Raw genomic sequence first — 56900 nt, 5'->3', positions numbered from 1 at the left:
CCGATCCATCACGCCGGGGCGGAACTGCTCGACCAGGACATCGGCCTTCTCGATCAGCGGACGGAGGCTCTCCACCGCACCTTCAGCCTTCAAATCCAGCGCAATCGATTTCTTGCCGCGGTTCAGGATCGCGTAACCGATGCTGACGCCGTCGATTTTCGGCGCCGAATGACGCGCGTCCTTGCCCGTGCCGGGGCGCTCCAGCTTGACAACTTCCGCCCCGGCCTCGGCTAGCATCAGGGTCGCCAAGGGGCCAGGCAGAAGCGTGCTGAAATCCAACACGAGAATATCGCTGAGCGGCTGAGCCATGTTCGCTGTCCTCAGGCGAAGCGGGCTGCGCCGTTGTTCAGCACCACGACCTGACGCTCGGGGATCGAGGCTTTGAATCGGGCTTCGTTGCCTTCCCGCCAGATATGAAACCGCACCGTCTCGCCCGGATAGACCGGGGCGGAAAAGCGCACATCCAGTCCGGTCAGCCGGCTCGCGTCATAGTCGCAGAGCGTCTTGAGAATGGTGCGGGCCGCCAGCCCGTAGGTCGCCAGGCCATGCAGGATCGGGCGCTCGAACCCTGCCGCACGGGCGACCTTGGGATCAGCGTGCAGCGGGTTGTAATCGCCTGACAGGCGATAGATCAGCGCCTGGCGTGGCAGCGTCGCAAGATCGCAAACATGGTCGGGCTCACGCTCGGGGATGGACGCAGGCGTCGGTCCCGGTTTGTTTTCGCCGCCAAACCCGCCGTCGCCGCGGCAGAAGGTCGACATTGAGACCTTGGCCAGCGTCTCGCCACTGGCCGCATTGATGATGTCACGGCTCAGATAGATGACCGCGCCGCGCTCTTCGCCCTTATCGGAGATCTGATCGATCCTGGTACGGCCGATCAGTTCACCTTTGACCGGCAATGGCTTGTAGACATCCAGCCACTGCTCGCCGTGCAAGACCTTCTTCCAATCGATCCCGGTGCGCGGATCGCGCAGCCAGAAACCGGGGTAGCCAAGCGTGACGGCCATTGACGGCACGACCATCAGCCCGTCCTCATAGACATAGGCTAGTTCTTTTTCGTCGGTCGGATTCTCCCCAAAGCCCAAGCCAAGCGCATAGAGCATGGTGTCGCGCTCGGTGAGGGTTTGCGCTACATCTTCAAACTCCCAGTTGGAGAGAACCTCATAATTGAGCGGCATCGCTTCGCCTCCCCAGTCGTTTCACAACGTGTTCTCCGAGCCCAGAATTGCAGTGACCTGGCTCGACAACGTGCCGCCGTTGCCGTGGGCGAGCGCCAGATCAATATTTGCGATCTGAAGTCCCGGCGCATCGCCCCGGATCTGGCGGGTCGCCTCGATCACCGTGAAGATGCCGTACATGCCCGGATGCACGCAGGAGAGCCCGCCGCCGTTGGTGTTGACCGGCAACTCACCCCCCGGCGCGATCCGCCCGCCCTCGACGAAGGCCCCGCCCTCGCCCTTCTCGCAAAAGCCCAAATCCTCCAGAAAGAGGATCGTGTTGATGGTGAAGGCGTCGTAAAGTTCGACCACGTCGATGTCGGACGTAGTCACCCCTGCTGCGGCAAAGGCGCGCGCACCCGACTCCCTGGCCGCCGTGACGGCGAAATCCGGCATCTGGGAAATCTGTCGATGCGTGCTCCCGGCGGCGGAGCCAAGGACGTAAACCGGCTGTTTGGGGAAATCCCTCGCCCGCTCCGACCGCACCATCACGATCGCCCCGCCGCCATCGGTGACGAGGCAGCAGTCGCGCACCGTCAGCGGATCGCTCACCATGCGGGCGGCGAGCACATCCTCGCGTGTCAGGTCGCCGCGCGCGAAGGCCTCGGGATTGTGCTTGGCCCAAGCCCGCGCGGCAACCGCCACATCGGCCAGCTGTTCGCGCGTGGTGCCGAATTCGTGCATGTGCCGCGCCGCCGCAAGAGCATAGGCGGAGATCGGATAGCGCGGGTGATAGATCTGTTCGTAAGGCGGCAGCCGCGAGGCCGTAACGAGCTTGCCCGACCCACTGCGCTGGTTCGAGCCGTAGACGATCAGCGCCACATTGCACAACCCCGCTGTGAGCGCCATGGTGGCTGCGGTGATATAGTTGACGAACGAAGAGCCGCCGGTCATCGTCCCCTCGACGAAACGCGGGCGGATGCCAAGATATTCCGCCGCCATCAACGCTGGCATGCTGTCTTCCATCATCGTGCAAAAAAGTCCGTCCACATCGGACAGTTTCAGCTGCGCATCCGCCAGTGCCGCCAAGCCCGCTTGCGCCATGATGTCGTAGGCCGTCAGTCCGGGCGCCTCGCCGAAGCCGGCGTGTCCGGTGCCCACGATCGCAGATTTGCCGCGCAGCTTGCTCTCCATCTCTTCAGCCCCCTTCCGGCCTGCACAGCACGGCGGGGGTGCCGTCGATCTCTCCCACATAGGCGATCACCGCCATGCCGATCTCCACGTCAGGAGGCGCAACGCCCTCAACGCGGCTCATCATCCGAACTCGTTCCTCCAGTTCGACGATGCAGACATTGTAATCGCCGCCCCTATCGGGCGCGCGCCTGACGACCGTTGTGGTATGGATCTCGCCCCTGCCCGAAATCTCGTGTGACGTGAACGATGTTGCGTAACAATGCGGACAGACCACGCGCGGGAAAAAGTGGAAACGTCCGCACGCGTTGCACTTGGGAAGAACCACCTTGCCTTCTGCCAGCCCCCTTCGAAAGGCTACATCCGGGCCTTCGTGCATTCTCAACCACCCTTCCCTAACTGCGCTTCCAGGTCATCTGAGTTGACGATATTTCTAACAGATGTTAGATTTCTGGCAAGCTCAAAATTCACGCGTTCGAGAAGAATATGAACATCGACGAAAAGGGCCCGCTGCATGGGCTGCTTGTGGTCGCGCTGGAACAGGCGGTTGCCGCGCCGTTCTGCTCGTCGCGCCTTGCCGATGCGGGTGCCCGGGTCATCAAGGTGGAGCGCAAGGGATCGGGCGATTTTGCTCGCGGATACGATAGAGCGGCGAACGGGGAAAGCGCCTATTTCGTCTGGCTTAACCGGGGCAAGGAATCTCTGGAGCTTGATATCAAGGACCCAGACGATCGTGCGCTGTTGGAACGGATTCTCGCCCGCGCCGATGTGTTCCTGCAGAACCTCGCCCCCGGCTCGCTCGAAAAGCTGGAACTGGATTCGGCATCGCTGCGCGCGCGTTTCCCGCAGCTCGTCACCTGCGATATCACGGGCTACGGCGATGATGGGCCGATGCGTAATGCCAAGGCCTATGACCTGCTTGTGCAATGCGAGAGCGGACTGGCATCGATCACCGGCACGCCGGACGGACCCGGACGGGTCGGCATTTCGGTGTGCGACATCGCCACGGGCATGACCGCCCATGCGGGGATTTGCGAAGCGCTGATCGAATGCCAGCGCACCGGGCGCGCCCGCGGCGTCAGCGTGGCGATGTTCGACACCATGGCCGATTGGATGGCGGTGCCGCTTATCTTTCACGATTGTGCCGGACGTCCAACGCCTCGGGTGGGCCTCAGTCATCCGGTGATCTGCCCCTATGGCGCCTATACCTGCCGCGATGGCGGCCAGATCGCACTGTCGGTGCAGAACGAGCGCGAATGGGCGCGCTTTTGCAACGCGGTTCTGAAGCGGCCCGAACTCGTTGAGGATCCGCGTTTCGACGGCAATGACAACCGCAACCGCAACCGGGATGTGCTGCAGCCGATGATCGAATCCGCTTTCGCTGCGCTCGACAGGGCGCAGATGCTGGCGCTCCTGAGTGAAGCCGACATCGCCTCGGGCGCGGTCAACGACGTCGCGACGCTTTCCAGCCACCCGCAGCTCGACCGGACGCTCATTCAGTGCCCTTCGGGCGAAATTGGTCTACCGACACCACCGATTCGCAGGTCGGGCGAAAATGTGCCGCTGGGCGCCTCGCCTGCGCTGGGGGCGCATAATGCCGCGATCCGACGGGAGTTCGCCGCGCCCGTGGCGGGTGACGACCAGACATGAGCAAAGCAAGACCCGCACTTCTGTCGGGGGTCCGGATCATTGACATGACCTCGGTCGTGTTCGGTCCCTTGGCCACGCAGATGCTGGGTGATCTGGGGGCCGACGTCATCAAGGTAGAAAGCCCCGAGGGCGACATGCTGCGCCAGGTGCAGCCGGCTCAAAACCCCGGCATGGGTGCAGTCTTTCTGGGCGTGAATCGCAACAAACGCAGCGTCGTGCTGGATCTCAAGACCGATGACGGCCGGCGGTCTTTACGCCGGCTTTTGCGCGACGCCGATGTCTTCATATTCAGCATTCGCCCTGCAGCGCTGGCCCGCTTGTCCTTGGCACCGGACGCCCTGCGCCGTGAAAATCCCCGCCTGATTACCGTGGCTGCCGTGGGCTTCGGGTCGGACGGGCCGTACCGCGACAAGCCCGCCTATGATGACAGCGTTCAGGCGGTCTCGGGCATGGCGGGGCTGGCCACGATGCGCGACCCCGGCGCGCCGCCCTCCTATGCGCCAACCATTCTGGCCGACAAGTTGGGCGGAGTCACGGCGGCCTGGGCGGTCATGGCCGCGCTCTACCACCGGGAACGCACCGGCGAGGGGCAGCATGTCGAGGTGCCGATGTTCGAAACGCTGGCGTCGTTTCTGCTGGTGGAGCACATGGCCGCCGCGACATTCGAAGACCTCCCGCAAAGCTTCGGCTACAGCCGTATGCTGGTGCCGCATCGCCGTCCGGTCCAGACGAAGGACGGGTATATTACCATCCTTCCCTATTCCAACGCGCAATGGGCCCGCTTCTTCCGCGCCATCGGACGTGAAGACATGCTCTGTCATCCGTGGGTGACGAACATGGACGAACGCAGCCGCAATATCGGCGCGGTCTATGACATGGTAGCGCAGTTCGCGCCGTCGCGGACCACACAGGAATGGATCGACTTGATGGAGGAAGCCGACATCCCGGTCATGCCGGTGAGCATGCTGCCCGACCTGCCGCAGGATTCCCACATCAAGGCAACCGGCTTCTTCCAACGCGTGGCGCATCCCACCGAAGGCGCCATCTGGACAACCAAACCTCCGGTGAAGTTTTCGGCCACGCCGGCGCGGCACGATCTGCGCACCGCGCCGCGCCTTGGTGAACATAGCGAAGAGATTCTGAGCGGAGTGGTGGAGGACTGAACGGCTTTCCAGCTCCGGAAACCATCACGCGAGCATGAGCCGCTGGCGGCGGTTCTTCGCGGCGCTATAGGATTACCCTCGCGTCAAATCTGTAGCAACTATGCGTCGCACGGTTTTCCCGCTTTCTCGCGTTGTCCCGGGAACATCTTGTGTTCCTCGGCGGCCCGGCTCGTAAAATGGGCGGCCAATTAACCAAGGCGAGATCCTCGAATAACGCGTCTCAGAGCTTCTCGATCAGCTCGGGTACGGCTTGGAAGAGGTCAGCCACAAGGCCGTAGTCGGCGATCTGGAAGATCGGGGCGTCCGGATCCTTGTTGACTGCGACGATGATCTTGGAATCCTTCATCCCTGCAAGGTGCTGGATCGCCCCGGAAATGCCCACTGCAACATAGAGCTCGGGCGCCACGACTTTGCCGGTCTGGCCGACTTGCCAGTCGTTCGGCGCGAAGCCGGCGTCGACTGCGGCCCGCGAGGCGCCCACTGCTGCGCCAAGCTTGTCGGCCAGCTTCTCGATCAGGGCGAAGTCTCCTTGCGAGCCGACGCCGCGGCCGCCAGAGACTACGACCCCGGCAGAGGTCAGTTCGGGGCGGTCGCTTTCGGCCACCTTGTCCTCTACCCATTCCGACAGGCCCGGATCACCGGGCACATCTACGGTCTCCACCTTGGCCGGGCCGCCCTTGCCGGCGGCCTTGAAAGCCGAGGTTCGGAGGGTCACGACCTTCTTGGCGTCCTTCGATCTCACCGTCTGGATTGCGTTGCCGGCATAGATCGGGCGCTCGAACGTTTCAGCATCGACAACGCCCGAGACATCGGAGATCACCATCACGTCCAGTAGCGCGGCCACCCGCGGCATCACGTTCTTGGCGTCGGTGGTGGCCGGGGCCATTATATGCGAATAGTCGCCCGCGAGGCTTACGATCATTGCCGCAGTTGGCTCGGCAAGGCGGTGGCTCAGCGCCGGATGCTCGGCCACCAGAACCTTCGCCACGCCCTCGATCGTCGCGGCTGCCACGCCGGCGGCTGCCGCCGAAGCCCCGGCGCAGAGCACGGTAACCTCGCCCAGCACCTTGGCGGCATTCACCGCCTTGGCGGTGGGGTCCAGTGCCAGTTCGCCGTCATTTACTTCGCCCAGCAGAAGAACAGCCATCACACCAACCCCCTCTCTTTGAGTTTCGCCACCAGCGTATCGACATCCGGCACGATCTCGCCAGCCTGGCGTGTTTCCGGCTCGGCCGTCTTCACCACTTCGAGCCGCGGGCTCACGTCGACGCCGTAATCCGCCGCCGTCTTCTCGTCGAGTGGCTTCTTCTTGGCCTTCATGATGTTCGGCAGCGAAGCGTAGCGGGGTTGGTTGAGGCGCAAATCGACCGTCACGATCGCCGGCAGCTTGACCTTGACGGTCTGCAGCCCGCCGTCGACCTCGCGCGTCACCACGGCGCTGCCGCCCTCGACCTTCACTTCCGAGGCGAAGGTCGCCTGGCTCCAGCCCAGCAGCGCCGAGAGCATCTGCCCGGTGGCATTCATATCGTTATCGATCGCCTGCTTGCCGGCGAGCACCAGGTTCGGCTGCTCCTCGTCGATCACCGCCTTCAGGATCTTCGCCACCGCCAGGGGCTCGATGTCCTGATGCACATCTGCGGCCGCCACAATCAGGATCGCGCGGTCCGCCCCCATCGCCAGCGCCGTTCTCAGCGTCTCCTGCGCCTGCTTCACCCCGATCGAAACTGCTACGACCTCGTCCGCCGTACCCGCTTCCTTCAGACGGATCGCCTCCTCAACCGCAATCTCGTCGAAAGGGTTCATAGACATCTTCACATTCGCGAGATCGACACCGCTCCCATCCGCTTTCACGCGAACCTTCACGTTGTAGTCGATCACGCGTTTGACGGGCACGAGCACCTTCATCGGCGTTTCTCCTATGACTGTTTGAACGTCTTTGGCCGCAATCAGCAGTCCTTGAACCGTGGCGGCCGCTTTTCTTGGAAGGCGTTCATGGCCTCGGGAAAATCATGGGCGCAAAGCAGCACGCTTTGCGCATCGCGCTCGATCTCCAGAGCCTCGAGGTAGGAGCATTCGGCAGCCGCCCGCATGACACGCTTGGTTGTCTGCATGCCGAAGGCGGGGTGGGCGGCGATCTCTCGCGCGATCTCGATTGCTCGGTTTTCGACCTCCTCGGCCGGGACGCATTCCTCGACTACACGCAGCTCGCGAGCCGTTCGTCCGTCGATCTCGCGGCCGGTAAGCACCAGCATCCGGGCCACCCCAGCCCCGGCGCGCTGCTGAAGGAGCCAGCTCGACCCGGTGTCGGGGCAGCCGCCGACCTTGGCAAAGACCTCGCAGAGGCGCGCATCCTCGGCAGCCACGACGATATCGGCCGACAGCGCCAGGCTTAGCCCCGCGCCATAGGCGATTCCATTCACCGCAGCGATGAGTGGCTTCTTGAATTGATAGGCGGCACGACCGCCGTCGTGGACCATGTCGACCATCTGCGAGGTGGCGCGGGCGCCTTTGGCGATCTCGGCGCGGAAGCCGACAAGATCGCCGCCGCTTGAGAAATGCTCGCCGCCGGTCATCACCACGGCACGTATCGCATCGTCCATCTCGGCCTGACGCAGATTGGCGATGAGCGCCTCGACGAATGCAATGCTGAAAGGGTTGCGCCGTTCCGGGCATAGAAAGCGCAAAACGCCCACAGGCCCATCACGATCAAGCCGCATCAATTCGCCCATGCCTCTCTCTCCTTTACCGGCCTTGCCAGACGGGCGCGCGTTTTTCGGCAAAGGCCCGCGGGCCCTCGATGGCATCCTGGCTGGCATAGACCACTTCGTGCAGGCGCTTACCCTCTTCCAGCCCGGCGGCGCAGCCCAGATCCATGGTCGCGCGCACACTGCCCTTCGCAGCTACTACCGAAAGCGGTGCGGCACTGGCGATCCGACGTGCGAGGTCGCGGGCCCGTTCGCGAACCAGATCAGGCGTGTCTTCAAGATAATTGGTGAAGCCGTAACCGTGCAGCCGCTCGATCGGCATGAGATCGCCGGTCAGAACGATTTCCATCAGGACAGGCTGCGGCAGCATCCACAGCGCCGGCGCTGCCCAGGGCGAGCCGCGTCCGATCTTGACTTCGGTGATCCCGATTTTGGTTCCTTTGAGTCCGACCCGCAAATCGCAGTTCAGCGCCAGCATCATCCCACCAGCCATCAAGGAGCCGGTCATGGCAGCTATGATCGGCTTGCGACAGGCGCGCATCGTGTCGTGAAAGGGGTCGCGCATCTTGCTGAGGATGTCGACGCCCTCATTTCGCGCGATCTCTGCCGCCTCCTTGAGGTCTAGCCCGGCGCTAAAGACGCCGCAATCAGCCGAGGTCAGGATCGCAACGCTGACCGTATCGTCGGCCTCGATCCGCTCCCATGCATCGACCAATCCGTTGGCGGCGGCGACCGAGAGCGCGTTCTTGCGGTCGGGCCGGTTGATAGTGACGATGGCCACGCCACCTTCGACGGATACTTCGATGGGGCTGCTTTCCATTTCTCGATCCCTCGCAGACTGACCTTGCACGACTGGGAACCGGCTTATGCCTGCGGGTCACTCCGACCCGCAGGCACGCCGTCAAATCACTCGACGGTAAATTTCGACGAGCTTTCCTTGATCACTTCCCACACCACGTCGGTGTAGTCCGCGCTCCAATCCGTGAGCGGCACCCAGGTCGAACCATCCCACTGCTCGACGCGGGTCTTACCGCCGCCTCCATGGTCTTTCGCGGTCACGGTGATCGGCGACATCACACCATTTCCGTCGAAATTCTCAATGGACTCATATCCTTCCTTCATCCTTTCGGCATTCAGCGGCCAGCCGTGTTTTTCGATCGCAATGCGGGCAGCTTCGAACCCAGTGGCATAGATAGCTAACCCGGTGTTGTAATAGACGTCGCGGACGAGCGATTCCGGACCACTGCCTTCACCCTTGGCATACAAGGTCTCGAGCATTGTCTTGACCAGAGGAGCTTCTTGGCCACCCGCCACGTTAGTACCCCGCAAGATGCCTTTGGCTGCATCGGCTCCGATATTCTTGATGTCAACTTCGTTCAGCCAGTTCACCGAAAGATAGCGATCAATCGGAAATCCGTTCCGTTTCATCTCCTTCGAAGCCACGACGTGACCGCCGGCTAGGATCCAGCTGATCATGTAATCAGGCTTGTCACGCCGAATCTGAGTCCAGGCGCTCGCCTGGTCGCTGCCGGGCAGTGGCACTGGATAGAGTTTGAGTTCGAAGCCTTCTTCCTCCGAGAGGGTCTTGAGAATCTCGATCGGCTCCTGACCGAAAGGATAGTCTAGATAGATGAAGCCGATCTTGGCTTCGCTCAGATCACCTCCCAACTGATCCTTAATGAAGGCCACGTCATTGGCCGCCTGCTGCCAATAGGTCGGACCGACCGGGAAAATCCACTTGAACACATCGCCATCCACAGCGTCGCCGCGGCCGACGAAGGATTGCATGACGATGTTGCCGTCCTTCATCGCACGTGGCAGAGCGGCATTGGTCACGGGCGTCGAGAGGAAGTTGAAAATGAAGACGCCCTCTCGCTTGAGCTGTTCGTAGCATTCGACACCGCGCTGCGGCTCGTTGCCGTGGTCGCGCACGATAATTTCGACTGGATGACCTTCTATGCCGCCGTCGTCGTTTGTGTATTTGGCCAGATCCTGCGCAGCCTGCGCCACCTGCGGTGAGATGAAGGTGTAGGATTTGCTCAGATCAAAGCAAAGGCCGAAGCGGATCGGCTCCTTGTCTTGTGCCGCGGCTGTCTGGATTGCCAGTCCCAGCGCCGCTGCCAGTACAGCGGCAGTCACTCTATTGAATATAGTCATGTCGAACCTCCCTGTTGCATATCGCTTCCTCATTGACTGCCCACTCCGCGGGGCCCGGCTTCACAGGCCCCACGGACGGTGCGGCTTGCACCTGCTTCACATCAATTGCCGTCGAACTTCGACGAACTCTCCTTAACAACCTCCCAGACGACATCCTGATAGGCGGCAATCCAGTCGGTCTGCGGCACCCAAGTGGCCCCGTCCCACATTTCGATGCGCGTGCGACCTCCGCCGCCATGATCCTCCGCCGTCACCGTGATCGGCGCCATCAGGCCATTTGCGTCAAATTTCTCGATCGCCTCTAGCCCGGCTTTGTATGACTCGGCAGTGATCGGATGGCCGTGCAGCGAAGCCGCCTGACGAGCAGCTTCGAACACGATCGAATACATCGCAAGGCCGGTATTGTAGAAAACATCCAGCGTCTTTTCGACCGGGCCGTTACCTTTGCCCTTGTCATAAAGCTCGGTCATGATTTCCTTGTAGAGTGGGATGTCCTGACCGCCCACGACATTCGTACCGCGCTTGAGCCCCTTCGCCGCCGCCGCGCCGATATTGGAGATATCCACCTCGTTGAGCCAGTTGACGGCGATGTACTTCTCCATTGGGATACCGTTACGCTTCATTTCCTTTGACGCAACCACGTGCGCACCGCCAAGCATCCAGCTGATGATATGGTCAGGCTTATCTCGGCGCACTTTGGACCAGACGCTCGCCTGGTCGCTGCCAGGCAACGGAACCGGATAGAGGACCAGGTCGAATCCTTCCTTACCCGACAGTGTTTTAAGGATCTCGATCGGCTCCTGCCCGAAGGGATAATCGAAGTAGACGAAGCCCACCTTTACATCCGAAAGATCTCCGTCGTGCAGCTGCTTGATATAGGCGATGTCGTTGGCCGCCTGGCCCCAGTAGGTCGCTCCGACAGGATAGACCCAGTTGAACACGGTGCCGTCGACAGCGTCGCCTCGCCCGACAAGCGATTGCATCAGGATGCGCTGGTCCTTCATTGCGCGCGGCAAGATCGCCAGTGAAACCGGTGTGGACAGCGTGTCGAAAACGAACACACCCTCGCGGCTGAGCTTGCTGTAGCATTCGATCCCGCGCTGCGGCTCATTGCCGTGGTCGCGCACGATCACCTCGACCTGTGCCCCATCGATTCCGCCTTTCATGTTGACGAGATCGGCAAGATCGAGCGCCGCCTGCGAGACCTGTGGCGTAGCGAAAGTATAGGCCTTGCTCAGATCGTAGCAAACGCCGATCCTGAATGGCTCGGGATCCGCCGCCTTGGCGGATTCCGATAGGAGGCCTGCGGCGAGCAAGGCCAAAGCCAGTGTTCTTCCAATCGACTGCATATTCTCCTCCCGGTCTCGTTTGGAACAATCGAGTCAGCTCAGCCAGCGTTTGCGCCGACTGTAATGTTTGATGTCGTGGAAATTCGTTCCCGAACCTCCCCCCAGATAGAATTCCTGAATGTCTGAATTCGCTTTCAATGCCTGGGCCGTGTCGTGCATGACAACGCGGCCATTCTCGATCAGATACCCGTCCGAGACGATCTCCAGCGCCGCGAGTGCATTCTGCTCGACCAGCAAAACAGACAACTTCTCTTCCTCGTTGACCTTCTTGATGATGCTGAAGATCTCGGCCACCAGGAAAGGAGCCAAGCCTAGACTCGGTTCATCGAGCATCAGAAGACGGGGCTGGGTCATCAATGCTCGACCAATCGCCAGCATCTGCTGCTCGCCGCCTGAGAGATATCCCGCCTGGGAGTTCTTCCGTTCAGCGAGGCGCGGAAAGTACTCGTAGATTCTCTGCTTTTCCGTTTTGAGTGTGGCGCGATTCATCGAAATCGGTGCAGCCGCTTCGAGGTTCTCGTCGGGCGTCAGATGTTCGAAAACTCGACGGCCTTCGATCACATGGCAAATCCCAATCTCTACACGTCGCTGCGCAGGAACACCGGTGATCACTGCGCCGTCGAAGCTGATCTCGCCGCGGTTGACGCGGCCGCGCTCGGCCTTGAGAAGGCCGCTGATCGCCTTTAACGTCGTGCTCTTTCCGGCCCCGTTGGACCCAAGCAGCGCTACCATTCCTCCTTTTGGAATCTGGATGGAGACCCCCTTGATCGCCAACATGACGTTGTCATACAGGACCTCTACACTGTTCATCGACAGGATGTTTTCTGCTTCTTTGTCGGGAGCGTGGGTCATCTCCGGCCTATTTCTTGAATTGATCAAAGGGCCACACCCTCAGGTAGTCCCGGATGTTGCTATAAAGCTTGCCCAATCCCAGCGGCTCGATCATCAGGATGATGATGATGATCGCTCCGTAGACCGCGTTCGGAATGTGGGCCAGCGATTCGACATTCAGTTGAAGCCCCAGTGCTCCGGCGCCTTCTGCCACGAGGCCATTGACGACGCCCGGCACCAGCAGGATCAACGCGACACCAAAATAGGTGCCGATGATACTGCCGAGGCCGCCAACGATCACCATAGCCAGAACCTGGATCGACACGGCGACCGAGAACTGTTCGGGCGCGGCCAGAAAAAAGAACGTAGCGACAAGGATCGCTCCACTGACTCCGCCGATGAAGGAGGAGGTCGCGAACGCAACAATCTTGTAGTAGAAGCTGTTGACTCCGAGAATGGCCGCCGCATAGTCCTTCTCGCGGACTGCCACCAGCGCACGACCCAGACCGGTACGGCGCAGATTCAGCATAAAAATGGTGACAAGCAGACACCAGCCGAAGGCGACATAATACAGGCCTGTATCCGACGTAATCCGCTGGCCCAGAAGTGCAAATGTGGGCGCCTGCAGCGAAGCGTGCGAGCCACCCGAGATCGCCGGCGAATGGGTCAGCACCCAGTCCATGACGAACTGCATCGCCAGTGTGGTCAAGGCCAGATAGAGGCCCTTCACCCGCAGGGCCGCGAAGGCGAACAGGCTGCCGATGACCGAGGCGGAAATCCCACCGATCAGGAGCGCGAATTCCCAGGGCAAGCCGTACCTGGCCGCGTGAACAGCCGAATATGCGCCGACGGCCATCACCGCCGCATAGCCGAGGTGCAGTTGGCCGGCCCAACCCGTCACCAGGTTGAGCCCGAGCGCCGCTGCCGTCCAAACAAGCCAAGGCAACATATAGCTGTTGAGGTACAGCGACCCGACAAGGAACGGAGCTGCCAGGCCGAGCGCCAGGAAGAACAGTGCGAGATTCCTGTCGGCTGGAATCTTGTAGAGCCGACTGTCGGATACGTAGCTGGTATGATGGATACCAGATAGCCGGTAAAACATCGCGTCAAACCCTTTCGATGTCTTGACGGCCAAACAGACCGTGCGGCCGAAGCATGACAGTGAGGATGAGCACCGCTGCCACGATCAGGTCGCGGCTGCCACCGCCCACGAACGGATCCAGATAGGCGGACCCCACATTCTCGATGATGCCGAGAATGATCCCCGCGAGCACCGCGCCAAAGATGCTGTCCAGCCCGCCTAGAACGGCTACCGTCAATCCCTTGAGCAGCAAGAGCGACAGCGACTGGTCGACGCCCTGAACCTCGCCCCATATGACGCCTGCCGCCACCGCAACGATCGAAGCCAGTCCCCAGGACAGGCCAACCCCACGCTCGACAGATATGCCGACGGACCATGAGGCCATGTAATCGTCGGCTATTGCGCGCAGGCGGATACCCTGTCGGCTGCGGAAGAACAGGACGAAGACCACAAACAAAACGAGGGCTACAACAGCGCCAACCAAATGGATGCGGCTGATCAGAACGTCGCCAATGAAAAGCGGATCATAGCCGACGCCTAGTTCGACCGAGCGCGACGTACCGCCCCAGATAGCAAGCGTCGTGCCGCGCAGAAAGATGTCAATCCCGAGCGTCATCATGAGGATCATCACGATCGGTCGGCCAGCGAGCCGGCGCAGCGCAACCCGCTCGATCCCCATACCGAAACCGAACATGGCGACGGCAGCCACGGGGATTGCCACCCAGAGCGGAAGCCCTATGTCGCGAGCTAGCGCCAGCACAACGTACGCTCCCACCATGGTGAGCCCGCCCTGCGCGAGGTTTGGCACGGAAGAGGCTTTGTAGATCAGTACCAGGCCGATCGCGAACAACGAGTAGAGCAACCCTGTGAGAGCTCCGTTCGCCGCTAGCTCAGCCAAGAAAACTAGTTCCATCTAAACCTCCCTGACAGGGAGGGTGCGGTCGACCCTTCCCGTCTCACCCGTCTCGTAGGTCACGACGGCGCTGACGTGGACGTGCTTTGATCCGTCGTAAAGCGCCGCGATCACGTTCTGGTAGCGGTCTTCCACCACCGTTCGGCGCAGCTTGCGCGTGCGCGTAATCTCTCCGTCGTCGGGATCGAATTCCTTGTGCAGGCTGACGAACCTTTTGAGCCGCAGAGGCTCCGGGAGGACTTTGTTTACCCGCAGGAATGCCTCGCTCAGAAGCGCGGCCACCTCTTCGCGCTGAGACAGATCGGCATAGGACACATAGGGTACGCCGTTCACTTCGGCCCAGTGGCCGACGGCATCGAAATCGATGCACACCATTGCCGTTAATTCGTGTCGGCCTGCGCCCACCACGGCCGCGTCCTTTATGTATGGACTGAACTTCAGGCGGTTCTCGATGTAATTTGGCACATAGCGCTCTCCGGCTTTTGTGTGCATCACTTCTGAAACGCGGCCAAGCACCACGAGATTGCCATCGTCTTCGAGGTAGCCGGCATCGCCTGAACGCAACCAGCCAGCGGAAAGCGTCTCGGCCGAAGCTTCGGGCTTGTTATAGTATCCGGCGAAAACGCTATCCGACTTCAGGAGGATTTCGCCATTGTCGGCGATCTTCACCTCGACCCCCGGGGCAACCTTGCCCACGGTGTGGAGCCGCACCTCATCAGGCGCCTGGATCGCGTTGATGGCACTGTTCTCCGTCTGACCATACAGTTGGCGCAGCTTGATGCCGAGCGCCCGGTAGAATACGAAGGTGTCCTCTCCGATCGCCTCACCGCCGGTGAAGGCGTTCTTGAGACGGTGCATGCCGAACTGGTCCTTGATCGGCCCGAAGATCAGAATCTCGCCGATGAAACGGCCGATACCTTCCAAAGCGCCAGCGCTCATGCCGTTGAGCTTGCGACGCTCGGCTGCCATGGCCCGTTCGATGAACAAGTGATAAAGCCACTTCTTCAGCGGCGTCGAATTCTCGATGCCTACCTGAATGGTGGTCAGGATGTTGTCCCAGCTGCGCGGTGCGGCCAGATAGAATGTCGGCGCGATTTCTCGCATATCACGCAGCACGGTTTCCTGTCGTTCGGGCACGTTGACGGTGAAGCGCAGCAGAAGCGCGGCGGCTACCGTGATCGCATAATCGCCCACCCAGGCCATCGGCAGATAGGCCAGCACCTGCTCTCCGAAGTCGAAGGCCCCGGCGGCATGGCCGTTCCGCGCCGCCGCCAACACGTTCTTCTGGCTCAGCACGACGCCCTTGGGCTTGCCCGTCGTGCCCGACGAATGCAGGAACACCGCCGGATCGTCGGGCTTGGCCCGGCCGAGCAGATTCTCGCGCAGCCCCGGCTCACCGTTGAGACGATGGCTGCCGCTCTCGACGAGATGCTCCCATGACATCAGTCCGGCCGCCTTGTAGAAGCCGAGGCCCCGGCCGTCGTCATACACGATGTACTTCAACTGCGCGGCCCCGGCGTCACGCAGTTCCAAAATCTTGTCCACCTGCTCCTGGTCCTCGGCGAGAGCGGCTACGACGTTCGCCTCGTCCGCGAAATGCTGGAGCTCTTCGAGTGTGGTGCCCGGATAGGCGGGCATTGCGTAAACTCCGAGCGTGGCCAGCGCCAGCATTCCGCAATAGAGGCGTACACGATTGTCGCCGAGAATGAGCACCGCGTCCCCCGGCTTCAGGCCGAGCCCGTCGAGGCCGGCCGCGCAGGCCAGCACCTCTTCCGTGTATTGAGCCCAGGTGGTTGCCTTCCAAATCCCACGCTCTTTTTCCCGCAATGCGATGTCGCTGCCGTGTTCGGACGCGTTCCGCATCAGAACCGAGGCAATGGTTTCACCCGCGACCGTCGGGCTTTGTGTGGTCTCAGCCATGGGCGCCCCCGATATACGCCTCAACGACCCGGGGATCCTTGACGACCTCCTTCGGAATCCCGCTGGCGATCATCTCGCCATAATTGAGCGCCAGCATCCGGTCGCAGATACCGGTAATGACGTCCATGTGGTGCTCGATCAGCAGCACGCTTATGCCCCGTTCAGCTCTCGCGTCGAGAATAAAACGGGCCATGTACCCCTTCTCCTCTTGGTTCATGCCGGCCATGGGCTCGTCGAGAATGAGAAGATGGGGCTCGGCGACCAGTGCCCGTGCCAGTTCCACACGCTTCTTGAGCCCGATTGGAATCCCGTCCACAAGCTCGTTGCGGATGCTTTCGAGCTGGAGGAATTCGATCACCTCCTCTACCACTTCGCGGTTCCTGATCTCGCTCGGTCGCGCCACCCACCAATACAGCGCAGTGGGAAGAACTCCGGGCTTCATGTGGATGTGGCGCCCCAAGAGAATGTTCTCGAGCACGCTCATGCCGTTGAAAAGCGCAAGGTTCTGAAAGGTCCGGGCGACGCCGAGCTTGGCCACCTTGTGAGGCGCGGTGCCCGTGATGTCCTTGCCATCGAGACATATCGAGCCTTTGTTCGGCGGGTAGAACCCGGTGATCGCATTTGTCACCGTCGTCTTCCCGCTCCCGTTCGGTCCGACGAGGCCAAATATTTCGCCCTTATGAATACTGAGGTCCACGCCGCTAACGGCAACAATACCGCCGAATCGACGCTCGATTCCGCGACACTCCAATACGGGAGGAGCTTTGGCGTGTTGTTGCTCTCGGGTGTAATTGTTTGTCATTTCATTCATATCGCCGTCGAAGCTCTTGTTCTGGTATCACGCGATACGGAAATAGTCGGGCCGGCCCGTCGGCCAGGGATCGCCCCACAGCTGCTGCCCGCCGTCCACGGTCAACACTTCGCCGGTAATGAACTTGCCGGAAGGCGCAGCCAAATAGACTACCGCCTCGGCGACATCCCATTCGTCTCCGGCGTGGCGCATCGGGTTCGACTCCTCAAACGTCGCCGCCCCCTCCTCGGGATATCGCGCAAACCCGGTGCTTTCGCAGCATCCCGGCGCCACGCAATTGACGCGGATATTGTGCGGCGCCCATTCGACGGCCACCGATTTGGACAGGTAGATGACCCCGGCGCGCGCAGCACAGCTATGCGCGATACCAGGCATCCCGCGCCAGATATCCGCGACAATGCTCACGATGGCACCAGGACGCTTGGCCTTGACCCAGTTTCGGGCCGCGGCCTGCATCATCCACCAGGTGCCATTGAGGTTGGTGTCGATGACGGCGTTCCAGCCCTTCGGCGCATATTCAAGGGCGGGCTGCGGAAACTGTCCACCCGCATTGTTTACCAGAATGTCGAACCCGCCGAAATGATCGCCCACGCCATCCACGAAATTCTGTACCTGTTCGGGATTCCGGATGGTCATGGGACGAGCCAGCACCTGCCCGCCAAAGCCACGCAGGAACTTTGCGGCTTCTTCGAGCTTTTCCTCGTTCCGCCCGTTGATGGCCAGATCAGCCCCGAGACGGGCGAACAGGGTGGCGATCGCCAGGCCCAGCCCGCCTCCCGCGCCGGTCACGACAATGGTTTTTCCCGAGAACAGCCCATCAACATAGACCGTTGGATGATCGCGCAGTCGTTCACGGGAAAACCCGTAACCGGCTTCCGGCATTGACGTTCCTCCCAAAGCGGATCGGACTGTTGTCCTTGATCTGACTAAATCTAACGCACGTTAGAAAAATGCGCAACCCCCCTTTTCACTGGAACGGTTTCGCTCCGGTTTCAGTACGATTTGGGCAGACCCAGCGCCTTCTCGGCGATGAACGACATCAGCATCTGCGGCGTGACCGGCACGATGTGAAAGAGAAGCGCTTCGCGAACCAGTCTCTCGATGTGATATTCCTTGGCGTAGCCGAAGCCGCCAAATGTCATCTGTGCCGTTTGTGTCGCCTCGACAGCGGCTTCGGCCGCCAGCAACTTGGCGGCATTCGCCTCGACCCCGCACGGCTCTCCCGCGTCGTAGAGCGCCGCCGCATGCATTACCATCAGGTTCGCAGCCTCGACCTTCGCCCAGGCCTTGGCGAGCGGGTGCTGCACCCCCTGGTTCTGTCCGATCGGGCGTCCGAAAACCTGGCGCTCCTTGGCATAGGCGGCAGCGCGTTTTAGAGCGATCCGGGCAATGCCCACGCACTCCCCGGCCACGAGGATACGCTCGGGATTGAGCCCGTGCAGGATCTGTCTGAAACCCTGTCCTTCCTCGCCGATCAGGTCCTCCGCCGGGATCGGCAGCCCATCGATGAACAGTTCGTTCGAGTCGACCGCCTTGCGGCCCATCTTCTCGATCTCGCGCACATCGACGAAGGTCCGGTCCAGATCGGTATAGAAGAGCGACAGGCCCTCGGTCGGTTTTGCCACCTCTTCGAGCGGCGTCGTGCGCGCCAGAAGCAAGATCTTGTCGGCCACCTGGGCGGTGGAAATCCAAACTTTCTGGCCATGCACGACATAGCGTTCCCCCTGTCGAACCGCGCGCGTTTTGAGCCTGGTCGTGTCGAGGCCGGTCGTCGGCTCGGTGACGCCGAAACAGGCCTTCTCGCGCCCTTTAATCAGAGGTGGCAGCATCCGTGCCTTTTGCTCCGCGCTGCCGAAGACCACGACCGGGTTCAGTCCGAAGATGTTCATGTGAACGGCCGAGGCCGCGCTGGCACCGCCGCCAGACTCGGCAATGGCCTGCATCATGATCGTGGCTTCGGTGATCCCGAGGCCGGCGCCTCCAAACTCCTCCGGCATGGCAATTCCCAGCCAGCCGCCGTCCGCCATCGCCCTGTGCAGGTCGTGGGGAAAGCCGCCGTTGCGGTCGCGCTCCAGCCAGTATTCGTCGTCGAAGGCCGCACAGATCCTCAGGATCGTATCGCGGATGTCCTGCTGGTGTTCGGTCAGCCTGAAACTCATGCCGTTTCCTCCCCGGCAGGGCCAACTGCGATCAGGCCTGCCTCCACCAACCTTTCGATCGTCGCCAGGTCGCAGCCGAGCTCCTGCATGATTTCAGCAGTGTCCGCGCCCGGCCGCCGCCCCAACCAGCGAACGCTGCCCGGCGTATCACTCAGACGCGGCACTGGGCCGACCACCTTCGTCGCATCGCCTTCGACCGATACGATATCGCCGCGATGGGCGATCTGCGGGTGGGCCACGATGTTCTCGGCGCTCAGCACTGGCGCGGCCACCGCGTCGTGGAGCGCGAATTCCGCCTCGACCTCGGCAAACTCCCTCGCGGTGACGAATTCGTTGAGCCGGTCAAAGATCTCGCTCATATGCGCCGAGATTCCCTCCATCGTGGCAAAGCGCGGATCCTCGGCAAAACTGTCCCCGCCCACCGCGCGCAACAGCCGTCTGGCCGTCTCCGCGCCCCCGGCCGAGACGGTCACCCAGACACCGTCCTTGGTGCGGAATGTGCCGCCCGGCGCAAAATCCATCGGCTGACGCAGCCCGTTGCGCATCGGCGAGACACCTGCTCCGGTCAGAGCGGGAATATGATAATCGATTAGCCGCAACAGGGCTTCGAATACCGCCAGATCGACGATCTGACCGCGAACCCTGCCCCTCTCGCGGGCGAAAAGGGCGATCATGATGCCCAGGGCTCCCATCAGCCCCGTCGTGCTGTCGGCGGCCGGGAAACCGGGATGCATTGGCGAGCCATCGGCGTAGCCCGTGAGGTGCGCCAGGCCGCTCATCGCCTCGGCGGCGCGCCCAAAGGCCGGCGTCTTACGCATCGGCCCATCCTGTCCGTAGCCCGACACCCGCAAGATCACCAGGTCGGGGTTCCATTGATGCAGAACCTCAGGCCCGATCCCCGCCCGCTCGAGCACGCCGGGACGGAAATTTTCCACCAGAACATCGGTACTTTCGACCAGCTTTTCCAGGACCTTGCGCCCGGGATCGCTCTTCCAGTCGAGCGCGAGGATTCGCTTGTTGCGGGCAAGCGTCTTCCACCAGACGCCGACCCCGTCCTGCGCTTTCGGGCCCAATTCGCGCATCATGTCGCCTCGGCCGGGGGCTTCGATCTTGATCACCTCGGCACCGAAATCCGAAAGGAGTGCTGCCGCCAGCGGCCCTGCGATCACATGGCCAAGTTCAATGATCCGAATATCGCCGAGCGGCATCGCCATGTCAGCCCTCCCTGGTACTCACGAAAGCAAGCATAATCTAACATATGTTAGATTTGAAGGAGGGAATCTACGCGAAGGCCGCAAGAAAGTGATGGGGCGAAGCGGGCGAGTCACGGATCGCCCGTTCGCTCGATAGGTCGCCTCGCCGGCTGAATGAAGCCGTGCGGCGGCATTTCGGCCAGGACGCCACAAGGCGAAAGCCATCGCCCTCGAAACGCGGACACCATCTTTGGTCTCCGCATCGTTCGCGGTCGAGAAGGGACACTCCATTATTTCTTCTCGGGCTTTTCTCCCGACATGTGTCCAAGTCCCGGAACGACCGCGGATGCGCCAATGAAGAGCAGACCGGCGATAACCGATTTAACCAAGTCACCCAACAGAAACGGATAGAAGCCGGCCGTGAGGAGGCGCTCTCCATAGCCGGTGAAGACACCCAGCCATGCGAGCCCGGGAACGTAGATCAGCGCACCTGCGACGACTGCAACTGTGACCGCCCCCGGGATTGTCTTGGAATATCCTTTTCTTGCCAGCCATCCAGCCGCAAAGGCCGATATCGCAAAACCCGCAAGGTAGCCGCCCGTCGGCCCGGCAACATATGCCAGGCCAGAAGACGCCGGTGGCGTGCCGGCGAAGACCGGATAGCCTGCCAGCCCCTGCAGGATATAGGCAATGACGATGCCTGAACCACGGACAGGCCCGAGGAACAGGCCAAGCGCAACGACCACCAGGGTCTGCAACGTCATCGGAACTGGATAGAACGGAACTTGCGCCTTCGCAGACGCCGTCAGAAGTATCGTACCGGCGATCAGGATGAGCGCCTCGCCGAGCAATGTTGCGCCAATATTCCGTCCCACAAACATCTTGTTGCTATACATCTTTCTGACTCCTTTCATGACTTGGGCTGAGATCTTGAAGAGTTTTCTTCAGAGGTTGGGGCTCAATTGGCTGTTCACATGCGCTTGGCGACTTCTTCAAGCATCACCTCGGTCGCGCCCCCGCCGATCGCCTGCACACGAACGTCGCGCGACATTCGCTCGACCGGGTTTTCGCGCATGTAGCCCATGCCGCCATGGAACTGCACGCAGTCATAGAGCACGCTGTTGGCCAGCTCGCCGCAATAAGCCTTCACCATTGACACCTCGCGCACGCATTCAACGCCAGCCGCGTCGAGCCGCGCGGCGTGATAGACGAGCTGCCGGCCCGCCTCGATCCGTGTCTGGCAGTCCGCAAGACGCTGGCGGACGACCTGCTTGTTCCACAAAACGCCGCCGAAAGCCTTGCGCTGCTTGACATAGTCCACGGTCATGTCCAGCGCGGTCTGCGCCTCGGCGCAGACCATCGCGCCCAGCACGATCCGCTCGTTCTGGAAGTTCTTCATCACCGCATAAAAGCCGCGGTTCACCTCGCCGAGGACGTTCTCGGCCGGCACGCGGACATCCTCGAAAATCAGCTCGGCCGTGTCCGAACACAGCCAGCCGGTCTTGTTCAGCGCCCGGCCGACCGAAAAGCCCGGTGTGCCCTTTTCGATGGCGAACATGGTGATCCCGCGCGAGCCCTTGGCGTCGGGGTCGGTCTTGGCGCCAACAAAGTAGAGATCGCCATGCACACCGTTGGTGATGAACATCTTGGTGCCGTTCAACACCCAATCCGACCCATGCTGCACGGCGCGGGTGCGCATCCCCGCAACGTCCGAGCCCGCGCCCGGTTCGGTCACGGCGACGGCGGTGATCGTCTCGCCCGCGGTGATGCCGGGCAACCAGCGCGCCTTCTGCTCGGGTGTGCCGGCGTTTTCCAGGTGCGGCGAGGCCATATCGGTATGCACCAGCACCGTGGCCGAGAACCCGCCGAAGGTGGACCGGCCGACCTCCTCGGCCAGCATCACGCTCGACATGACATCGAGCCCGGCGCCGCCATACTGTTCGTCATAGCGCATGCCGAGAACGCCGAGCGCGCCCATCTGGCGTAGCACCTCGCGCGAAACCATGCCCTTCTCTTCCCAGGCTTCGCCCTTGGGCTTCACCTCGGTTTCGATGAAGCGCCGCAGCTGAGCTCGGATCATTTGGATATCCTCGCCGAACGGGCCGGTGGCCGCGTCGATAGTCTCGTGTCGGGTCACGTCCTGTCCTCCGGATCGAGCCTCACCAGGGGCGCGCCGCCGGCGACCGTGTCGCCCGGCGCGCAGTAGATCTCGGCTACCAAGCCCGCGACGGGCGCGGGCAGGCTTTGCAAGAGTTTCATCGCTTCGAGCACCACCAGCGTCTTGCCCTTGCTCACCCGCTCGCCGGGCGCCACCCGGATCTCGACCACCGCGCCGGGCATGGGCGCGCGCACGGTGTCGGCACCGCCCACGGCGCCGGAGGCGCGCTGCAGGTGCCGGTCCTCGAGCGTACGAAGTGGCACCATCGTCATGCCTTCCGGCGCGGAAAGATGCACCTGCCAGCGGTCGCCCGACCGCAGCACATGGGCCCGGCGGGTGAAGGGCGCGCCGTCCATCCGCCCGGTCAGACGCTGCGCGGTCAGGCGCGCAGCGTCGACGCCAAGGGCGGTGCCGTCGGGCAGTATCACCTTTAGCCGCGCGCCCTGCCCCGCGACCCTGATCGGCGCATCGGCGTCATCGCTCCAGTAGCAGGCCGCGCCCGCCCGCCCCGCAGCCTCTGTCAGCCGCCAGGCGGCGAGGCTCTGCCAAGGCGTGTCCGGCGCGGGCGCAAGATGCAGGTGCAGGGCCAGCGCGGCCAGAGCGCGGGTTTCGTCGTCGGATACGGGGGCGGTCCAGCCGCAGGGGAACATCTCGGCCAGACTGGCCGTATAGTGCGCCATGGCGACGAAGTCGGGATGCGTAATCAGCGCTCGCTGAAACGCCAGGTTCACTCCCACTCCGCCGACCGCAAATTCATCGAGCGCCGCGACCGCCTTGCGGATCGCCTCGTCACGGTCCGCACCGTGGACGATCAACTTGGCAAGCATCGAATCGTAGTGATGTCTTACGACCGATGCTTCTTCCACCCCGCTGTCCAGTCGCACGATCCCCGGCGGCGCCCATAGCGTAATCGTCCCGGTTTCGGGACGGAAATTCTCGGCCGGGTTCTCGGCGGCAACGCGGACCTCGATGGCGTGGCCGTCAAACGAAACGTCCTCTTGCGCAAACCCCAGCGCCTCGCCACGCGCGATACGCAACTGCCACTCCACCAGGTCGATACCGGTGATGGCCTCGGTCACTGGATGCTCCACCTGGAGGCGGGTGTTCATCTCCAGAAAGTAGAATTCGGCCCGCGTGGGGTCGTACAGATATTCCACCGTGCCCGCCGAGCGGTAGCCAATGGCCCGCGCCAGCCGCACCGCGGCATCGCGCATGGCCGAGCGCAAAGCGTCGGGAATATCCGGGGCGGGCGCTTCCTCGATCAGCTTCTGGTGGTTGCGCTGGAGCGAGCAGTCGCGATCGCCCAGATGCAGCACATGGCCATACGCGTCGCCCAGCACCTGCACCTCGACGTGGCGGGCGCGCGGCGCGTAGCGCTCCAGGAACACTGTCGGATCGCCAAAGGCGCCCTTCGCCTCGGCCCGCGCGGCGGCGATGGCCTCGCCTGCTGCGCCGGGATCGGTGACAAGCCGCATTCCGCGCCCGCCGCCGCCGGCGCTGGCCTTGACCAGGAAGGGCGCGCCGAGCGCCTGCGCCTCCTTAAGAAGCCGGCCGTCGGACTGGTCGGCGCCGCGATAGCCGGGCAGCACCGGCACGCCGGCGGCCTCGGCCGTGGCCTTGGCCTCGATCTTCGATCCCATACGCGCAATGGCCTCGGGCGAAGGCCCGATGAAGACCAATCCGGCTTCTTCCACGTGCCCCGCGAATTCGGCATTCTCCGACAGAAACCCATAGCCGGGATGGATAGCGCCTGCCCCGGTGGCGCGCGCCGCCTCGAGGATGGCGTCGATCTTCAGGTAGCTTTCCGCCGGGGCGGCCGAGCCGATGCAGACGGCGTAATCGGCCTCGGCGACGAAGGGTGTGTCGGGATCAGCCTCGGAGAAGACGGCCACGGCTTCCAGCCCCAGCTTCCGGCAGGCGCGCTGGATCCGGCGGGCGATCTCGCCGCGGTTGGCGATCAGGACGCGGGTGAAGCTCAACTCACCCGCCATGACGGCGTGTCCTTGTTCAGGAAGCTGTTGATCCCCTCGATGCCTTCCTCGGTCTCCCAGGCGTCGGCCAGGCGGTCGGCGGTATAGATCATGCTGTCTTCGAGCCCGTGGCTCGCGACATAGGCGATCAGCCGCTTGGTGTCGGCCACTGCCCCGGGCGCGGCCTGCAGATGGGCCTGGACGACGCGCTCCACCGCCTCGTCCAGCGCATCGGGCGCGACCACCTCGGTCAGCAGTCCGATCCGTTCGGCCCGCGCCGTGTCGAACAGGGCACCGGACAGCATCGTCTCGCGCGACGCCGCCTCGCCGATGCGCGCCACCACATAGGGTGAGATGTTGGCGGGCAGGAGGCCGAGCCGCACCTCGGTCAGGCCGAACGTCGCGCCCTCGGCGCCGATGGCGTAGTCGCACACCGATATCAGGCCGACGCCCCCGCCATAGGCCGCCCCGTTGATTCGCCCGATCAGCGGCTTTGGCAGTGTGTCGAGCCGGCGCAAGAGCCGAGCGAGCGTGGCGCTCTGTTCCACCCGTTCCGCGCGGCTCTTTTGCACGTTCGAGGCGAACCAGTTGAAGTCGCCCCCCGCGCAGAAGCTCCTGCCCTCCCCGGTCAGCACCACGATGCGCACCGCCCCGTCCTCGGCAAGCGCCGCCGCCGCATCGGCGAGTTCCGAGATCAGCGCCGCGTTGAGCGCATTGTGCTTGTCGGGGCGATTGAGGATCACGGTGGCGACGCCGCGCGCGTCCAGTTCGATCCGCAGCGTTTCATAGCGATCGTAAACCATTGCCTATCCTTACATTCTGAAGACGGGCGTGTGACGCCCCGTGTCCGGAACCGAGGTCACTATGGCCAGGCACAGGCCCAGGATGTCGCGAGTCTGGCCAGGCTCGATCAGGCCATCGTCCCAGAGCCGCGATGTGGCGTAATAGGGGTCGGACTGTTTGGCATATTGCGCGCGCACCTCGGCCACGATGCGTTCCAGATCGGCCTGCACCTTCGCCGGGTCTCCGCCCTTCCCGCGGCGCAGTTCCTGCATCACATTCGAGGCGATGTCGGCCGACATGGTGGCCAACTCCGCTGTGGGCCAGGCGAAGAGAAAGCGCGGCGCAAACCCCCGGCCGCACATACCGTAGTTGCCGGCCCCGTAGGATCCGCCCACAATTACCGACAGCCGGGGCACCTTGGCCACCGACATGGCGTAGACCAGCTTGGCGCTATCCTTGGCGATGCCGCCGCGCTCGGCCTCGGTGCCGACCATGAAGCCGGAAATGTTGTGCAGGAACAGAAGCGGAATGTTGCGCTGGTCGCACATCGACACGAACTGCGCGCCCTTGAGCGAGCTGTCGGAGAGCAGCGCGCCGTTGTTGCCGAGGATTCCGACGCGGTAGCCGTGGACGCGGGCGGTGCCGCAGACAAGCGTCTCGCCCCAGTTCGGCTTGAATTCGCGGAGCTCGCCCGCATCGATGATGCGCAGCAGAAGCTCTCGTACATCATAGGGCTGCTTGCGGTCGGCGCTGATAACCCCCAACAGCTCTTCGGGATCGTGCAGGGGCGCGGCGGCGGGTGCATCCGGGGCCATCGGTCGCGTGAGGCCCAGATTGCCGACGATGTCGCGCATCAGCGCCAGCGCATGATATTCGTCTTCGGCCAGATGGTCGTTGACGCCCGAGATGCGGGTATGCATCTCGGCCCCGCCCAGCGTTTCGCCGTCCACCTCTTCATTGATCGCCACCTTGACGATGGAAGGGCCGCCAAGATGGATGCGCGCATTGCCGCGGACCATGATGACCTCGTCCGAGAGCGCCGGAATGTAGGCACCTCCCGCCGTGCAGCCGCCGAAGACGGCCGAGATCTGCGGCAGGCCGGAGGCCGACATATTGGTCTGGCGGTAAAAGGAATTGCCGAAATGACGGGCATCGGGGAAGACCCTGTCCTGCTCGGGCAGATAGGCGCCGCCGCAATCGACGAGGTAAAGACAGGGCAGGCGGTTTTCTGCCGCGATCTCCTGCGCGCGGATGTGCTTCTTGACGGTTTCGTGGTAAAATGATCCACCTTTCACCGTGGCATCATTGGCGATGATCATGCAGGGCAGACCGTGCACGATGCCAATGCCCGTGACGATCCCGGCGCCGGGCACGTCTCCGCCGTATTGTCCGTGGGCCGCCAGCGAAGAAAGCTCTATGAAGGCGGTGCCTGGATCCACCAGCAGGTCGATTCGTTCGCGGACCAGAAGCTTGCCGCGACTGCGGTGGCGTTCGACCATGTCGGGGCGCCCACCCGCGGTTGCCGCGGCGATCCGCGCGCGCAATGTCTCGACGCGGGCTGTCTGTGCAGCGTGATTGCCCCTGAAGGTTTCCGAGCCGGCCAATACGGCCGACGTGAGTTCAGCCATAATCAGACTTCCCGCTGTTCCAGTATTCCATTGAGAAAGACGTCGGCATACGTCGAGGCCAGTGCCTCGACGCTGCCGCGTTCGGGGTCGAACCACTCCAGCGTTGCATTCAGCGCGCCGATAAGCATCAGGCGCAGCCGGCGGATATCGACGTTGCGCCGCAAGGCGCCGTCCCTCTGGAGCCGGGTCAACAGATTATCCCACTCGGCCTCGTAGGCCCGGCGCGTCGGCAGATTGGCATCGCGGACGGATTGCGGCACCTGCCCGAAAATCCGCACATTGGCCGAAGAGTAGTCACTGACATCCAGCAACGCGCGCAGATGTGCCCTGATCGCGGCCCGCAGAATGGCGGCGGCAGCGGCGCCATCGGCATGCCTCAAAACAGCTTGGCGCATCTTTTCGTGGACGGCCCTGATACCCAAATCCAGAATGGCCACGACAATCTCGTCCTTAGAGCCGAAGTGATAATAGATGCTGCCCGCCTTGATGCCCGCCGCCTCGGCGATCTTTCTGAGCGAAACCGGGCCATAGCCCTGTTCGCGAAAAAGCCGCGCCGCGACATCCAGTATGCCGTCGCGCCCGACTGGGCTGCGAATGGAAGCAACTGAAACTGTTCTTGAAGCGCGTTCGGCCACGGAAGGATCCAGCTCAAGCCCCCTGCATAACTAACACTTGTTAGGTTATTTCCAAGGAAGTGTCAACCGTGCTTCAAGGGCTTATTTTGCATCAGCCTTTCAAGGAAATAGCCGATATGCGCACCGCCCGGCCACAATGTCGGCGGTGTTCAGACCCCGCCATGCGGGCTTGCGACCGCATAGGTCAGATGGTGAAGCCGCCCCCGCAGATCACATACTGGCCCGAGATGAAGTTCGATTCGGGCGAGCAGAAAAGATAGACGGCACCAGCCGCTTCTTCGGGCGTGCCGACCCGGCCCAGCGGGATCATCCGCTCCATTTGGCTGAGCAGGTCCGGGTTGACGCCGACCTTGATGTCCCTGTTCCCGACCGTGATCGTGTTGCCGCCGTCGGCGCTGCCCTCGGTCAGACGGGTGCGGATCGGTCCAAAGGCCACTGCGTTGACGTTCACTTTGTAGCGCCCCCATTCCTTCGCCATTGTCCGGGTCATGCCCAGGATTCCGGCCTTGGCGGCGGAATAGTTGATCTGGCCGGCATTGCCTCCAGTGCCGGCGATCGAGGAGATGTTCACCACCTTGCGGAACACCTCCTGCCCGGCGGCCGCCTCTTCCTTGGCCTTGGCGCTGATCACCGGCTGGGCGGCGCGCAGGATCCTGAAGGGCGCGGTCAGGTGAACGTCGATGATCGCCTGCCACTGTTCATCCGTCATCTTCTGAACGACGCTGTCCCAGGTGTAGCCTGCGTTGTTCACGATGATGTCCAGCCCGCCAAAGCTGTCCATGCCCGTCTTGATGAAACGCTCTGCAAAGCCGTCCTCTGTCACGCTTCCGGCGCAGACCACGGCCTCGCCCCCGGCGGCGCGGACCGCCTCGGCGGTTTCGTTGGCCGGGTCGACGTCGAGATCGTTCACCACAACGCGCGCGCCTTCTGATGCCAGCTTCAGCGCGATTTCGCGTCCGATGCCACGGCCCGAACCCGAAACCAAAGCCACGCGGCCTCTGAGTTTTCCCGCCATGTCGTCTCCTCCCGTTCGCCCGCCTCAGGCCTTTTCATAAAGTGTTGTCACACAGGCACCGCCGAGGCCCAGATTGTGCTGAAGCGCCAGGCGCGCGCCGTCGACCTGGCGCGCCTCGGCCTGACCACGCAACTGCTGGACAAGCTCGGTGCATTGGGCAAGGCCGGTCGCCCCAAGCGGATGGCCCTTGGACAACAGACCGCCCGACGGGTTGGTCACGTATTTGCCGCCATAGGTGTTGTCGCCATCATCGACAAACTTCGCAGCCTCACCGCGCCCGCAGAGGCCAAGCGCTTCGTAGGTGATCAGCTCGTTATGGGCAAAGCAGTCGTGCAGTTCGACGACGTCCACATCGTCGGGGCCGATGCCGGCGGCCTCGTAGACTTGATCGGCAGCGCGCTTGGCCATCGAGTACCCGACGACCTCACGCATGTCATGGGCGTTGAAGGTTTCCCGGCCGTCCGTTGTCATGGCCTGCGCTGCAATGCGGACCGAGCTGTCGAGACCGTGCTTATCTGCAAATTCCTTGGAACAGATGATTGCCGCGGCCGCGCCACAGGTCGGTGGGCAGGCCATCAGCTTGGTCATCACGCCGGGCCAGACGACCTGAGCCGCCATGACGTCTTCCGGCGTCACTTCCTGCCGGAACAGGGCAACCGGGTTCTTGGCCGCATGCCGACTGGCCTTGGCGCGGATCTTGGCGAAGGTCTCCAGTGTGGTGCCGAACTCTTCCATATGCGCTTTGCCCGCACCACCGAAATACCGTAGCGCAAGCGGGATGCCGGCATTGCCCACCAGGTTGTCGGTTTCTTCGTCAAAAGCTGCAAAAGGGCTGACCCGATCGCTGAACATCGCGCCGATGGCGCCGGGTTGCATCTGTTCGAAACCCAGCGCCAGAGCACAGTCCACCGCGCCGCTTTCGACCGCCTGGCGCGCCAGGAACAGCGCGGTCGAGCCGGTCGAGCAGTTGTTGTTGACGTTGATGACGGGTATTCCGGTCATCCCAACCCGGTAGAGCGCGCGCTGGCCGCAGGTGCTGTCGCCATAGACATAGCCGGCATAGGCCTGCTGAACCTTGTCGTAGTCGAGTCCGGCGTCCTCCAGCGCCGTGCGCGCCGCCTTCGCAGCCATCACGTCGTAGCTTTCAGACTTGCCCGGTTTCTGAAAGGCCACCATTCCAACGCCGGTGACATAGGCTTTGCCGTTCATGTCTCTCTCCCGCTTCCATCGGCCACGTTCCAACGCCGACGCCGGACCATTTTCTACCAGTTGTTAGATTTTAACACACTGGAACGCACGCCTGTCAACATCGCTGGTGAGGGAGACGTCCCCGGCACCCATCCGAGATCAATCGCGGCAAGCGAGCGGAGGTATTGCTAACTTACGAACGATCTCTTGCCCGGCTTCCCATCACCCGTCGGGGCTTGCAGACAAGGCTCGCTTGCCGGATTTGTCCATTTTAAGCGGCATCCGGTCCATTGCCCCTTCAAAGACCCCTTCAGCCTTCCACCGATCCGCGATTTCTCCGAGCGAGTCCAGAACGCTTCGCAGGTCGTCACCACGCTGCGTCAAGCCATAGGTCACCGCAGGCGGGATCGTCTCCGCCTGTTCCCGCCATATGACCCCGGCGCCTTCGAGCATCCGCAGGCGTTCGGTCAGCATTCGCGTCGATATCCCCGGCACGGAGCGTCTCAGCGCTCCGAATCGTTGCGGCCCTTTGTCACTCAGAACCCAGATGATGTAGGTCGTCCACGGCCCCATGAGCAGACGCAGGATCGAGTCCATCGGGCACTGTGGCGGCGTCTTGGGCATCGGTGTCCACTCCCTGTTGCTGCAGTTACTTTTCCGTTCTTACTTTGATTTCCGCTGTAACTCAACTATTCTCGACCAAGCGGGCAACATTCAAAGCAGGCAACGGGAAGATGGCATGAGCGACAGGACGGTGCGTATCACTTATTGGATTGCAACAGGGTTCGTCGCCCTGGTCTATCTGGGAGGGGCGATCTTCTACGTCACGGCCAACGACATGGTGACGGGGATGTACGGTAATTGCTCACCCTGCCGCCGGCAGAGGCTTGCCGTGTAGCGCGAGACGGATGGCGCACAAGGGCTCGATCGAGCGGCGGCGGGCGGTCTCGATTACGGAGCGGGCGTGGGCGTAGAGTTCGGCTCCCCATTGCGAGCGGAAGCAGTTGGTGACTTTGCGGAAGGTTGCGCACGGCCTGAGCGCGCGCTCGGAGCCGTTGTTGGTGGCGGGCAGGTCGCGGCGCTCGAGGAACAGGAACAGGTGCGCCCGGCAGCCCAGGATCGCTCGCCGGAGCTTCTCGCCTTCGCGACAGGCCGGGGGCTGGCGCAAGATCGTGTCGAGCCGCTTGTCGAGCTTGCGGGCGTGGTCGCGCAAGGTGGCGTCTTTGAGCGCGCTTCGTCGCCGTCCGATCCCGCAGGCGTTCTCCAGGAGCTTTTTGAGGTTGGGCGCGAACACGCAGTCCCCGGCGTCGATCGCATACTGGGCGTCGCGGATCAGATGGGCGAGACAGACCTGGTGGTCCTTCCTGGCCCATCCCATCTGCGAGCCCAGGCGGTCGGAGACCCAGTAGTCGGGGCGACGCTCGCCCAGGAAGGCTTCGACCACGTCCTTGCCGCGGGATGGCGCGATGCGGAAGCAGGCCGCATCGCCGTGATGGAACACCCAGGTCCACCAGCCCTTCTTGCCGACCCGCACGCCCGTCTCGTCCGACTCGATGCAAGCGCCTTCGAGCAGTCGTGCACGGATCGCCTCGACCGTCCTGGCGAGCGGCGCGGTGCTCTCGGCGAGGATATTGACGAGCGCGCCCTCGGAGATGGCGAGCCCGAACAGGTCGGAAAACAGCCGCGCCAGCCGCTCGAGCGAGACCGCATGGACCGTGCGCAGATAGATCGCGAGGGCGCGCAGGTTGGGGCCGAACGGCGAGCCGGGCTCGAGGCCCTCGGGCGGGCTCGCCCTGAAGCGCTTCTTGCAGCATGGGCACCTCCCGCCCAGCAACTCCACGCGCGTCACATCGGGGACGATCGGGGGGATCTCGATGCGATCGTAGCGGTGCACGACGGCTTGCTCGGCGCTCGGCACGTCGGCGGCACAGTGGGGGCAGGCCTGTGCGCGTGCCCCGACCGTGCGCGTGGGGTCGGGATGCAGCGCCCGCGCCGAGCCTTTGTGCGGCTTGGCCTTGGGCTTGCTCTCGCCGGCTCCGGGGGAGGCCTTCCGGCCGCGGCTCGGGGGCAGGGACGAGTTGTCGGGGGTCTTGGGCGGCGCGGCGAGTTTGGCCTCCAGCTCCTCCACCCGCTTCGTCAGCGCCTCGACGCGCTCCATCAGCGCCAGGATCAGCGCGTCCTTCGCGGCGGAGTCGAGAGCGGACAGATCGACCGGCGGCTGCATTCCGCCATTGAGTCAGACTCGCCGACCCGGTGGAACCCTCATTAGGTCACGTGAGTCAACTCGCCGCAGGGGTGAGCAATTACGATGTACGAGAGCGTGCTTGGCTACCCGACCTACCTGATCTGGCCACTTGCCGCTGTGAAGATCGTGGCCGCGATCGTGATACTCTGGCGTCCCTCGGCTTTTCTGACTGACTTCGCTTATGGCACGATGTTCTGGCACCTTCTTCTGGCGGTATCGGCGCATGTGAGCGCGGGCGATCCCGGCTGGCCCCCTGCTCTCTTGGCTCTGTTCGCGCTTGTGGTTTCCTTCCTGACACAAAACCGCGTCCGCGCGGTCAAATCGCCTCATGGCAAGGTGATGAGAGGACAACAGGCCTGACAGGCGCTCCGGCTGCACAGTCTTGCGCCTCGAACTTCAGCATTTCCGTCAGGCCGGGAGGGACAATCAGATATGACTCGCATGCCAACGGTGTTCATCCCTCATGGAGGCGGTCCCTGCTTTTTCATGGATTGGAACCCGCCGGATGAATGGGACCGGCACCGCCAGTTCCTGCAGAGCCTGCCCGGCACGTTGCCCGATCGTCCGAAGGCGCTCTTGGTGATCTCGGGTCATTGGGAGGAGCGTGCGTTCACCGTTCAGACCAACCCCGCCCCGCCGCTTCTGTTCGACTATGGCGGTTTCCCGCCTCACACCTATGAACTGAGTTGGCCCGCCCCCAGTGATCCTGTGCTGGCCGACCGTGTTCATCATCTGATCCGTGCCGCCGGTCTACCGGCGGCGAAAGACGCCGCGCGCGGCTTTGACCACGGCGCGTTCGTGCCGCTCAAGGTCGCCTTTCCCGATGCCGATTTCCCCTGTGTTCAACTGTCGCTTGCCAGCGATCTCGATCCCGGACGCCACATCGCGCTGGGTCAAGCCTTGGCGCCCCTGCGCGACGAGGGCGTGCTGATCATCGGCAGCGGCAACACCTATCACAACATGGGTGTGATGATGCGCAGCCTGCGCGGCGGACCACGGGGGGACACTGTCGGCGGCACGTTCGACGCCTGGCTGACCGAGGCGGTGACCTGCCCGGATGCCGGGGAACGAAACCGCAGGCTGACGTACTGGTCCAAAGCCCCGGGCGGCCGCGATGCACATCCCAGAGAAGAGCACCTAATCCCGCTGCATGTCATCGCCGGCGCGGCGGGCGCCGATATCGGCCGGAAAACCCTGGATGATCACGTTCTTGGTGCCGTCGAAAGCGCCTTTCGGTTCGGTTGACAGGAAAAGGAAAGGAACACCACGAAATGTCCAACACCATCAAGGGCCCCTTCATCGTGACCGGCGCATCCGGTCATCTCGGCAGCCAGGTCATCGAAGCCCTTCTTGAGGAAGGGGCCGAACCCCTTGTCGCGGTCACGCGCTCGCCGGAGAAGCTCGAGGCGCTTGGGGCGCGCGGCGTCGAGATCCGGGCGGGAGACTTCAATGACCCGGCCACGCTTGGGCCGGCTTTCGCCGGCGGCGGACGGCTGCTGATCATTTCGACGGACGACCTTGCCCCGGGCAAACGCTTCGCCGCGCACAGCAATGCCGTAGCCGCCGCCAAAGAGGCAGGTGTTTCGCACATCGTCTACACCTCGCTCACCAATCCGGACGAGGGCAACCCGATCGGATTTGCGAGGTACCACCGCGAGACCGAGGCGTCAATCAAGGATACCGGAATCTCCCATACGATCCTGCGGAACTGCCTTTACGCCGATCTCTTGCTGATGAACGGCCAACAAGCTGTCGGCGCGGGCGCCCTTTATTCTGCGGCGGGTGACGGCAAGGCGGGTTATGTCACCCGTGCCGATTGCGCCCGCGCGGCTGCCGCGGCCCTATTGACCGAGACCGGTTCCTCGGTCCGCGATATCACCGGGCCCGCGGCCGTCAGCCAGGCCGAAATTGCGGTGATCTTGTCCGAGGCCACCGGGAAAGAGATCCCCTATGTCCCGATCACGCGGGACGCCTTGGTCGCCGCCATGACAGAGAAGGGCATGCCAGACTCCGTAGCGGATGTCTTCTCGTCCTTCGACGTCGCCATCGCCGAAGGATACCTGGACGTCACCTCGAACGACGTGCAAGACCTGACCGGCCAAGGCGGGCAGTCGGTGCGGGATTTTCTGCTTGCCAAGAAGGCCGTTCTGATCGGTCAGGGATAAACGACACTTACGGAGGCTCTGTCGTGCTGAAGATACCCCCACGCGAGGGGCCAAGGCCCAAGACCACGCCTTGCGCCCCGCATACGCAGATCAGCCAGAACCCGGATGCACGGTTCCATCGGGCGTTCAAGGACAGGGCTTTCGATTTTCCTTTTGTCACGCGCCAGCCTTCGATGATCTCTGTCCCGGGCGCCGAGGCGCTGTGCCTCAAACACGGGCACGGCCGCGGTTGCCGCAAGGCGTTCATGATCGGCAATGAGTTCGCCCATGTCCATCCGCCGGAGGACGGCAGCCTGCACATGATGCTGCCGGAGGAGGCCGTGCCGCAGATCGTCGATCTGGGCTGGGCGGAGCCGCATCCGATGGCGGCGGCCGGCATGATCCCGTCAACCGCAGTGATGGTCTACGGCCCCCGAAACGAGGTGGAGATCGAAACGGTTCTCGAACTCCTGCGCCTGTCTTATGACTTTGCCTGTGGCAAGCTCGGGCGGGTCGACAGCGTCGTTCTTTGACGGAAAGAACCGAGCGGCGCTTGCTAAGATAGATCGTCGATCCGCTTGCGCCGACGGTCCTTTCGATCTCCTTGTCGCCGGCGCCAGTGTTGGTAGCCAGTAGGATCTGCGCCGCTTGTGCGGACGGACCGAATGCTTGCCGCCGCTGAGGAAGGCTGTGTGTTCGCACGCTGCGCTCGCCTTGGCTGAGTTCGACCCACTAGCGCGATCCTCTCACTGCGTCGAGAGTTCAGGCACCTTATAGTTTTTATCAGGACGACGAGGGAGGGTTGGCCTCATTCGGGCACAAGCGCCATCGGCGCCGCGTTGAGCGGCGGTGTCTGTTCGGCGACGTCTCCTGTTCTGGTTACGGGAAAGGTTCAGGTCCGGAGTCCGGAGACGTCAGTGGGGGCGCGGTGCGTATTCGGGCATGCGCCAGGGCAAATACGTCGGCATAGGGGGCAAGCTGACGCCATCGCCACCTTGATGCGGGCTCCGAGACGCGAACCTGTGCGCCGGTCTTTAGGAGTTCCAGGAGGATGGTTCGGTGGCCCGGGCCAGCGGCGTCTGGGCAAGGCCGAGGCGGCGTAGGGCACAGATCAGGACATGGGTAAAGGAGGCAAGCGAGAGGCGCAGTTGGTTGGCCCCTAAGGGTCGAGCTGGCATCCTTTGATGCGGCTCATTCGGCGGACGCCGGCGTCGCGCGCAGGATCGAGATGCTCGTCGAACCCGAGGATGTATCAATCTTACGCTGATGTTCCCAACCCGACACCAATCAATGTGCAGCGGTACTGGCAGATCCTGAAGCGGCGGAACAAACCAGCTGTCCGATCGGATTATTTTCGTGCGTGGCCGCTTATGAAGGTGGCTGTTCCATCCCACAGGCGTGCATATTTGAGCGAGATGGGTTTTCATCGCACCGGCTATCGTGTCACAGGCGGAATATCCCGTAGTGCGGATCGTCAATCGGAGCATTAAGTGCGGCAGAGATCGACATCGCCAAAGCATTTCTGGTGTCGACGGGATCGAGGATGCCGTCATCCCAAATCTCGGAGGTCGAGGTATAGGCCTCCACGTCGCGCTTGTAGCGCTCCAGCACCGGTTCTCGGATCGCGGCGATCTCCTCGTCGGTCAGTTCTTTGCCTTCGCGTTGAAGCTGCCGGATCTTGACGTCGGCCATAGTGTTGGCGGCCTGGTCGGCACCCATCACGCCGATTTCGGCCTGCGGCCACATGAACAGCGTACGCGCATCCCAGGCCCGCCCGCACATGCCGTAATTACCCGCCCCGTACGAGGCATTGGCGATCACTGTGAATTTCGGCACGACCGAGCCGCCCTGCGCCATGAGCATCTTGGCGCCGTCCTTGGCGATACCGCGCTCTTCGTACTCGCGGCCCACCATGTAGCCGGTGATGTTCTGGAAGAAGACCAGCGGCGTGCGGTTCTGGTTGCAAAGTTGCATGAAATGCGCAGCCTTAAGCGAGCTGTCGTTGAACAACACCCCGTTGTTGGCCAGGATTCCCACCTTGTAGCCCCAGATATGGGCAAAGCCGCAGACAAGCGTGGTGCCGTAATCGGGCTGGTATTCGTGAAAGCGTGAGCCGTCCACGATCCGCGCCAGCACCTCGCGCATGTCGAACTGGGTTTTCCGATCCTTGGGGATGATCCCATAGAGCTCCTTCGGATCGTAGTACGGCTCTTCGCAAGGCGCGGTCTCGATGATCGTCTTGGGCATCCGCTTCCACTGGCTGACAATCTCGCGTGCCAGAGAAAAGGCGTGCTGTTCGGTTGCAGCGCGATAATCGCCCGTGCCCGAGACCGAGGTGTGCATGACTGCCCCGCCAAGTTCCTGAACGCCGACTACTTCGCCGGTGGCTGCCTTGACCAGCGGCGGACCGCCCAGAAAGATGGCGCCTGTGCCCTCGATGATGATGTTGTAATCGCTCAGCGTTGGCACATAGGCGCCGCCTGCGGTGCAATGCCCCCCGACCACTGCGATCTGGGGGATGTTGGCCTGGCTCAGCTTGACCTGGTTGCGAAACACCCGACCGCCCAGATACCTGTCCGGGAACACGCCGTGTTGGAGCGGCAGGAAGCCGCCGGCGCTGTCGCAGATGTGGATGACCGGCAGGCGGTTCTCCAGCGCGACATCCAGAAGCCGCACGATCTTCTTCACGGTCAGCGGATACCAGGCCCCGCCCTTGACGCTGGCATCGTTGGCATGAATGGCGACTTCGCGCCCTTGTACGATACCGATGCCCGTCACCACGGCGGCACCGGGCACCGCCCCGTCATATTCGCGACATGCGGCGAGGGTGGAAAACTCCAGGAACGGCGTGCCGGGGTCCAGCAGCAGCTTCAGCCGCTCACGCACGCCCAGTTTGTTCTGGCGTGCCAGGCGGTCGTTGTCCCGTTGGGGCCGCTCGAAACGCGCCGCGTGCTGGCGGGTGTGAAACTCCTTCAGCCGTGCGGACATGGCGGCGAAGTTTGCCTTGTAGTCGGGGGCGTTCGTGTCGATCTGGCTTTCGATCCGGCGCATGGTCAGTCCTCCTCCGGAGCCAACTGGGCAAGGACGTCCTTCAGCCCGAAACTGTCGCCCGCGGCAAACGGGATTTCGGCAACCACACCGTCGCGCGGGGCGGCAAGGGTGGTTTCAAGCTTCATGCTTTCGATGACCAGAAGCGGCTGGCCCGCGGCAACGATGTCTCCCGGTTTGACCGCCACCGAGACGACGACCCCCGGCATCGGCGCCACAATCCGATCGTCGCTCGCGCCGCCATCGCTTCCGGCAAGACGCTCGGCGGGATCGGCACGCCCGACTTCGTAGGTACGACCGTCCATGTGCACAAATGTCGACTCGGGGCCAGCGGCTAGACGGACGTCGCGGACAAGGCCCCTCGCCCGCAAGACAAAACCGCCCGGCGAAGTCGTCGGGTCCAATCGGCAGGGCAGCACGCCCTCGGGGGTATTCAGTACAAACCGGCTGCCGTCATGGGCGAGCCAGCATTCGGTCTCTTCGCCGCCGATCTGAAATATCCTCCGCATCAGTTTCTCCAACCACCCATCTTGCGGTGCATATCCGATATCTGCATCACTTCGGCCACCAGCCTTTCGTCCGACAGGGCGGCAACCGCCATCAGCAGGTCGTCCACATTCTCGCCCGGCGCGGTCAATGCATCCGCCTGCTCGGCCAGGAAACCGGTCGAGACGTCGCCCGACGCGAAATCGGGATGGGCCAGGATCGCATCCAGATAGCCGGTGTTGGTCGTTACACCGAGGATCACGTAGTTTTGCACCGCGTGACGCGCACGGGCGATGGCCTGCGCACGATCCGATCCATGCACGATCAGCTTGGACAGCATCGGGTCGAAATCGGTCGTCACCTTACCGCCGTCCAGGATGCCGCTGTCCACACGAACCCCCTCGCCCCGTGGTTCGTCCAGCAGCAGGATATTCCCGATCGAGGGGCGGAAATCGGCCGTTGCATCCTCGGCGCAGATGCGCAGCTCGATCGAGTGGCCCGTCTGCGGAATGTCGGCTTGGGCGGCGCTCAGCCCCTCTCCCGTCGCAATGCGTAGCTGCTCGGCCACCAGGTCGAAGCCCGTCACCATCTCGGTCACGGGATGTTCGACCTGAAGGCGGGTGTTCATTTCCAGGAAATAGAAGGTACCGTCCTGAGCGTAGATGAACTCGACCGTCCCGGCACCGCGGTAGTTGACGGCGCGGGCAATCCCGGCGGCGGTTTCGCAGATGTCCAGGCGTTGTTCGGGCGAAAGCGCCGGAGACGGCGTTTCCTCTATGATCTTCTGGAATCGGCGCTGGATCGAGCATTCGCGCTCCCAGAAGTGGACCACATTGCCCTTCCCGTCCCCCATCACCTGAACCTCGATATGGCGCGGGCGTTCGATATACCGTTCGACAAACAGCCGGCCATCTCCGAAATAGCGCTTGCCCTCGCGCCGTGCGGCCTCGATCTCCGCCTCCAGCGCGGCATCCGCGCGCACCACGCGCATTCCTTTTCCGCCGCCGCCTGCCGAAGGCTTGATCAGCAGTGGATAGCCCACGGCACGGGCGCGTTCGATAAAGGTCGCGGGGCCGTCATCCTCAATGGCCGACGGGGCGACGGGAAATCCGCGCTCTTCCACAAAGGCCCGTGCGCGTACCTTGTCGCCCATCAGGTCGATGACATCGGAGGTCGGGCCGACGAAGGTCACTCCCGCTTTTTCCAGCGCGGCCACGAAGCCCGCGTTTTCCGACAGAAAACCGTAGCCGGGATGCACCGCGTCCGCGCCGATCCGTTTTGCAACCTCGACAATCTGCGGGATGTCGAGATAGGCGGCCACGGGCGTGGGCCCATCGATGGTCACAACCTCATCCGCGATGGCATGGGCTGGCCCCTCCTGCTCGGATGCATGGCGCAGCACGGCGGTCTCGAGGCCGCGTGCCTTGGCGGTGCGCAGGACGCGCGCCGCGATCTCGCCGCGATTGGCGACCAGAAGTTTTGAAATGGTCATGGGCTTGTTATCTCAGCTGGGGTTCGAGGCGTTCAGCCCGTCGCGCGCGGCCAGATCGGCCGGCACAGGTATTTGGATATCGAGGAGCATCTGTGCGAAGCCCTTGCCCTGCGGGTCGATCCTGACCGATGCGATGCCGCCGCCGCCCAGCGAGTCGTGCAGCAGGAAGTTCAGTGCATGAATGCCGGGCAGTTCGAACCGCTCGACCGGTCCGTTGCAGAGATGCGCAAAGTAGTCCTTCACGGTCTCTTCGGTCAGCGCCGAGCGGATATAGGGCAAATACCCGGGCTTGCGCGCGATCACGCCGATATTGGCGATGTTGCCCTTGTCGCCTGAGCGGCCCCAGGCGAGTTCGACCAGGCGCACCATCACCGCGCGGGGACCGGCCTCGCGGCCTTCCACCGCCGCCGCGGAGGAAGCATCAAGTCGCACCGCCTCGGCTGCAATGGTGACGGGCACGTCTTTGCCGTCGACCTCGACCGCGATCGGGGTGTCGGCCTTGTCCTGCAGGAAGGAGAAGAGACGGACCACCGGCTGCACCTTTGGCCGACCGGCGAAGAAACCGGTCAGCCCCTGCGCAGAGGAGACCGCCATCGGCGCGATCTCTCCGGCGAAGATGTTCAACGCATCGCGGTCATCATGGGTCACGCCGATCTTCAGCACCACCTCGCGCGTGCGGGCGCGGGCGTTGGCGCCATAGGCGGCCTCGGCGCCCAGCACCTCCACGCTGACCTGCCGGAAATCACCGAGGTTGCGGTCGCGGAAAATGCGGCGGCAGCGGGTCAGAATGGCCTCGGCAACACGTTCGGCCTTGGCAGGCGCGTCGATCGCGGCCAGCGTCAGCGTGGTGATCGCCCGCCAGCCGTCGGCATGGGTGGCCGACACCTTGTAGCTGTCGGTGCGTCCCAGCCCCCGCGCGCCCTTCACCGTCACCCGGTCGGGCCCCACCTGCTCCAGTGTCACCTGCGACCAGTCGCAGATCACATCGGGCAGGACGTAGCGCTGCGGATCGCCGATCTCGTAGAGCATCTGCTCGCCGACCGAGGCCGGCACCACCAGCCCGCCGGTATCCGGCGTCTTGGTCATGATGAAGCTGCCGTCTTCCGACACTTCGACAATCGGCATGCCCATATCGTCCCAGCCCGGCACCTCCCGCCAATCGGTGAAATTGCCGCCCGTGCCCTGCGGGCCGCATTCGATCAGGTGGCCGGCCAGCGAGCCCTGGCTGAGCTTGTCCCAATCGTCGTCTTTCCAGCCGAACTCATGCATCAGCGGCCCAAGCGCCACAGCACTGTCAGCGCAGCGGCCGGTCACCACGATCTCGGCACCCGCATCGAGGGCGGCCGCAATCGGCCGCGCGCCGAGATAGGCGTTCATGCTCATCGGCTTGGCCGGGAAAGGCGCGCCCGAAAACATCTCGGTCACGTCGCGGGCGCGGATCTCGTCCGCGCGGCCCAGCAGATCATCACCCAGCACGACGCCGATCGAAATGTCGATGCCCGCCGCCGCCGCCGCCTTGGCCAGCGCCTCGCGGCAGCCGCGCGGATTGACCCCGCCGGCATTCGCGACAACCTTGATCCCCTTGCGCTTGAGCTCTGGCAATAAAGGCGCAACTGCCTGGACAAAGTCCGGCGCATAACCCGCTTCCGGCGACTTCGTCCGCGCCCGCGCAAGCAGCGACATCGTGATCTCGGCAAGATAGTCGAAGACCAGATAATCGATGTCGCCCTTCGTCACCAGTTGGCCAACCGCCTCGGGCGTGTCGCCCCAGAACCCCGAGGCGCAGCCGATGCGCACAGTTCGCCCAGTCATCGCAACCTCCCTGTCGCCCGGTCCATTCGGGTGGACGCCGATGGCAAGCTTCCGTCTTTCCTCCCAAGCGCATGCCCAAAAAAAAGACACACGCAGCTCGACACCACTTGAAACGTTTTCTAACATATGTTTGATTTTGATCAATAGGCAAGTTGCGCAGCCATCGGGAGGATCAAAGATGAACGTCCAGGCCGGGCCAGGCATGGCCGCGCTCGCGGCCATAAAGGCCAACTATTCGCTGACGCCCGAACAACGGCAGATCGTGGATCACGTGGATCGGGTTGCGCGCGAGATTCTTCATCCATTGCAAGAGAAGATGGATGCGGAAGAATGGTGGCCCGAGGATTTGTTTCGGCAGATGGGCGAGCTCGGGCTGCTGGGCATTACCGCGCCCGAGGAGCTGGGCGGCAGCGGCCAGAACGAATTTACCCAGGCCCTGGTCTCAGAGACCATCTCGAAATGGAACCCGGCAGTCGGCCTTTCGCACGGCGCGCACGACAATCTGTGCCTCAACAACATCCTCAGGAACGGCTCGGATGAGCAGGTGCGGAAATACGTTCCCGGCCTGTGCTCGGGCGAGCTGGTCGGCGCACTTGGGCTGACCGAGCCCGGCGCGGGCTCGGACGCGCTGGGCTCGATGGCCACCAGCGCCGTGCGCGATGGCAAAGATTATGTGATCAACGGCTCCAAGATCTACATTACCAACGGCCCGATCGCGGATGTCATCCTGGTTTACACAAAAACCGATAAGGCGAAGGGCGCCAAGGGCATCTCGGCTTTCATCGTGGAGACCGACAATCCGGGCTTCAAGGTGGCGCAGAAGCTCGACAAGATGGGCTTCCGTGGCTCGCCCACGGGCGAACTGGTGTTCGAGGACTGCCGCGTGCCCGCCTCGGCCATGATCGGGGCCGAGAACAGCGGCGTTTCGGTGGTGATGAGCGGGCTCGACCTGGAGCGGGCGATGGTCGCTTCGGTTTGCGTGGGGATGGCCGAAAGGGCTCTGGAGCTGGCGCTCGACTACGCCAGGATCCGCGAACAGTTCGGCAAGCCGATCGCCAGCTTTCAGATGGTGCAGTCGAAGCTCGCGGAAATCTATGTCGAGGTCGAAACCGCACGCGCCTTCGGCTATCGCGCGCTCGCGGCTTGCGTCGGCCTGCCCAAGGGCGCCGGTGGACGCGGCGAAATCCATAAGCTCACCGCCGCCGCCTGCCTTTACGCTGGCGAAGCTTTCAACAAGGCCGTGACCGAAGCGTGCCATATCCATGGCGGCTCGGGCTACATGCAGGATACCGAGATCAACCGGCTCTACCGCGCCAACAAGCTGCTGGAAATCGGTGCAGGCACCAGCGAGGTGCGAAAAATTATCATTGCCGAAGAACTGCTGCGCGCCTGAGCGAGGACACCAGCTATGAACGAGCGATTGCGTAACGTCCCCGACCTGCCGACCCATTACCTGACAGAAGAGCAGCAGGCGCTGGCCGATCAGGCCAGCAAGTTCTTCTTTTCCGAGTTTCATCACCTGAACGCCGAAATGGACGACACCGACGACCTGTCGCCCTCCATCTTTCCCAAGCTGGGCGAGATGGGCTATCTGGGCCTCAACGTGGCGCCTGAATTCGGCGGTGCGGGGCTCGATTTCACCTCGGCCTGCATCATCACCGAGGAATTGTCGCGCGCCTCGGCGGCGATCGGGCTGAGCCACGCGGCCCATGACAATCTTTGCGTCAACAACATCTACCGTAACGCCAATGACGATCTGCGGCGGAAGTATCTGCCGGGCCTCTGCGACGGCTCGCTGATCGGCGCGCTGGGCCTGACGGAGCCGGGCGCGGGATCGGATGCGCTCGGTTCGATGCGGACGACCGCCCGGAAGGACGGCGACCACTACGTGCTCAACGGCTCCAAGATCTATATCACCAACGGCCCGATCGCCGATATCGTGCTGGTCTATGCCAAGACCTCGCCCGAGAAGGGCGCCAAGGGAATTTCCGCCTTCATCGTCGAGACCGACACACCGGGCTTCAAGGTGGCGCAGAAGCTCAACAAGATGGGGTTCCGCGGCTCGCCCACGGGCGAGTTGGTGTTCGAGGATTGCCGGGTGCCGGCGGCAAACATGGTGGGCAAGCTGGACGGCGGTGTGGCAGTGACCATGTCGGGGCTCGATCTTGAACGCGCCATCGTCTGCTTCAATGCGGTGGGCATCGCGCGCCGGGCATTGGAGATATCGATCGACTATGCCATGACGCGCCAGCAGTTCGGCAAGCCGATCGCCAATTTCCAGATGGTGCAGGCCATGCTGGCCGAGATGTATACCGCGATCGAGGCCGCGCGAAGCCTGTCGCTGCGCACCGCCGCCATGTGCGAGGGTCTGGAAGAAGGCGAAGGGGGGCGCGGCGAGATCCACAAGCTGACGGCCGCGGCTATTTTCAAGGCCGCGGCGGCGACCTCCTTCGTGCTGGATCGCGCGGTGCAGATTCACGGCGGATCGGGCTACATGCGCGACACCGAGGTCAACCGCCTCTATCGGACGGGCCGGGTACTCGAGGTGGGTGCGGGTACGCAGGAGGTGCGCAAACTCATCATCTCCGGCGAACTTCTGAAGAACTGAGGCCTGGTACATGGCAGAAAAACAAGTGCAGAGCCGTTACGCCCCCGACCTCATGGCAGGTCAGGTGGCTCTCGTGACCGGCTCGGGCTCCGGCATGGGCCGCGCCACAGCGCTCGAAATGGCTTCCTGCGGGGCCAGACTGGCGCTATTCGCCCGTCGCGAGGAGCCGCTTCGGGAAACCGCCGAGATGATCCGCGCGATGGGGGGCGAAGCCTTCGTCGTGCCGGGCGACACTCGCGACGAGAAGAGCGTCGAGTCGGCAATGCTGAAGATCAAAGATCACTACGGTCGGCTCGACGTGCTTGTGAACAATGCCGGCGGCCAGTATATCGCCGCCGCCCGCGACATCACCAACAAAGGGTTCGAGGCGGTTATCCGCAACAATCTGATCGGCTCGTGGCAGATGACGCGCGCCGCCGCCGACCACTTCATGTTCGAGAACGGCGGCTCGATCGTATTCGTAACCGCGATCTCGACCCGCACCGCACTGACGGGCTTCGCCCATACCGTTGCCGCGCGCGCAGGCGTCACAGGCTTGATGAAGACGCTTGCCGCCGAATGGGGTGAATACCGCATCCGCCTGAACTGCGTAGCTCCCGGTACGATCAAGACAGAGGCGCTCGGCCGCTACCCGATATCGCCGGAAAAATGGCACGAGCTAAACCGGTCAGTTCTTAACCGCATGGGGGCGGCGGAAGACGTCGCGGGGACGATCATTTTTCTTGCCTCCAGGCTCGGTTCCTTCATTACCGGCGAGGATGTGTATGTGGACGGGGGAGAAACCCTGCACATGGGCCACGACGCCCGCGACATGATCCATCGTGACATGTTCCAGGAGCGTCAGCGGGGGGACGGAAAGAATGAGTGAATCCGTCGTCCTGCTCGAGATTGCCGATCGCATCGCAACGGTGACGCTCAACGACCCCGACAGGCGCAATCCCGTCACCGGCAATGAGATGATCGCGGGGCTGCTCGACGCGTTCGACCAGGCGCAGCGCGATCCCGGGGTGAGTGTCATGATCCTGACCGGCGCAGACCCGGCCTTCTGCGCCGGCGGCGATATCAAGGAAATGTCGGACCCCGAAAGCGTGTTCCGCAAGAATCCGCTGGCCGCGGCGGACAGCTACATCACCGGCATTCAGCGGATACCGCTCGCGCTCTACAATCTCGACATACCTACGATCGCGGCTGTCAACGGCCCGGCCGTGGGCGCGGGCTGCGACCTGACGATGATGTGCGACATGCGCATCGCATCGGAGAAGGCAAAATTCGGCGAGGTGTTCTTGAACCTCGGAATCATTCCTGGCGACGCAGGTACCTGGTTCCTACTGCGGCGGCTCGGTCACCAGAAAGCGGCCGAACTGACATTCACTGGACGGATGGTCGGGGCCGAGGAGGCGGTGGAGCTAGGAATGGTGCTTGAGGTGGTGCCGCATGGCGATCTCATGGCGCGGGCGCGGGAGCGAGCGGCCGTAATTGCGGCCAAGCCGCCCCGCGCACTGCGCGTCGCCAAGCGGCTGATGCGCAATGCCGAACGCATGGACCTGCCGGATTTCCTGAATACCGCCGCCGCGTACCAGGCACTGATGCACCAGACCAAGGACCACCACGAAGCTCTTGCCGCGTTCCTCGAGAAACGAAAACCTGCATTCTTTGGCGACTGACAGATCGGCCTTACAGTTGACCCATCCGGACCAGAAGAAACTAGATCAGATCGCCAGGATGTGGAACCATCGCGGACGTGGTCTGATTACCGAGATGAACCTGAAGATTGAAAAGGTGGCGATTGATGGCGTTCTGGTTAGGATGCCGTTCAACCCCTCTTTCTGCGCCGACGAGGTCAAAACCCTGCTGCATGGCGGGGTGTTAACGGCCCTTCTGGACAGCGTGTTCGGACTAGCGAATTTCGTGGCGATCGACGGGATCAGCAGCATGGCGACACTCGACCTCCGCGTCGACTATCTGCGCCCGGCGAAATCGCGGGCCGACGTCATGGTGCGCGCAGAATGCATTCGGCAGACCCGGCATATCGCGTTCAATTCGGGCAGGATCTGGTTCGATGAGCCGGATCAGGCCGAAGTGGCCCGTGGCGCCGCCAGTTTTGCGCTCACACGGGGCGAGGTCAGCATTTTCGATGCAATGACGCAAAGCAGGTCCTCCAAATGACGCCGGATCTCGCAACTCAGCAGCTCAGGAAAGTACCGTTCTTCCAGTTTCTCGACTTCATGATCACCGAGCTTGCTGAAACGCATGCGGCCGCGACGATGCCGTTCGCCGAACGACTGATCGGAAATCCGATCATGGAATACTACCATGGCGGAATCATCGCGAGCTTCATGGAGGCGGTCGCCGCGATCAGCGTAAGCCATGGTCCCGATCTGCAGCCACCCAAGCCGATCAATCTGACGGTTGACTACTTGCGCCCGGCGGTCAGAGGGGCCCTGATGGCCGAAGCCACAGTGACGCGGAAGGGCAAGCGCATGGCAAGCGTGCGGACGGCCTGTTGGCAGGATGACGCCTCCCGGCCGGTGGCCGAAGGGTTGTATCATTTTCTATTGGTCTGAGGCATGCTATTCTTCGCGCCCCGATTATGTGATCTTCGGGGCTGAGCCGTTGGCCGAAATACCGTCCAGCAGCATTTTGATGAGCAGATCCGTGAAAGCTGAAAGCGTATAGTATCCGCGTTGGTCGCCCTTGCCGGGATCGAACCATTCGACCGTCCAATTCAGCGCGCCCAGCATGGCCTGCCGTAGCGGAACCACCTTGATGTCGGAGCGCAAGGCTCCGGCCGTCTGCGCCTCGCGCAACAGCCGATCCCAGACCTTCGCGTATTGGTGTCGAACAGGCCGATGGCGCGAGCGGATCCCTTCCGGCAGCATCCCATAGATGCGGATGTTGGCGGAGGTAAACTCGCTGGCACGGAACAAATATGCCATGTGCGTCGCGATCGCGGTCGCGATCCGGTTTCTATGATCTTCCTTGTTCGGCCATATGGCGGCCGCATGGCTGACGCCGTTCAAGAGATCACGCAGGCCCAGGTCGAGCACCTCATCGAGAATTTCCTCCTTCGAGCCGAAATGGTAGTAGACGCTGCCTGCCTCAAGGCCCGCTTCCGATGCGACACGTCGTATCGTCGCGGCCTTGTAGCCGCTCTCTCGCAAGATTCGCGCGGCCGTGCGAAGGATTTGATGGCGGGTTCGTTCGGCCTTCCCCGCTGGTTCGAGTCCATCTGTCAAGTCAAGAGATTCGAGCGATTCTCTGACCGTTCCGCCACGTTTGGTGCACATGCCGTCGAGCAGCAGTTTCGACAAGCGTTCCGATAGCAGACTGACCGGATAACGTTCGCTGTCGTACCATTCCGCTGTCCAGTTCATAGCTCCGAGGATGAACTGGCTGACCAGGGTGACCGAGATGTCACCACGCAGATCGTCCTGATGGTGCTGCAAGAATGATCGCCAGAGCTGCGCATAGGCCTCTCGCAAGGGACGATGCGCTTTGCGGCGCTTGTCCGACAGCATAGGGAAGTTCCTGATATTCGCCGAAGTGAAATCACTCTCTTTCAAAAGGAAACAAAGGTGAGTGTCGACAAGCTGCGCGAACGTTTTCCGGAATGGGTCACCTTCCGCCGCCGACCGTTCGACGATCCCCCGAATTTGCTCGTAGAGTTGTCTAACCCCAATATCGAGGACCTCGTCCAGGATCTGATCCTTCGAGCCGAAATGATAGTAGATGCTACCGGCTTCCAGGTTCGCCGCCTCGGCGATCCGCCGCATGGTGGTCGCGTTGTATCCCTCTTTGCTAAACAGCTTCGCCGCCGCCAGGAGGATCGCGCGACGTGTCTGCACCGATTTCCCGTATGGCTCGTCGCCGGGGCTGTGGGGGAGGATTTCTTCCATGGATCTCTCTTTCGACGCTGGACATCAGTTTATCAGTTGAGGTAATTCGAACAAGCGTTAGAATGCGCGGTCATTCCACGGTGCTTGCGACACCGGCAAACGGAGAAACGGGAATGCGCGGACTGAAAGGCAAGAGAGTAATCGTCACGGGTGGCGGAAGCGGAATCGGGCGGGCGATCTGCACCCGCTTCGCCGAGGAAGGAGCCGAGGTTGCGGTTTTCGACCTCAATGAAGAAGGTGCCCGGCAAACCGTCGGAACGATCGAAGATGCAGGCGGCAAGGCGCGTGCTTACACCGTCGACATCACCGACCGCAAGGCAGTGGACGCCGCAGTGGCCGAGTTCGAGGCCGGCGGGCCGATCGACGTTCTGGTCAACAACGCCGGATGGGATGAGATCAAGCCGTTCCTCGAGACCGATCTTGATCTGTGGAAGAAGATCATAGACATCAACCTCTACGGCCCTCTTCACATGCATCATGCTGTTCTTCCGGGCATGGTAAGGAATGGGTCCGGCCGCGTCGTGAACATCAGTTCGGATGCGGGCCGCGTCGGCTCCTCGGGCGAGGCGGTCTATTCGGCCTGCAAAGGTGGCATCATTTCCTTTACCAAAACCGTCGCGCGGGAACTGGCCCGCAAGGGCATTCAGCTCAACGCGGTCGCGCCCGGTCCGACAGACACCCCGCTATTCGCAGAAGTCGCCAAGGGCGAAGCCGGAGAGAAGATTGCGGAAGGCCTTAAACGGGCAATCCCCATGAGACGTCTCGCCCAGCCGACGGACTATCCCGGGATTGTGTGTTTCCTCGCCTCGGACGATGCCGGTTTCATCACCGGACAAGTCATTTCCGTATCGGGCGGGCTGTCAATGCACGGTTGACAGCCCGGCGGTGCTTTCCGGTTCCAAACGATGTCAAGGTTTCCTCCCCACCTGGCCGCATTCTGTGCGGCCCCTTTTTTAGGTCAGAAGATCCGTAATGTTCGAGGCCGACCAAACCATCAAGGAAACAAGTACGCTCGCGGCATTCATGGACCGTTGTGGCGTTGCGAACTACGAGAAATTGGTCGAACGCGCAGACCGAGACCCAGATTGGTTCTGGACGCAGATTCTCGGCCTCACCTGCATTCGATTCGCCCGCCCGTACGACCGTCTGCGCGAGATCGGCGACGGACCGGAGAACATCCGCTGGGGAATCGGCGGCGCACTGAATCTTACCGAAACTTGTCTCGACGCGCACATCGAGAAGGGGCTCGGCGATAAGACAGCGATCGACTGGGTGGGCGAAGACGGCAGCCGCCAGCAATGGAGCTATTCCCGGCTTGCCGAGGAAGCCGCGCGCGTTGCCTCCGCCCTCTCGGCGCGTGGGGTGAGGCCCAGCCAGGGCGTCGGCATCTACATGCCGATGATCCCCGAAATCGAGGCCGTGCTTCTGGGCATCGCGCGGCTGGGCGCCGTAGCGGTCCCGCTATTTTCCGGGTTTGCGCCGCATGCCATCGTCACCCGCCTGAACGACGCCCGTGCCGTTGCCGTACTGACTGCGGATGCGACGCCCCGGCGGGGCAAGCCGGTCTGGATGGAAGCCATCCTGGCCGAGGCACTGGCGGAGGTGCCCTCGGTGCATACGGTGTTCAGCCTGCGGCGCTTCGGCGGCCCAGTGGCCGATCCGGCCCGCGATCTCGACTGGGAGGAAACCGTCGCTAAGGCCGACGCGACGCGGCGGGCGCATCCGGTGGAGACCGACGCACCGCTGGTCATCGCCTACACCTCGGGCACCACCGGCAAGCCCAAGGGGGTGGTTCACACGCATTTGGGCGTACAGGCCAAGGCCACGGCCGATTTTCTGCTGTGTCTCGATCTAAAGCCCGATGATCGGCATCTTTGGATGACGGACATGGGTTGGGTGATGGGACCCCTCACGCTGATTTCGGTGCTGCTTGCGGGCGCCACGTTGGTGCTCGCCGAAGGAGCGCCCTCGATGCCGGGCGATCCCTTCCGCCTACTGCGGCTGGCCGCCGAGAACAAAGTTACTCATATGGGCGTTGCCCCAACGCTGGTGCGGCAATTCATGACGCAGGATCCCGCGCCGCTGCGGGGGTACGATCTTTCCGCACTGCGTATCGTCGCCTCGACCGGAGAGCCCTGGACCGAAGATGCCTGGCTTTGGCACCTGGAGCATATCTGCCGGCACCACGCGGTACCGCTCAACATTTCGGGTGGGACCGAGCTCTTTGGCGCAATTCTTACCTCGACCGTACTTCACGAGGTGAAGCCGGGTGGCTTTTCGGGTCAGGCGCTGGGCGTCGGTGCCAAGGTGCTGCGCGTGGACGGCAGCGAGGCTGCGCCGGGCGAGGTCGGCGAATTGGTCGTCACCCAGCCGCCGATGGGGCTGACGCCGACGATCTGGGGCGACAAAAAGCGCTATCTCGACACCTACTGGTCCACGTTTCCCGGCATCTGGCGCCATGGCGACTGGGCGCGGCGCGATCCGGACGGCACCTGGATTATCCTCGGCCGTTCCGACGACACGCTGAACATTGCCGGCAAGCGCATCGGGCCACCGGAGATCGAGGCGGCGCTGACCGAAACGGGGAAAGTTGTGGATGCAGCGGCGATACCCGTCCCCGACCCCATAAAGGGTACAACGGTGATTTGCATCTGCGTCACGGCGCCCGGTGTGACGCCCGATGACAGGCTCGTCGAGCAGCTCAAGGACCGCGTCGGCGAGGTGGTTTCGAGGCCCTTCCGCCCGAGCGAGATCCATTTCGTCGAGGCGCTGCCCAAGACCCGCAGCATGAAGACGATGCGCCGGATCGTGCGCGCCGCCTTCCTGGACGAGGATCCGGGCGACCTCTCCTCGATCAGCAATCCCGAAACGATGGAGGCCATCGCGGCCCTGAGAAAGGACAAGCCATGATCACGGTCTTCGGAGCCACGGGCACCACCGGCGCGCCACTGGTGGAAGCGCTGCTCACCAGGGGCGCGAGGCTGCGTGCCGTCACCGGCCAGCCTGCGAAGGCTGCGGCGCTGGTGGCGAAGGGTTGTGATGCCGCCGTGGCGGATTTCGGCGACCGCGACGCTTTGGAACGCGCCTGCCAAGGAGCGGAGAAGGCCTATCTCGTGACGCCGCCGCATCAGGACATGCGCCGCTGGAAGGCCAATGCCATCGCCGCGGCCAAGGCGGCGGGCGTGCGCCATGTGGTCATGTCCACCGGACTCGGTGCTTCGCCCAGGGCGCGGCTGACCTTCGGGATGTGGCATTCCGAAAGCCAGGAACTGCTGAAGGACAGCGGCATGGACTGGACCTTGGTTCAGCCCACCTATTTCATGCAAAACCTTCTGTGGCAGGCTGAAAACATCGTCTCCGATGGCGTCTATTATGACGATCTGGGTGGGCCGGTGGCGTGGGTCGACGCCCGTGACATCGCCGATGTGGCGGTCGAGGCGCTGCTTGGCGCGGGCCATGCTGGCAAGGCCTATGGCCTGACGGGCGCTGAGGCGTTGACCGGCGAGGAGATCGCCTCTCTCCTCAGCGAGGCGACAGGCCGCGCGGTGACATGCGCCTCCTTGCCGCCGAATCAGGCCAAGGCGCACATGATTGCGAACGGCATGCACCCCGACGTCGCCGCCGCCATGGTGGAGTTGGCCTCGCTCGCAGCCAAGGGCTATCTCGCCGGCATTGAGACCACGGTCAGCGAGGTGCTCGGCCGCCCGGCGCGCCGCTTCCGCGACTTTGTGGCCGGGAACAGGCATGCCTACGTCGGATAAGGCGGCGCCCGCGCCGCTTTATCTCGAGCTCGCGCCGCCTGCCAGGGCCCCCGCCCAGATTGACCATTTCTTCGTCTACTGCGATTGCGGCTTCTTGTCGGGTCCCGGCACTGGCCGCTTCGCCACCGATCTCTTTACGCTTTCCCTGACGCTGCGCGGCGGAGCCGATCGCGGCCCCCGCCCGCGCCTCGACCTTGCACCGCCCCGCCCCGCCTTCAACCCGCGCCGCGCGCCCTTCGAGGGCGCGATCGCCGGAATGCGCCTCCACGCCGCGCCCCACCTTCTCCCCTCCGAAGGTAATCTGGACGCGCTGACCCTTGCTCTTCTGGCAGTGGCGGGGAACGGTGAGGCCTGGGCGCCGCTTGTTGCGGCACTCGACCAGCTCGCCTGCGACCTGACCTTCTCCGGCAGCCACTCCGCCCCCGCCAGCGCGCGAAGTGAACGGCGTTGCGTCCGCGCGACCACCGGCATGTCGCGACGGCGGCTCGCCGCCACCCGGCGTTTCCGGACCCTGCTGGACGGGCTTGCGGCGCGCGATCAGGCGTTAAGCGAACTGGCGCTCGATGCAGGGTACTACGACCAGTCGCACATGTCGGCCGCCTGCCGCGCCTTCGCCGACGCCCCACCGGGCGTGCTCCGCCGCCTTGCCCGCGCGCGGCCCTCTGGCCGTTTCTTCCAAGATCAGGGACTCGAAACCCGCCTAAGACTGCTCATCGATCCCTGACGAGGAGCAGACAGGCCATGCCCGGTTTCGAGCCGAAGAACCCCGAATTCGACGCACGCGTGCGCGACAGTTTCGGACGCCAGAAGGTGATGCACACGCTGGGCATCACCATTGCCGACCTGTCGCCCGGGCGCATCGTTCTGGAGATGGCGCACAACGACGCGCTGACCCAGCAGCACGGCTTCGTTCACGCCGGCATCGTCTCGACAGCGCTCGACAGCGCTTGCGGCTACGCCGCCTTCTCGCTGATGCCGGCCGAAGCGGCGGTGCTGACCGTAGAGTTCAAAATCAACCTCCTCAACCCAGCCGACGGCGAGTGCTTCCGCTTCCAGGCCGAGGTGGTCAAACCGGGTCGCACCCTCACCATCTGCGAGGCGCGCGCCCATGCGCTGAAGGGCGGGGCGGAGAAGCTGGTCGCCACGATGACCGGTACGCTGATGGCGCTGTTCGGACGGACGGGTGTCAGCGGATAGGCGCAGTCGAGGCAGGTTTCAGCTGGCCTCGCGCTCGATCCAGGTCTCCAGGACGTGGCGCTGGATCTTGCCGCTGGTCGAGCGCGGGAAGTCTTCGGAAGCGATGAAGCGGATCTCGCGCGGCCGCTTATAGCCGGCCAGTTGCTCGCGGCAAAGCCGCATCAGCTCGTCGGCATCGGGGCCGTCGACGTGCCGTGCCACAAAGGCCACCGGGCGTTCGCCCCAGCGCAGGTCCCCGGCCTTTACGACAGCGGCATCGGTCACCTGCGGATGCGCCAGCAGCACCCGCTCGATCTCGGCTGGATAAACGTTTTCCCCACCCGACTTGATGAGATACTTGGCGCGGTCCACGAAGTCGATGGTGCCGTCCGCATTGCGGCGGAAGACATCGCCCATATGAAAAAAGCCACCGCGAAAGTCGCGGGCGTTGGTCTCGTCGGCATTCCAGTACCCGGAAAATAGCGTGGGGCCGCGCACGGCCATTTCTCCGGGCGTTCCATCCGCCACCTCGCGCCCCTCCGGATCGACCAGCCGCACCTCACAGAAGGCGCTGGCGCGCTTCGACAGACGTTTCGGCGCGACGCCCACCGGGATCAGCTCGGCCGTGGCCGGCGGCAGCCCCGTTTCGGTCGCGCCGAAGGAGTTGAGATAGGGCGCGCCGATCAGCGACGTGAGTTCTGCAATCTGATGCGGCGGCACCAGATCGGCCATAGCGCCGCAGACCCTGACGCCTCTGATCGGCAGAGGATTGGCGCGACGTTCCGCGATGAAGGCGTCGATCGCGCCCGGCATCATTATGAACCAGCCGACCTTGTGGCGGCTCAGCGCCTCATTGATGACCGCCGGCTGCAGCCCATCGACCATCACCACGGGGCCACCGCGCAAGATCGTGGCTAGCGCATGGTCGGTCGACGCCATATGGAACATCGGCGCCCAGGCGATGAAGGCGTCATCAGGCTGGAGCGCGAGCTGCGCCGCAAAAACCATGGCACTCGCGATATGGGCGCGATGACTGATGAGTGCGCCCTTGGGCAGCCCCGTGGTGCCGGAGGTGTAGAGGATGGTCAGCCCCGCCTCCACGTCATTCACCAGCGCGTCGATGCGCGGATCGGGCTCTGCTCCAGCCAGTGCGGCCTCCCAGTCGGGGCCGATTTCCAGAACCGGCAGGTGCGAGACCGCGTCCAAGGCCGCGCGCAACTCTGGCTCGACCACGGCCAGAACCGGTTCAACCAGGTCGATGCAGTGCTTGAGCTCCGGCGCGGCCAGCCTCCAGTTCAAACAGGCGACGATCGCCCCGATCCCGGCGGCGGCCAGTTGCAGTTCAAGGTACTCGGCGCGATTGTGCGACAGGATCACCAGCCGGTCCCCGGTCTTTACCCCCCGCGCCAGAAGCACCGCAGCGAGACGGTCCACACGGCCCAGAAGGGTGCCGTAGCTGTGTCTTATCTCTCCGTTCTCGAGCGCAAGCGCATCTTGTTGCTCGCGCGCTCTCGTGCGAAACATCGAATAGACATCTGCCCGCCCGGCGCGGGCCACCTCCGGCAGCATGATGCTCCTCCCTGGCAATCGATCCTCGTTGTTCACAAAGACTGGGCGAGGCGCACTCCTTCATCGATCGCACGCAGCGCATCGAGTTCAGCCGCCTCGGCCGCACCGCCGATCATCGTGGCGGAAATGCCACGGGCCGCAAGCGCCTCGGCCAGCGTCCGCTCGGGTTCCTGTCCCGTACAGAGAACGATCGTATCGGCGGCGATAACTCTTGTCTCGCCGTCCAAAATAATGTGGAGCCCCTCATCGTCGATACGCTCATAAGCCACACCCGCTAAGGTCTCGACTCCGTGTTTGCGCAATGCGTTGCGCAGGATCCAGCCGGTCGAAATGCCAAGTCCCTGTCCCAGCTTGCTCGTCTTGCGCTGGAGCATCACCACTTTGCGCTTTGCAGGCACCGCGGCCAGCGGATCGCCCGCCAGCGCGCCGGCGTTCCTGAACTGTCCGTCCACACCCCACGTGTCGAAAAAGGCCGCGTTCTCGTTAGCCTCAGCCGGATGGGTGACAAGGAATTCGGCCACGTCATGGCCGATCCCGCCGGCGCCCATGATGGCCACGGTCTGTCCCGCCTCCCGTGCGCCGCAGAGGATCTCGGCATAGGTGGCGACCTTGGGATGATCTATGCCCGGAATGCCCGGAATGCGAGGGGTCACGCCTGAGGCGATCACCACATGGTCGAACCCGGCAAGATCGTCGGCAGTGGCGCGACAGCCCAGCCGCAGGGTGACGCCGTGCCTGTCCATCTGAGCGGTGTAATAACGCAGCGTTTCGTCGAACTCGTGCTTGCCCGGGGCCGCACGTGCCAGGTTGAGCTGCCCGCCCAGCCGGTTCTCTGCCTCGAAAAGCGTGACCGCGTGCCCAAGCCGCGCGGCCTCGGCGGCCGTGGCCATACCCGCCGCCCCGCCGCCGACGATCGCCACCTTCTTCGAGGTCTCGCTCGGCGTGTCACGGAATTCCGTCTCGCGGCCGGCGCGCGGATTGACAAGGCAGCTTGCCGGACGGTCCGAGAAGATGAAATCCAGACATGCCTGATTGCAGGCGATGCAGGTGTTGATCTCATGGGCCCGACCCTCGCGCACCTTCTTCACGAAATGAGGGTCGGCGAGGAAGGGCCGCGCCATCGAGACCATGTCGGCATCTCCCGAGGCCAGGATGTCCTCGGCGACCTCGGGGGTATTGATTCGGTTCGAGGCCACCACCGGGATCGACACCGCCGCCTTCACGTTGGCCGCCGCCTTCCGCCAGGCGCCACGCGGCACCGGATAAGCGATGGTTGGCACGCGCGCCTCGTGCCAGCCGATTCCGGTGTTCAGAATGTCGGCGCCGGCGGCCTCAATCTTGCGGGCGAGCGCGGCGATCTCTTCGGCGGGCGCGCCGCCCTCGACAAGATCGGCCGCCGAAATACGGTAGATGACCAGCAAATCCGGTCCGCAGCGGTCGCGCACCGCGCGCACGATTTCGACCGCGAAGCGGTGCCGGTTGTCGGCGCTGCCACCCCACTCGTCCTCGCGTTTGTTGGTGTGGGTCACGGTGAATTCATTAATGAGATAGCCTTCGGAGCCCATGATTTCGACGCCATCGAAACCGGCAGATTGCGCGTTGAGCGCTGCCTGGGCGAAATCGTCAATGGTGTGCAGAATATCCTGCTCGCTCATCTCGCGCGGGGAATACCGGTTTATCGGCGCCCGAATCGGCGAAGGTGCCACGCAACCTTCAAACTTGGCATAACGCCCCGCGTGGCAGATCTGCGCGCAAATCAGGCTGCCTTCCTGATGGACTGCATCGCAAATCGGCTTGAGGTTCAGCGCCTGCTGCGGATCGTCGAGCCGCGGACCTTCCGGATCGAACATGCCTTCGGCGTTGGGCGAAAAACCGCCAGTCACGATGACTGCCGCTTCGCCGTGCGCGCGTTCACGATAGAACGCGACCTGTCTTTCGATACCGTTGGGTTCGGTTTCAAGCCGCGTGTGCATCGAGCCCATAATGACCCGGTTTCGCAGATCGTGGACGCCTGCCCGGATCGGGGACAGCAATTTCTCGAAGGTTCTTCCGCGCCTGTCGGACATATCCACGTTACCTCCCATTGCATCTTGCCAAGTATTCTAACGTTTGTTAGGTTCTTTGGGAAGTGAGATTCACAGGCTCGGGAGGGCTATCACGTGCAGTTTCAACCGACAGATGACCAGCAGGCCTTTCGAGAGACAGCACAGCGTTTCGCACGTGAAAAGCTGGCCGAGAGCTATCAGAAGCGGGCAACCGAGCACGTGATGGATCGCGGGCTCATCAAGGAGATGGGGGCGCTTGGGCTGATCGGCGCCGATCTGCCCGAGGAGTTCGGCGGGTTGGGCGAGAGCTCCGTCACGGCCGGATTGATCGTCGAGGAAATCGCGCGCGCCGATTTCAATGTCAGCTACATCCAGCTTCTGGGGTCGCTGATGGGCGGCATGGTCGCGAAACACGCCTTGCCCGACATCGCCAAGGAATGGGTGCCCCGCGTCACGGCGGGTGAGGCGGTGATAGGGTTGGGATTGACCGAGCCGCGCGGCGGATCGGACGCGGCGAACCTGCAACTCAGGGCCGCCAAATCCGGCAACGGCTGGCGGCTGAACGGCGAGAAGACGTCGATGAGCTTTGCCGCGCAGGCCGACGCGGCGGTGGTCTTTGCCCGTACCGGCGATCCCGAGGGCGGATCGCGGGGCGTCAGTGCGTTCCTCGTGGACCTGAATGAAAATGGCATCAACCGCACGCATTTCGACGACATCGGGACCAAGCCCGTGGGGCGCGGTTCGGTCTTCTTTGACGACGTCTTCGTCCCCTCCCAATGCCTGATGGCCGAGCAGGATCGTGCCTTCGGCACGATCATGGCTGGCTTCGACTATTCCCGAGCGCTGATCGGGCTGGAATGTCTGGGCGCGGCGCGGGCCTCGGTAGACGAGACCTGGACCTATGTGCAGGAACGCGAAGCCTTTGGTGCGCCGCTGGCGCAGTATCAGGGGGTCAGCTTCC

General features: G+C 63.1%; 53 protein-coding genes and 1 pseudogene (2 of these 54 cut by a window edge). 18 read left to right on the top strand and 36 right to left on the bottom strand.

Features of this window, described 5'->3' with window-relative positions:
* The 4 genes in view from GTW25_RS15890 to GTW25_RS20515 are tightly spaced (at most 21 nt apart) and all read right to left on the bottom strand, a layout consistent with a single transcriptional unit that may run on beyond the window.
* On the bottom strand, positions 1 to 309 hold the beginning of the coding sequence (locus GTW25_RS15890) for a CaiB/BaiF CoA transferase family protein (RefSeq protein WP_252913188.1). Its footprint begins 819 nt before the window's first position; only the first 309 of its 1128 coding nucleotides appear in the window; it begins with the start codon at positions 307 to 309; its stop codon lies beyond the left edge, outside the window.
* Positions 310 to 320: 11 nt separating this feature from the next.
* Entirely contained in the window at positions 321 to 1178 is an 858-nt protein-coding gene (locus GTW25_RS15885) for a MaoC/PaaZ C-terminal domain-containing protein (protein WP_252913187.1), read from the bottom strand.
* Positions 1179 to 1199: 21 nt separating this feature from the next.
* Entirely contained in the window at positions 1200 to 2351 is a 1152-nt protein-coding gene (locus GTW25_RS15880; RefSeq protein WP_252913186.1) for a thiolase family protein, read from the bottom strand.
* Positions 2352 to 2355: 4 nt separating this feature from the next.
* The gene (locus tag GTW25_RS20515; RefSeq protein WP_290128079.1) at positions 2356 to 2727 is read right to left on the bottom strand and encodes a Zn-ribbon domain-containing OB-fold protein; all 372 of its coding nucleotides are present in this window, start codon (positions 2725 to 2727) and stop codon (positions 2356 to 2358) included.
* A gap of 107 nt (positions 2728 to 2834) precedes the next feature.
* Here GTW25_RS20515 and GTW25_RS15875 point away from each other — a divergent pair, with 107 nt between their 5' ends.
* Together GTW25_RS15875 and GTW25_RS15870 are read left to right on the top strand one after the other, a co-directional pair.
* The gene (locus GTW25_RS15875) at positions 2835 to 3998 is read left to right on the top strand and encodes a CaiB/BaiF CoA transferase family protein (RefSeq protein WP_252913185.1); all 1164 of its coding nucleotides are present in this window, start codon (positions 2835 to 2837) and stop codon (positions 3996 to 3998) included.
* Entirely contained in the window at positions 3995 to 5161 is a 1167-nt protein-coding gene (locus GTW25_RS15870; RefSeq protein WP_290128078.1) for a CaiB/BaiF CoA transferase family protein, read from the top strand. The genes GTW25_RS15875 and GTW25_RS15870 overlap by 4 nt, the downstream gene beginning before the upstream one ends.
* Positions 5162 to 5381: 220 nt before the next feature.
* Here GTW25_RS15870 and GTW25_RS15865 read toward each other — a convergent pair whose 3' ends face one another.
* The 24 genes from GTW25_RS15865 to tnpC all read right to left on the bottom strand — a co-directional run bounded on the left by GTW25_RS15865 (position 5382) and on the right by tnpC (position 31881).
* Positions 5382 to 6308, bottom strand: a complete 927-nt coding sequence (locus GTW25_RS15865; protein WP_173194937.1) for an electron transfer flavoprotein subunit alpha/FixB family protein — start codon at positions 6306 to 6308, stop codon at positions 5382 to 5384.
* Positions 6308 to 7066, bottom strand: a complete 759-nt coding sequence (locus GTW25_RS15860) for an electron transfer flavoprotein subunit beta/FixA family protein (protein ID WP_173194938.1) — start codon at positions 7064 to 7066, stop codon at positions 6308 to 6310. Before GTW25_RS15860 ends, GTW25_RS15865 begins: the two co-directional genes overlap by 1 nt.
* A gap of 41 nt (positions 7067 to 7107) precedes the next feature.
* A complete protein-coding gene (locus GTW25_RS15855) occupies positions 7108 to 7890 on the bottom strand; it encodes an enoyl-CoA hydratase/isomerase family protein (protein WP_252913183.1) in 783 nt (260 codons plus the stop codon).
* A 13-nt stretch (positions 7891 to 7903) separates the two neighbouring features.
* Positions 7904 to 8686 (bottom strand): enoyl-CoA hydratase-related protein, encoded by a 783-nt coding sequence (locus GTW25_RS15850; RefSeq protein WP_173194940.1) that lies wholly within the window; start codon positions 8684 to 8686, stop codon positions 7904 to 7906.
* 86 nt (positions 8687 to 8772) lie between these two features.
* Entirely contained in the window at positions 8773 to 10023 is a 1251-nt protein-coding gene (locus GTW25_RS15845; protein ID WP_252913182.1) for an ABC transporter substrate-binding protein, read from the bottom strand.
* Positions 10024 to 10124: 101 nt separating this feature from the next.
* On the bottom strand, positions 10125 to 11372 hold the full coding sequence (locus GTW25_RS15840) for an ABC transporter substrate-binding protein (RefSeq protein ID WP_252913181.1): 1248 nt from the start codon (positions 11370 to 11372) through the stop codon (positions 10125 to 10127).
* A 33-nt stretch (positions 11373 to 11405) separates the two neighbouring features.
* Positions 11406 to 12224, bottom strand: a complete 819-nt coding sequence (locus tag GTW25_RS15835; RefSeq protein ID WP_252913180.1) for an ABC transporter ATP-binding protein — start codon at positions 12222 to 12224, stop codon at positions 11406 to 11408.
* A gap of 7 nt (positions 12225 to 12231) precedes the next feature.
* Positions 12232 to 13338: a branched-chain amino acid ABC transporter permease gene (locus GTW25_RS15830; RefSeq protein ID WP_252913179.1), complete on the bottom strand. Its 1107-nt coding sequence runs from the start codon at positions 13336 to 13338 to the stop codon at positions 12232 to 12234.
* Positions 13310 to 14197 (bottom strand): branched-chain amino acid ABC transporter permease, encoded by an 888-nt coding sequence (locus GTW25_RS15825; RefSeq protein ID WP_173194941.1) that lies wholly within the window; start codon positions 14195 to 14197, stop codon positions 13310 to 13312. The genes GTW25_RS15830 and GTW25_RS15825 overlap by 29 nt, the downstream gene beginning before the upstream one ends.
* On the bottom strand, positions 14198 to 16117 hold the full coding sequence (locus GTW25_RS15820) for an AMP-dependent synthetase/ligase (protein ID WP_252913178.1): 1920 nt from the start codon (positions 16115 to 16117) through the stop codon (positions 14198 to 14200).
* Positions 16110 to 16919, bottom strand: a complete 810-nt coding sequence (locus GTW25_RS15815; protein WP_173195029.1) for an ABC transporter ATP-binding protein — start codon at positions 16917 to 16919, stop codon at positions 16110 to 16112. The genes GTW25_RS15820 and GTW25_RS15815 overlap by 8 nt, the downstream gene beginning before the upstream one ends.
* Before the next feature lie 36 nt (positions 16920 to 16955).
* On the bottom strand, positions 16956 to 17810 hold the full coding sequence (locus GTW25_RS15810) for an SDR family oxidoreductase (protein ID WP_173194942.1): 855 nt from the start codon (positions 17808 to 17810) through the stop codon (positions 16956 to 16958).
* 110 nt (positions 17811 to 17920) lie between these two features.
* Entirely contained in the window at positions 17921 to 19087 is a 1167-nt protein-coding gene (locus tag GTW25_RS15805) for an acyl-CoA dehydrogenase family protein (protein ID WP_252913177.1), read from the bottom strand.
* Positions 19084 to 20301, bottom strand: coding sequence for a CaiB/BaiF CoA transferase family protein (locus tag GTW25_RS15800; RefSeq protein WP_252913176.1), 1218 nt, complete (start codon positions 20299 to 20301; stop codon positions 19084 to 19086). Before GTW25_RS15800 ends, GTW25_RS15805 begins: the two co-directional genes overlap by 4 nt.
* Before the next feature lie 269 nt (positions 20302 to 20570).
* On the bottom strand, positions 20571 to 21176 hold the full coding sequence (locus GTW25_RS15795) for a biotin transporter BioY (protein ID WP_252913175.1): 606 nt from the start codon (positions 21174 to 21176) through the stop codon (positions 20571 to 20573).
* A gap of 74 nt (positions 21177 to 21250) precedes the next feature.
* The gene (locus GTW25_RS15790; RefSeq protein WP_252913174.1) at positions 21251 to 22360 is read right to left on the bottom strand and encodes an acyl-CoA dehydrogenase family protein; all 1110 of its coding nucleotides are present in this window, start codon (positions 22358 to 22360) and stop codon (positions 21251 to 21253) included.
* A gap of 53 nt (positions 22361 to 22413) precedes the next feature.
* The gene (locus tag GTW25_RS15785; protein ID WP_252913173.1) at positions 22414 to 24429 is read right to left on the bottom strand and encodes an acetyl/propionyl/methylcrotonyl-CoA carboxylase subunit alpha; all 2016 of its coding nucleotides are present in this window, start codon (positions 24427 to 24429) and stop codon (positions 22414 to 22416) included.
* The gene (locus tag GTW25_RS15780) at positions 24414 to 25211 is read right to left on the bottom strand and encodes a crotonase/enoyl-CoA hydratase family protein (protein ID WP_252913172.1); all 798 of its coding nucleotides are present in this window, start codon (positions 25209 to 25211) and stop codon (positions 24414 to 24416) included. Before GTW25_RS15780 ends, GTW25_RS15785 begins: the two co-directional genes overlap by 16 nt.
* Before the next feature lie 9 nt (positions 25212 to 25220).
* On the bottom strand, positions 25221 to 26819 hold the full coding sequence (locus GTW25_RS15775) for an acyl-CoA carboxylase subunit beta (protein WP_173194947.1): 1599 nt from the start codon (positions 26817 to 26819) through the stop codon (positions 25221 to 25223).
* A 2-nt stretch (positions 26820 to 26821) separates the two neighbouring features.
* Positions 26822 to 27454: a TetR/AcrR family transcriptional regulator gene (locus tag GTW25_RS15770; protein ID WP_206680625.1), complete on the bottom strand. Its 633-nt coding sequence runs from the start codon at positions 27452 to 27454 to the stop codon at positions 26822 to 26824.
* 184 nt (positions 27455 to 27638) lie between these two features.
* Positions 27639 to 28469, bottom strand: coding sequence for an SDR family NAD(P)-dependent oxidoreductase (locus GTW25_RS15765; RefSeq protein ID WP_173194948.1), 831 nt, complete (start codon positions 28467 to 28469; stop codon positions 27639 to 27641).
* Positions 28470 to 28493: 24 nt separating this feature from the next.
* Positions 28494 to 29678: a lipid-transfer protein gene (locus GTW25_RS15760; RefSeq protein ID WP_173194949.1), complete on the bottom strand. Its 1185-nt coding sequence runs from the start codon at positions 29676 to 29678 to the stop codon at positions 28494 to 28496.
* Between the two features lie 201 nt (positions 29679 to 29879).
* The gene (locus GTW25_RS15755; RefSeq protein WP_206680626.1) at positions 29880 to 30281 is read right to left on the bottom strand and encodes a winged helix-turn-helix transcriptional regulator; all 402 of its coding nucleotides are present in this window, start codon (positions 30279 to 30281) and stop codon (positions 29880 to 29882) included.
* 241 nt (positions 30282 to 30522) lie between these two features.
* Positions 30523 to 31881, bottom strand: a complete 1359-nt coding sequence (gene tnpC, locus GTW25_RS15750) for an IS66 family transposase (RefSeq protein WP_252913170.1) — start codon at positions 31879 to 31881, stop codon at positions 30523 to 30525.
* An 84-nt stretch (positions 31882 to 31965) separates the two neighbouring features.
* Here tnpC and GTW25_RS15745 point away from each other — a divergent pair, with 84 nt between their 5' ends.
* The 4 genes from GTW25_RS15745 (at position 31966) to GTW25_RS15730 (ending at position 34579) form a co-directional block, all read left to right on the top strand.
* Positions 31966 to 32262 carry a hypothetical protein gene (locus GTW25_RS15745; RefSeq protein ID WP_173194950.1) on the top strand — a complete coding sequence of 99 codons (297 nt, stop codon included), beginning with the start codon at positions 31966 to 31968 and terminating at the stop codon, positions 32260 to 32262.
* 72 nt (positions 32263 to 32334) lie between these two features.
* The gene (locus GTW25_RS15740; RefSeq protein WP_252913169.1) at positions 32335 to 33147 is read left to right on the top strand and encodes a DODA-type extradiol aromatic ring-opening family dioxygenase; all 813 of its coding nucleotides are present in this window, start codon (positions 32335 to 32337) and stop codon (positions 33145 to 33147) included.
* A 26-nt stretch (positions 33148 to 33173) separates the two neighbouring features.
* On the top strand, positions 33174 to 34067 hold the full coding sequence (locus GTW25_RS15735; protein ID WP_173194951.1) for an SDR family oxidoreductase: 894 nt from the start codon (positions 33174 to 33176) through the stop codon (positions 34065 to 34067).
* A 23-nt stretch (positions 34068 to 34090) separates the two neighbouring features.
* Positions 34091 to 34579 (top strand): luciferase domain-containing protein, encoded by a 489-nt coding sequence (locus tag GTW25_RS15730; protein ID WP_173194952.1) that lies wholly within the window; start codon positions 34091 to 34093, stop codon positions 34577 to 34579.
* 346 nt (positions 34580 to 34925) lie between these two features.
* Here the strand turns inward: GTW25_RS15730 and GTW25_RS15725 are convergent.
* The 5 genes and pseudogenes from GTW25_RS15725 to GTW25_RS15705 form a co-directional block, all read right to left on the bottom strand.
* A pseudogene (locus GTW25_RS15725) lies at positions 34926 to 35209 on the bottom strand (transposase); the annotation flags it as partial.
* Positions 35210 to 35489: 280 nt separating this feature from the next.
* Positions 35490 to 37097: an acyl-CoA carboxylase subunit beta gene (locus GTW25_RS15720; protein ID WP_252913168.1), complete on the bottom strand. Its 1608-nt coding sequence runs from the start codon at positions 37095 to 37097 to the stop codon at positions 35490 to 35492.
* 2 nt (positions 37098 to 37099) lie between these two features.
* Complete coding sequence (locus tag GTW25_RS15715) at positions 37100 to 37603, bottom strand: acyl-CoA carboxylase biotin carboxyl carrier protein subunit (RefSeq protein WP_252913167.1); 504 nt, start codon at positions 37601 to 37603, stop codon at positions 37100 to 37102.
* Positions 37603 to 39072 (bottom strand): acetyl-CoA carboxylase biotin carboxylase subunit, encoded by a 1470-nt coding sequence (locus tag GTW25_RS15710; protein ID WP_252913166.1) that lies wholly within the window; start codon positions 39070 to 39072, stop codon positions 37603 to 37605. Before GTW25_RS15710 ends, GTW25_RS15715 begins: the two co-directional genes overlap by 1 nt.
* Before the next feature lie 12 nt (positions 39073 to 39084).
* Positions 39085 to 40884, bottom strand: a complete 1800-nt coding sequence (locus GTW25_RS15705; RefSeq protein WP_173194954.1) for an acyclic terpene utilization AtuA family protein — start codon at positions 40882 to 40884, stop codon at positions 39085 to 39087.
* Positions 40885 to 41062: 178 nt separating this feature from the next.
* Between GTW25_RS15705 and GTW25_RS15700 the strand changes: the two genes are divergently transcribed.
* Genes GTW25_RS15700 through GTW25_RS15675 form a run of 6 tightly spaced genes read left to right on the top strand, consistent with a single transcriptional unit; the run spans position 41063 to position 46056 of the window.
* Positions 41063 to 42277 (top strand): acyl-CoA dehydrogenase family protein, encoded by a 1215-nt coding sequence (locus GTW25_RS15700; RefSeq protein ID WP_252913164.1) that lies wholly within the window; start codon positions 41063 to 41065, stop codon positions 42275 to 42277.
* A gap of 15 nt (positions 42278 to 42292) precedes the next feature.
* Positions 42293 to 43492: an acyl-CoA dehydrogenase family protein gene (locus GTW25_RS15695; RefSeq protein WP_252913163.1), complete on the top strand. Its 1200-nt coding sequence runs from the start codon at positions 42293 to 42295 to the stop codon at positions 43490 to 43492.
* A gap of 10 nt (positions 43493 to 43502) precedes the next feature.
* Positions 43503 to 44360, top strand: coding sequence for an SDR family NAD(P)-dependent oxidoreductase (locus GTW25_RS15690; RefSeq protein WP_308206265.1), 858 nt, complete (start codon positions 43503 to 43505; stop codon positions 44358 to 44360).
* On the top strand, positions 44353 to 45156 hold the full coding sequence (locus GTW25_RS15685) for an enoyl-CoA hydratase-related protein (RefSeq protein WP_173195034.1): 804 nt from the start codon (positions 44353 to 44355) through the stop codon (positions 45154 to 45156). Before GTW25_RS15690 ends, GTW25_RS15685 begins: the two co-directional genes overlap by 8 nt.
* Positions 45157 to 45172: 16 nt before the next feature.
* On the top strand, positions 45173 to 45658 hold the full coding sequence (locus tag GTW25_RS15680) for a PaaI family thioesterase (RefSeq protein ID WP_206680633.1): 486 nt from the start codon (positions 45173 to 45175) through the stop codon (positions 45656 to 45658).
* Positions 45655 to 46056 carry a PaaI family thioesterase gene (locus tag GTW25_RS15675; RefSeq protein ID WP_252913162.1) on the top strand — a complete coding sequence of 134 codons (402 nt, stop codon included), beginning with the start codon at positions 45655 to 45657 and terminating at the stop codon, positions 46054 to 46056. Before GTW25_RS15680 ends, GTW25_RS15675 begins: the two co-directional genes overlap by 4 nt.
* 24 nt (positions 46057 to 46080) lie before the next feature.
* Here the strand turns inward: GTW25_RS15675 and GTW25_RS15670 are convergent, their stop codons facing one another.
* Positions 46081 to 47388, bottom strand: a complete 1308-nt coding sequence (locus tag GTW25_RS15670; RefSeq protein WP_252913161.1) for a TetR/AcrR family transcriptional regulator — start codon at positions 47386 to 47388, stop codon at positions 46081 to 46083.
* 113 nt (positions 47389 to 47501) lie between these two features.
* Between GTW25_RS15670 and GTW25_RS15665 the strand changes: the two genes are divergently transcribed.
* The 5 genes from GTW25_RS15665 (at position 47502) to GTW25_RS15645 (ending at position 52346) form a co-directional block, all read left to right on the top strand.
* The gene (locus GTW25_RS15665) at positions 47502 to 48263 is read left to right on the top strand and encodes a glucose 1-dehydrogenase (protein ID WP_173194957.1); all 762 of its coding nucleotides are present in this window, start codon (positions 47502 to 47504) and stop codon (positions 48261 to 48263) included.
* A gap of 97 nt (positions 48264 to 48360) precedes the next feature.
* Positions 48361 to 50298 carry an AMP-binding protein gene (locus tag GTW25_RS15660; protein ID WP_252913160.1) on the top strand — a complete coding sequence of 646 codons (1938 nt, stop codon included), beginning with the start codon at positions 48361 to 48363 and terminating at the stop codon, positions 50296 to 50298.
* Positions 50295 to 51149 carry an SDR family oxidoreductase gene (locus tag GTW25_RS15655; protein WP_252913159.1) on the top strand — a complete coding sequence of 285 codons (855 nt, stop codon included), beginning with the start codon at positions 50295 to 50297 and terminating at the stop codon, positions 51147 to 51149. Before GTW25_RS15660 ends, GTW25_RS15655 begins: the two co-directional genes overlap by 4 nt.
* Positions 51133 to 51873 carry an AraC family transcriptional regulator gene (locus GTW25_RS15650; protein WP_252913158.1) on the top strand — a complete coding sequence of 247 codons (741 nt, stop codon included), beginning with the start codon at positions 51133 to 51135 and terminating at the stop codon, positions 51871 to 51873. The genes GTW25_RS15655 and GTW25_RS15650 overlap by 17 nt, the downstream gene beginning before the upstream one ends.
* Positions 51874 to 51890: 17 nt before the next feature.
* Positions 51891 to 52346, top strand: coding sequence for a PaaI family thioesterase (locus GTW25_RS15645; protein WP_252913157.1), 456 nt, complete (start codon positions 51891 to 51893; stop codon positions 52344 to 52346).
* 18 nt (positions 52347 to 52364) lie between these two features.
* On the opposite strand, the gene GTW25_RS15640 is transcribed toward GTW25_RS15645, so the two are convergent.
* Positions 52365 to 53894 (bottom strand): class I adenylate-forming enzyme family protein, encoded by a 1530-nt coding sequence (locus tag GTW25_RS15640; RefSeq protein WP_252913156.1) that lies wholly within the window; start codon positions 53892 to 53894, stop codon positions 52365 to 52367.
* 32 nt (positions 53895 to 53926) lie between these two features.
* On the bottom strand, positions 53927 to 55960 hold the full coding sequence (locus GTW25_RS15635) for an NADPH-dependent 2,4-dienoyl-CoA reductase (protein WP_252913225.1): 2034 nt from the start codon (positions 55958 to 55960) through the stop codon (positions 53927 to 53929).
* 93 nt (positions 55961 to 56053) lie between these two features.
* Here GTW25_RS15635 and GTW25_RS20600 point away from each other — a divergent pair, with 93 nt between their 5' ends.
* On the top strand, positions 56054 to 56900 hold the 5' portion of the coding sequence (locus tag GTW25_RS20600; RefSeq protein ID WP_252913155.1) for an acyl-CoA dehydrogenase family protein. It continues 335 nt past the right edge of the window; only the first 847 of its 1182 coding nucleotides appear in the window; its start codon is at positions 56054 to 56056; its stop codon lies beyond the right edge, outside the window.

The sequence above is a fragment of the Aliihoeflea aestuarii genome, from assembly GCF_024105665.1.
In the GTDB taxonomy this organism is placed as follows: domain Bacteria; phylum Pseudomonadota; class Alphaproteobacteria; order Rhizobiales; family Rhizobiaceae; genus Aliihoeflea; species Aliihoeflea aestuarii.
The sequence above is the reverse complement of the archived record's forward strand: the minus strand, read 5'-3'. Positions and strand labels throughout refer to the sequence as shown.

Bases quoted from the DNA above. Each gene is read 5' to 3' on its own strand.
- GTW25_RS15810 (WP_173194942.1), bottom strand. From the start codon at position 17,810: ATGCCGGAAGCCGGTTACGGGTTTTCCCGTGAACGACTGCGCGATCAT.
- GTW25_RS15765 (WP_173194948.1), bottom strand. From the start codon at position 28,469: ATGGCGGGAAAACTCAGAGGCCGCGTGGCTTTGGTTTCGGGTTCGGGC.
- GTW25_RS15800 (WP_252913176.1), bottom strand. From the start codon at position 20,301: ATGGCGATGCCGCTCGGCGATATTCGGATCATTGAACTTGGCCATGTG.
- GTW25_RS15700 (WP_252913164.1), top strand. From the start codon at position 41,063: ATGAACGTCCAGGCCGGGCCAGGCATGGCCGCGCTCGCGGCCATAAAG.
- GTW25_RS15820 (WP_252913178.1), bottom strand. From the start codon at position 16,117: ATGGCTGAGACCACACAAAGCCCGACGGTCGCGGGTGAAACCATTGCC.
- GTW25_RS15650 (WP_252913158.1), top strand. From the start codon at position 51,133: ATGCCTACGTCGGATAAGGCGGCGCCCGCGCCGCTTTATCTCGAGCTC.
- GTW25_RS15755 (WP_206680626.1), bottom strand. From the start codon at position 30,281: ATGCCCAAGACGCCGCCACAGTGCCCGATGGACTCGATCCTGCGTCTG.
- GTW25_RS15745 (WP_173194950.1), top strand. From the start codon at position 31,966: ATGTACGAGAGCGTGCTTGGCTACCCGACCTACCTGATCTGGCCACTT.
- GTW25_RS15855 (WP_252913183.1), bottom strand. From the start codon at position 7,890: ATGGGCGAATTGATGCGGCTTGATCGTGATGGGCCTGTGGGCGTTTTG.
- GTW25_RS15670 (WP_252913161.1), bottom strand. From the start codon at position 47,388: ATGGAAGAAATCCTCCCCCACAGCCCCGGCGACGAGCCATACGGGAAA.
- tnpC (WP_252913170.1), bottom strand. From the start codon at position 31,881: ATGCAGCCGCCGGTCGATCTGTCCGCTCTCGACTCCGCCGCGAAGGAC.
- GTW25_RS15865 (WP_173194937.1), bottom strand. From the start codon at position 6,308: ATGGCTGTTCTTCTGCTGGGCGAAGTAAATGACGGCGAACTGGCACTG.
- GTW25_RS15795 (WP_252913175.1), bottom strand. From the start codon at position 21,176: ATGTATAGCAACAAGATGTTTGTGGGACGGAATATTGGCGCAACATTG.
- GTW25_RS15875 (WP_252913185.1), top strand. From the start codon at position 2,835: ATGAACATCGACGAAAAGGGCCCGCTGCATGGGCTGCTTGTGGTCGCG.
- GTW25_RS15675 (WP_252913162.1), top strand. From the start codon at position 45,655: ATGACGCCGGATCTCGCAACTCAGCAGCTCAGGAAAGTACCGTTCTTC.
- GTW25_RS15640 (WP_252913156.1), bottom strand. From the start codon at position 53,894: ATGCTGCCGGAGGTGGCCCGCGCCGGGCGGGCAGATGTCTATTCGATG.
- GTW25_RS15780 (WP_252913172.1), bottom strand. From the start codon at position 25,211: ATGGTTTACGATCGCTATGAAACGCTGCGGATCGAACTGGACGCGCGC.
- GTW25_RS15645 (WP_252913157.1), top strand. From the start codon at position 51,891: ATGCCCGGTTTCGAGCCGAAGAACCCCGAATTCGACGCACGCGTGCGC.
- GTW25_RS15805 (WP_252913177.1), bottom strand. From the start codon at position 19,087: ATGAGTTTCAGGCTGACCGAACACCAGCAGGACATCCGCGATACGATC.
- GTW25_RS15705 (WP_173194954.1), bottom strand. From the start codon at position 40,884: ATGACTGGGCGAACTGTGCGCATCGGCTGCGCCTCGGGGTTCTGGGGC.
- GTW25_RS15695 (WP_252913163.1), top strand. From the start codon at position 42,293: ATGAACGAGCGATTGCGTAACGTCCCCGACCTGCCGACCCATTACCTG.
- GTW25_RS20515 (WP_290128079.1), bottom strand. From the start codon at position 2,727: ATGCACGAAGGCCCGGATGTAGCCTTTCGAAGGGGGCTGGCAGAAGGC.
- GTW25_RS15785 (WP_252913173.1), bottom strand. From the start codon at position 24,429: ATGGCGGGTGAGTTGAGCTTCACCCGCGTCCTGATCGCCAACCGCGGC.
- GTW25_RS15775 (WP_173194947.1), bottom strand. From the start codon at position 26,819: ATGGCTGAACTCACGTCGGCCGTATTGGCCGGCTCGGAAACCTTCAGG.
- GTW25_RS15880 (WP_252913186.1), bottom strand. From the start codon at position 2,351: ATGGAGAGCAAGCTGCGCGGCAAATCTGCGATCGTGGGCACCGGACAC.
- GTW25_RS15835 (WP_252913180.1), bottom strand. From the start codon at position 12,224: ATGACCCACGCTCCCGACAAAGAAGCAGAAAACATCCTGTCGATGAAC.
- GTW25_RS15655 (WP_252913159.1), top strand. From the start codon at position 50,295: ATGATCACGGTCTTCGGAGCCACGGGCACCACCGGCGCGCCACTGGTG.
- GTW25_RS15885 (WP_252913187.1), bottom strand. From the start codon at position 1,178: ATGCCGCTCAATTATGAGGTTCTCTCCAACTGGGAGTTTGAAGATGTA.
- GTW25_RS15710 (WP_252913166.1), bottom strand. From the start codon at position 39,072: ATGACCATTTCAAAACTTCTGGTCGCCAATCGCGGCGAGATCGCGGCG.
- GTW25_RS15685 (WP_173195034.1), top strand. From the start codon at position 44,353: ATGAGTGAATCCGTCGTCCTGCTCGAGATTGCCGATCGCATCGCAACG.
- GTW25_RS15825 (WP_173194941.1), bottom strand. From the start codon at position 14,197: ATGGAACTAGTTTTCTTGGCTGAGCTAGCGGCGAACGGAGCTCTCACA.
- GTW25_RS15790 (WP_252913174.1), bottom strand. From the start codon at position 22,360: ATGATCCGAGCTCAGCTGCGGCGCTTCATCGAAACCGAGGTGAAGCCC.
- GTW25_RS15665 (WP_173194957.1), top strand. From the start codon at position 47,502: ATGCGCGGACTGAAAGGCAAGAGAGTAATCGTCACGGGTGGCGGAAGC.
- GTW25_RS15740 (WP_252913169.1), top strand. From the start codon at position 32,335: ATGACTCGCATGCCAACGGTGTTCATCCCTCATGGAGGCGGTCCCTGC.
- GTW25_RS15735 (WP_173194951.1), top strand. From the start codon at position 33,174: ATGTCCAACACCATCAAGGGCCCCTTCATCGTGACCGGCGCATCCGGT.
- GTW25_RS15660 (WP_252913160.1), top strand. From the start codon at position 48,361: ATGTTCGAGGCCGACCAAACCATCAAGGAAACAAGTACGCTCGCGGCA.
- GTW25_RS15840 (WP_252913181.1), bottom strand. From the start codon at position 11,372: ATGCAGTCGATTGGAAGAACACTGGCTTTGGCCTTGCTCGCCGCAGGC.
- GTW25_RS15760 (WP_173194949.1), bottom strand. From the start codon at position 29,678: ATGAACGGCAAAGCCTATGTCACCGGCGTTGGAATGGTGGCCTTTCAG.
- GTW25_RS15715 (WP_252913167.1), bottom strand. From the start codon at position 37,603: ATGCGGAGGATATTTCAGATCGGCGGCGAAGAGACCGAATGCTGGCTC.
- GTW25_RS15850 (WP_173194940.1), bottom strand. From the start codon at position 8,686: ATGGAAAGCAGCCCCATCGAAGTATCCGTCGAAGGTGGCGTGGCCATC.
- GTW25_RS15635 (WP_252913225.1), bottom strand. From the start codon at position 55,960: ATGTCCGACAGGCGCGGAAGAACCTTCGAGAAATTGCTGTCCCCGATC.
- GTW25_RS15720 (WP_252913168.1), bottom strand. From the start codon at position 37,097: ATGCGCCGGATCGAAAGCCAGATCGACACGAACGCCCCCGACTACAAG.
- GTW25_RS15845 (WP_252913182.1), bottom strand. From the start codon at position 10,023: ATGACTATATTCAATAGAGTGACTGCCGCTGTACTGGCAGCGGCGCTG.
- GTW25_RS15860 (WP_173194938.1), bottom strand. From the start codon at position 7,066: ATGAAGGTGCTCGTGCCCGTCAAACGCGTGATCGACTACAACGTGAAG.
- GTW25_RS15690 (WP_308206265.1), top strand. From the start codon at position 43,503: ATGGCAGAAAAACAAGTGCAGAGCCGTTACGCCCCCGACCTCATGGCA.
- GTW25_RS15870 (WP_290128078.1), top strand. From the start codon at position 3,995: ATGAGCAAAGCAAGACCCGCACTTCTGTCGGGGGTCCGGATCATTGAC.
- GTW25_RS15815 (WP_173195029.1), bottom strand. From the start codon at position 16,919: ATGACAAACAATTACACCCGAGAGCAACAACACGCCAAAGCTCCTCCC.